General features: G+C 72.0%; 57 protein-coding genes, 2 tRNA genes and 1 pseudogene (2 of these 60 cut by a window edge). 30 read left to right on the top strand and 30 right to left on the bottom strand.

What is annotated here, in order from left to right; translation table 11 throughout:
- Window positions 1-1,236 carry the 3' portion of a dihydrolipoyl dehydrogenase gene (gene lpdA / locus ACERMF_RS05710; RefSeq protein WP_373668068.1) on the top strand. The gene continues 195 nt to the left of window position 1, outside the view, so the window shows 1,236 of its 1,431 coding nt (coding positions 196-1,431); the start codon falls outside the window, past its left edge; its stop codon occupies window positions 1,234-1,236.
- Between the two features lie 29 nt (window positions 1,237-1,265).
- Here lpdA and ACERMF_RS05705 read toward each other — a convergent pair whose 3' ends face one another.
- From ACERMF_RS05705 to ACERMF_RS05695, 3 genes are all read right to left on the bottom strand, one after another.
- Window positions 1,266-1,892: a TetR/AcrR family transcriptional regulator gene (locus ACERMF_RS05705; protein ID WP_373668067.1), complete on the bottom strand. Its 627-nt coding sequence runs from the start codon at window positions 1,890-1,892 to the stop codon at window positions 1,266-1,268.
- 35 nt (window positions 1,893-1,927) lie between these two features.
- Window positions 1,928-2,845 carry a prolipoprotein diacylglyceryl transferase gene (gene lgt / locus ACERMF_RS05700; RefSeq protein WP_373668066.1) on the bottom strand — a complete coding sequence of 306 codons (918 nt, stop codon included), beginning with the start codon at window positions 2,843-2,845 and terminating at the stop codon, window positions 1,928-1,930.
- Between the two features lie 102 nt (window positions 2,846-2,947).
- Window positions 2,948-4,006: an ATP-dependent DNA ligase gene (locus ACERMF_RS05695; RefSeq protein ID WP_373668065.1), complete on the bottom strand. Its 1,059-nt coding sequence runs from the start codon at window positions 4,004-4,006 to the stop codon at window positions 2,948-2,950.
- A 101-nt stretch (window positions 4,007-4,107) separates the two neighbouring features.
- Here ACERMF_RS05695 and ACERMF_RS05690 point away from each other — a divergent pair, with 101 nt between their 5' ends.
- Window positions 4,108-5,451 carry a DUF2254 domain-containing protein gene (locus ACERMF_RS05690; RefSeq protein WP_373668064.1) on the top strand — a complete coding sequence of 448 codons (1,344 nt, stop codon included), beginning with the start codon at window positions 4,108-4,110 and terminating at the stop codon, window positions 5,449-5,451.
- Between the two features lie 30 nt (window positions 5,452-5,481).
- Here ACERMF_RS05690 and ACERMF_RS05685 read toward each other — a convergent pair whose 3' ends face one another.
- The 3 genes from ACERMF_RS05685 to ACERMF_RS05675 are packed head-to-tail and all read right to left on the bottom strand — an operon-like array spanning window position 5,482 to window position 8,380.
- Window positions 5,482-6,354: an alpha/beta fold hydrolase gene (locus ACERMF_RS05685; RefSeq protein WP_373668063.1), complete on the bottom strand. Its 873-nt coding sequence runs from the start codon at window positions 6,352-6,354 to the stop codon at window positions 5,482-5,484.
- Complete coding sequence (gene menC / locus ACERMF_RS05680) at window positions 6,351-7,487, bottom strand: o-succinylbenzoate synthase (protein WP_373668062.1); 1,137 nt, start codon at window positions 7,485-7,487, stop codon at window positions 6,351-6,353. The genes ACERMF_RS05685 and menC overlap by 4 nt, the downstream gene beginning before the upstream one ends.
- Window positions 7,484-8,380, bottom strand: a complete 897-nt coding sequence (locus tag ACERMF_RS05675; protein ID WP_373668061.1) for a GNAT family N-acetyltransferase — start codon at window positions 8,378-8,380, stop codon at window positions 7,484-7,486. Before ACERMF_RS05675 ends, menC begins: the two co-directional genes overlap by 4 nt.
- Before the next feature lie 404 nt (window positions 8,381-8,784).
- Here ACERMF_RS05675 and ACERMF_RS05670 point away from each other — a divergent pair, with 404 nt between their 5' ends.
- From ACERMF_RS05670 to leuD, 4 genes are all read left to right on the top strand, one after another.
- Entirely contained in the window at window positions 8,785-10,464 is a 1,680-nt protein-coding gene (locus tag ACERMF_RS05670; protein ID WP_373668060.1) for a 2-isopropylmalate synthase, read from the top strand.
- A 79-nt stretch (window positions 10,465-10,543) separates the two neighbouring features.
- The gene (locus ACERMF_RS05665) at window positions 10,544-10,732 is read left to right on the top strand and encodes a hypothetical protein (RefSeq protein WP_373668059.1); all 189 of its coding nucleotides are present in this window, start codon (window positions 10,544-10,546) and stop codon (window positions 10,730-10,732) included.
- A gap of 2 nt (window positions 10,733-10,734) precedes the next feature.
- Entirely contained in the window at window positions 10,735-12,168 is a 1,434-nt protein-coding gene (gene leuC / locus ACERMF_RS05660; protein ID WP_373668058.1) for a 3-isopropylmalate dehydratase large subunit, read from the top strand.
- The gene (gene leuD / locus ACERMF_RS05655) at window positions 12,168-12,797 is read left to right on the top strand and encodes a 3-isopropylmalate dehydratase small subunit (protein ID WP_373668056.1); all 630 of its coding nucleotides are present in this window, start codon (window positions 12,168-12,170) and stop codon (window positions 12,795-12,797) included. Before leuC ends, leuD begins: the two co-directional genes overlap by 1 nt.
- Window positions 12,798-12,819: 22 nt before the next feature.
- On the opposite strand, the gene ACERMF_RS05650 is transcribed toward leuD, so the two are convergent.
- Genes ACERMF_RS05650 through ACERMF_RS05635 form a run of 4 tightly spaced genes read right to left on the bottom strand, consistent with a single transcriptional unit; the run spans window position 12,820 to window position 15,650 of the window.
- Entirely contained in the window at window positions 12,820-13,776 is a 957-nt protein-coding gene (locus tag ACERMF_RS05650; RefSeq protein WP_373668055.1) for an aminoglycoside phosphotransferase family protein, read from the bottom strand.
- A complete protein-coding gene (locus ACERMF_RS05645; RefSeq protein ID WP_373668054.1) occupies window positions 13,773-14,243 on the bottom strand; it encodes an SRPBCC family protein in 471 nt (156 codons plus the stop codon). Before ACERMF_RS05645 ends, ACERMF_RS05650 begins: the two co-directional genes overlap by 4 nt.
- 8 nt (window positions 14,244-14,251) lie before the next feature.
- Window positions 14,252-14,734: a YbaK/EbsC family protein gene (locus tag ACERMF_RS05640; protein WP_373668053.1), complete on the bottom strand. Its 483-nt coding sequence runs from the start codon at window positions 14,732-14,734 to the stop codon at window positions 14,252-14,254.
- 1 nt (window position 14,735) lies between these two features.
- On the bottom strand, window positions 14,736-15,650 hold the full coding sequence (locus tag ACERMF_RS05635; protein WP_373668052.1) for a D-isomer specific 2-hydroxyacid dehydrogenase family protein: 915 nt from the start codon (window positions 15,648-15,650) through the stop codon (window positions 14,736-14,738).
- Window positions 15,651-15,794: 144 nt separating this feature from the next.
- Between ACERMF_RS05635 and murI the strand changes: the two genes are divergently transcribed.
- Window positions 15,795-16,646, top strand: coding sequence for a glutamate racemase (gene murI, locus ACERMF_RS05630; RefSeq protein WP_373668051.1), 852 nt, complete (start codon window positions 15,795-15,797; stop codon window positions 16,644-16,646).
- On the opposite strand, the gene ACERMF_RS05625 is transcribed toward murI, so the two are convergent.
- A complete protein-coding gene (locus tag ACERMF_RS05625) occupies window positions 16,622-17,797 on the bottom strand; it encodes a M20 family metallopeptidase (RefSeq protein ID WP_373668050.1) in 1,176 nt (391 codons plus the stop codon). The genes murI and ACERMF_RS05625 overlap by 25 nt on opposite strands.
- A gap of 105 nt (window positions 17,798-17,902) precedes the next feature.
- On the opposite strand from ACERMF_RS05625, the gene ACERMF_RS05620 reads away from it, so the two are divergent.
- The 3 genes and pseudogenes from ACERMF_RS05620 (at window position 17,903) to ACERMF_RS05610 (ending at window position 19,122) form a co-directional block, all read left to right on the top strand.
- Window positions 17,903-18,196, top strand: a complete 294-nt coding sequence (locus ACERMF_RS05620; RefSeq protein ID WP_373668049.1) for a hypothetical protein — start codon at window positions 17,903-17,905, stop codon at window positions 18,194-18,196.
- Window positions 18,197-18,211: 15 nt separating this feature from the next.
- Window positions 18,212-18,517 (top strand): annotated as a pseudogene (locus ACERMF_RS05615) (TlpA family protein disulfide reductase); the annotation flags it as partial.
- The gene (locus tag ACERMF_RS05610) at window positions 18,514-19,122 is read left to right on the top strand and encodes an HAD-IA family hydrolase (protein ID WP_373668048.1); all 609 of its coding nucleotides are present in this window, start codon (window positions 18,514-18,516) and stop codon (window positions 19,120-19,122) included. The pseudogene ACERMF_RS05615 and the gene ACERMF_RS05610, both read left to right, overlap by 4 nt.
- 49 nt (window positions 19,123-19,171) lie before the next feature.
- Here ACERMF_RS05610 and ACERMF_RS05605 read toward each other — a convergent pair whose 3' ends face one another.
- Window positions 19,172-19,567 (bottom strand): hypothetical protein, encoded by a 396-nt coding sequence (locus ACERMF_RS05605; RefSeq protein WP_373668047.1) that lies wholly within the window; start codon window positions 19,565-19,567, stop codon window positions 19,172-19,174.
- 65 nt (window positions 19,568-19,632) lie between these two features.
- A complete protein-coding gene (locus ACERMF_RS05600) occupies window positions 19,633-20,112 on the bottom strand; it encodes an RDD family protein (RefSeq protein WP_373668046.1) in 480 nt (159 codons plus the stop codon).
- Between the two features lie 110 nt (window positions 20,113-20,222).
- Here ACERMF_RS05600 and ACERMF_RS05595 point away from each other — a divergent pair, with 110 nt between their 5' ends.
- The 8 genes from ACERMF_RS05595 (at window position 20,223) to ACERMF_RS05560 (ending at window position 28,955) form a co-directional block, all read left to right on the top strand.
- Window positions 20,223-21,284, top strand: a complete 1,062-nt coding sequence (locus tag ACERMF_RS05595) for a 3-isopropylmalate dehydrogenase (RefSeq protein WP_373668045.1) — start codon at window positions 20,223-20,225, stop codon at window positions 21,282-21,284.
- A 62-nt stretch (window positions 21,285-21,346) separates the two neighbouring features.
- Window positions 21,347-22,273, top strand: a complete 927-nt coding sequence (locus ACERMF_RS05590) for a branched-chain amino acid transaminase (protein WP_373668044.1) — start codon at window positions 21,347-21,349, stop codon at window positions 22,271-22,273.
- 55 nt (window positions 22,274-22,328) lie between these two features.
- Entirely contained in the window at window positions 22,329-23,273 is a 945-nt protein-coding gene (locus ACERMF_RS05585; protein ID WP_373668377.1) for an alpha/beta hydrolase, read from the top strand.
- Between the two features lie 91 nt (window positions 23,274-23,364).
- Entirely contained in the window at window positions 23,365-24,582 is a 1,218-nt protein-coding gene (locus ACERMF_RS05580; protein ID WP_373668043.1) for a GNAT family N-acetyltransferase, read from the top strand.
- A gap of 59 nt (window positions 24,583-24,641) precedes the next feature.
- On the top strand, window positions 24,642-25,865 hold the full coding sequence (locus ACERMF_RS05575) for a GNAT family N-acetyltransferase (RefSeq protein WP_373668042.1): 1,224 nt from the start codon (window positions 24,642-24,644) through the stop codon (window positions 25,863-25,865).
- 118 nt (window positions 25,866-25,983) lie between these two features.
- Complete coding sequence (locus tag ACERMF_RS05570; RefSeq protein ID WP_373668041.1) at window positions 25,984-26,202, top strand: dodecin; 219 nt, start codon at window positions 25,984-25,986, stop codon at window positions 26,200-26,202.
- A gap of 265 nt (window positions 26,203-26,467) precedes the next feature.
- Entirely contained in the window at window positions 26,468-28,111 is a 1,644-nt protein-coding gene (gene cimA, locus ACERMF_RS05565) for a citramalate synthase (RefSeq protein ID WP_373668040.1), read from the top strand.
- 34 nt (window positions 28,112-28,145) lie between these two features.
- Window positions 28,146-28,955: a fumarylacetoacetate hydrolase family protein gene (locus ACERMF_RS05560; protein WP_373668039.1), complete on the top strand. Its 810-nt coding sequence runs from the start codon at window positions 28,146-28,148 to the stop codon at window positions 28,953-28,955.
- Here ACERMF_RS05560 and ACERMF_RS05555 read toward each other — a convergent pair.
- Window positions 28,952-29,464, bottom strand: coding sequence for a TspO/MBR family protein (locus tag ACERMF_RS05555; RefSeq protein ID WP_373668038.1), 513 nt, complete (start codon window positions 29,462-29,464; stop codon window positions 28,952-28,954). The two genes, ACERMF_RS05560 and ACERMF_RS05555, sit on opposite strands and share 4 nt — an antisense overlap.
- Before the next feature lie 169 nt (window positions 29,465-29,633).
- Here ACERMF_RS05555 and ACERMF_RS05550 point away from each other — a divergent pair, with 169 nt between their 5' ends.
- On the top strand, window positions 29,634-29,807 hold the full coding sequence (locus ACERMF_RS05550) for a DUF1059 domain-containing protein (RefSeq protein WP_373668037.1): 174 nt from the start codon (window positions 29,634-29,636) through the stop codon (window positions 29,805-29,807).
- Between the two features lie 10 nt (window positions 29,808-29,817).
- Here the strand turns inward: ACERMF_RS05550 and ACERMF_RS05545 are convergent, their stop codons facing one another.
- Window positions 29,818-30,936 (bottom strand): EAL domain-containing protein, encoded by a 1,119-nt coding sequence (locus ACERMF_RS05545; protein WP_373668036.1) that lies wholly within the window; start codon window positions 30,934-30,936, stop codon window positions 29,818-29,820.
- A gap of 149 nt (window positions 30,937-31,085) precedes the next feature.
- Between ACERMF_RS05545 and purB the strand changes: the two genes are divergently transcribed.
- The gene (gene purB, locus ACERMF_RS05540; protein WP_373668035.1) at window positions 31,086-32,504 is read left to right on the top strand and encodes an adenylosuccinate lyase; all 1,419 of its coding nucleotides are present in this window, start codon (window positions 31,086-31,088) and stop codon (window positions 32,502-32,504) included.
- A 7-nt stretch (window positions 32,505-32,511) separates the two neighbouring features.
- Here purB and ACERMF_RS05535 read toward each other — a convergent pair whose 3' ends face one another.
- Window positions 32,512-32,970, bottom strand: coding sequence for a hypothetical protein (locus ACERMF_RS05535; RefSeq protein ID WP_373668034.1), 459 nt, complete (start codon window positions 32,968-32,970; stop codon window positions 32,512-32,514).
- 146 nt (window positions 32,971-33,116) lie between these two features.
- On the opposite strand from ACERMF_RS05535, the gene ACERMF_RS05530 reads away from it, so the two are divergent.
- From ACERMF_RS05530 to ACERMF_RS05520, 3 genes are all read left to right on the top strand, one after another.
- Window positions 33,117-34,718, top strand: coding sequence for a glutamate--tRNA ligase (locus tag ACERMF_RS05530; RefSeq protein ID WP_373668033.1), 1,602 nt, complete (start codon window positions 33,117-33,119; stop codon window positions 34,716-34,718).
- A gap of 148 nt (window positions 34,719-34,866) precedes the next feature.
- Window positions 34,867-34,938 (top strand) — tRNA-Gln (locus ACERMF_RS05525).
- 97 nt (window positions 34,939-35,035) lie between these two features.
- A tRNA-Glu gene (locus tag ACERMF_RS05520) sits at window positions 35,036-35,108 on the top strand.
- Window positions 35,109-35,159: 51 nt separating this feature from the next.
- Here ACERMF_RS05520 and ACERMF_RS05515 read toward each other — a convergent pair.
- From ACERMF_RS05515 to ACERMF_RS05475, 9 genes are all read right to left on the bottom strand, one after another.
- Window positions 35,160-35,819, bottom strand: a complete 660-nt coding sequence (locus tag ACERMF_RS05515; RefSeq protein ID WP_373668032.1) for an HNH endonuclease signature motif containing protein — start codon at window positions 35,817-35,819, stop codon at window positions 35,160-35,162.
- 121 nt (window positions 35,820-35,940) lie between these two features.
- Window positions 35,941-36,897 carry a prolyl aminopeptidase gene (gene pip / locus ACERMF_RS05510; RefSeq protein WP_373668031.1) on the bottom strand — a complete coding sequence of 319 codons (957 nt, stop codon included), beginning with the start codon at window positions 36,895-36,897 and terminating at the stop codon, window positions 35,941-35,943.
- Window positions 36,894-37,640 carry an amino acid ABC transporter ATP-binding protein gene (locus ACERMF_RS05505; RefSeq protein WP_373668030.1) on the bottom strand — a complete coding sequence of 249 codons (747 nt, stop codon included), beginning with the start codon at window positions 37,638-37,640 and terminating at the stop codon, window positions 36,894-36,896. The genes pip and ACERMF_RS05505 overlap by 4 nt, the downstream gene beginning before the upstream one ends.
- Window positions 37,640-38,443, bottom strand: a complete 804-nt coding sequence (locus tag ACERMF_RS05500) for an ABC transporter permease subunit (protein WP_373668029.1) — start codon at window positions 38,441-38,443, stop codon at window positions 37,640-37,642. Before ACERMF_RS05500 ends, ACERMF_RS05505 begins: the two co-directional genes overlap by 1 nt.
- 47 nt (window positions 38,444-38,490) lie before the next feature.
- Window positions 38,491-39,426, bottom strand: coding sequence for an ABC transporter substrate-binding protein (locus ACERMF_RS05495; RefSeq protein ID WP_373668028.1), 936 nt, complete (start codon window positions 39,424-39,426; stop codon window positions 38,491-38,493).
- 148 nt (window positions 39,427-39,574) lie between these two features.
- Window positions 39,575-41,125 carry an ATP-dependent DNA ligase gene (locus ACERMF_RS05490; protein WP_373668026.1) on the bottom strand — a complete coding sequence of 517 codons (1,551 nt, stop codon included), beginning with the start codon at window positions 41,123-41,125 and terminating at the stop codon, window positions 39,575-39,577.
- Between the two features lie 30 nt (window positions 41,126-41,155).
- Window positions 41,156-41,845, bottom strand: coding sequence for a 2-phosphosulfolactate phosphatase (locus ACERMF_RS05485; RefSeq protein WP_373668025.1), 690 nt, complete (start codon window positions 41,843-41,845; stop codon window positions 41,156-41,158).
- The gene (dapE, locus tag ACERMF_RS05480) at window positions 41,842-42,963 is read right to left on the bottom strand and encodes a succinyl-diaminopimelate desuccinylase (RefSeq protein WP_373668024.1); all 1,122 of its coding nucleotides are present in this window, start codon (window positions 42,961-42,963) and stop codon (window positions 41,842-41,844) included. The genes ACERMF_RS05485 and dapE overlap by 4 nt, the downstream gene beginning before the upstream one ends.
- Window positions 42,956-44,014, bottom strand: coding sequence for a DapH/DapD/GlmU-related protein (locus tag ACERMF_RS05475; protein ID WP_373668023.1), 1,059 nt, complete (start codon window positions 44,012-44,014; stop codon window positions 42,956-42,958). The genes dapE and ACERMF_RS05475 overlap by 8 nt, the downstream gene beginning before the upstream one ends.
- A gap of 137 nt (window positions 44,015-44,151) precedes the next feature.
- Between ACERMF_RS05475 and ACERMF_RS05470 the strand changes: the two genes are divergently transcribed.
- Both ACERMF_RS05470 and ACERMF_RS05465 read left to right on the top strand, forming a co-directional pair.
- On the top strand, window positions 44,152-44,937 hold the full coding sequence (locus ACERMF_RS05470) for a glycerophosphodiester phosphodiesterase family protein (protein WP_373668022.1): 786 nt from the start codon (window positions 44,152-44,154) through the stop codon (window positions 44,935-44,937).
- A 39-nt stretch (window positions 44,938-44,976) separates the two neighbouring features.
- Complete coding sequence (locus ACERMF_RS05465; RefSeq protein WP_373668021.1) at window positions 44,977-45,957, top strand: DUF368 domain-containing protein; 981 nt, start codon at window positions 44,977-44,979, stop codon at window positions 45,955-45,957.
- Between the two features lie 116 nt (window positions 45,958-46,073).
- Here the strand turns inward: ACERMF_RS05465 and dapC are convergent, their stop codons facing one another.
- Window positions 46,074-47,249: a succinyldiaminopimelate transaminase gene (gene dapC / locus ACERMF_RS05460; RefSeq protein ID WP_373668020.1), complete on the bottom strand. Its 1,176-nt coding sequence runs from the start codon at window positions 47,247-47,249 to the stop codon at window positions 46,074-46,076.
- Window positions 47,250-47,312: 63 nt separating this feature from the next.
- On the opposite strand from dapC, the gene serB reads away from it, so the two are divergent.
- A complete protein-coding gene (gene serB, locus ACERMF_RS05455) occupies window positions 47,313-48,545 on the top strand; it encodes a phosphoserine phosphatase SerB (protein ID WP_373668019.1) in 1,233 nt (410 codons plus the stop codon).
- A 152-nt stretch (window positions 48,546-48,697) separates the two neighbouring features.
- Here the strand turns inward: serB and ACERMF_RS05450 are convergent, their stop codons facing one another.
- Window positions 48,698-49,783, bottom strand: a complete 1,086-nt coding sequence (locus tag ACERMF_RS05450) for a GNAT family N-acetyltransferase (RefSeq protein ID WP_373668018.1) — start codon at window positions 49,781-49,783, stop codon at window positions 48,698-48,700.
- Between the two features lie 65 nt (window positions 49,784-49,848).
- Between ACERMF_RS05450 and ACERMF_RS05445 the strand changes: the two genes are divergently transcribed.
- The gene (locus ACERMF_RS05445) at window positions 49,849-50,652 is read left to right on the top strand and encodes a hypothetical protein (protein WP_373668017.1); all 804 of its coding nucleotides are present in this window, start codon (window positions 49,849-49,851) and stop codon (window positions 50,650-50,652) included.
- A 22-nt stretch (window positions 50,653-50,674) separates the two neighbouring features.
- Here the strand turns inward: ACERMF_RS05445 and ACERMF_RS05440 are convergent, their stop codons facing one another.
- A complete protein-coding gene (locus ACERMF_RS05440) occupies window positions 50,675-50,881 on the bottom strand; it encodes a hypothetical protein (protein WP_373668016.1) in 207 nt (68 codons plus the stop codon).
- A gap of 56 nt (window positions 50,882-50,937) precedes the next feature.
- On the bottom strand, window positions 50,938-51,582 hold the full coding sequence (gene cofC / locus ACERMF_RS05435; protein ID WP_373668015.1) for a 2-phospho-L-lactate guanylyltransferase: 645 nt from the start codon (window positions 51,580-51,582) through the stop codon (window positions 50,938-50,940).
- Window positions 51,583-51,670: 88 nt separating this feature from the next.
- Here cofC and ACERMF_RS05430 point away from each other — a divergent pair, with 88 nt between their 5' ends.
- The gene (locus ACERMF_RS05430) at window positions 51,671-52,660 is read left to right on the top strand and encodes an NAD(P)H-dependent glycerol-3-phosphate dehydrogenase (RefSeq protein WP_373668014.1); all 990 of its coding nucleotides are present in this window, start codon (window positions 51,671-51,673) and stop codon (window positions 52,658-52,660) included.
- Window positions 52,661-52,679: 19 nt separating this feature from the next.
- On the opposite strand, the gene ACERMF_RS05425 is transcribed toward ACERMF_RS05430, so the two are convergent.
- A complete protein-coding gene (locus tag ACERMF_RS05425; protein WP_373668376.1) occupies window positions 52,680-53,588 on the bottom strand; it encodes an SDR family oxidoreductase in 909 nt (302 codons plus the stop codon).
- Between the two features lie 160 nt (window positions 53,589-53,748).
- Between ACERMF_RS05425 and ACERMF_RS05420 the strand changes: the two genes are divergently transcribed.
- On the top strand, window positions 53,749-54,957 hold the full coding sequence (locus tag ACERMF_RS05420; RefSeq protein WP_373668013.1) for a PLP-dependent aspartate aminotransferase family protein: 1,209 nt from the start codon (window positions 53,749-53,751) through the stop codon (window positions 54,955-54,957).
- A gap of 54 nt (window positions 54,958-55,011) precedes the next feature.
- Window positions 55,012-55,557, top strand: the 5' portion of a protein-coding gene (locus ACERMF_RS05415) for a D-alanine--D-alanine ligase family protein (RefSeq protein ID WP_373668012.1). Its footprint extends 528 nt past the window's final position; the window shows 546 of its 1,074 coding nt (coding positions 1-546); it begins with the start codon at window positions 55,012-55,014; its stop codon lies off the right edge, out of view.

The following is a 55,557-nucleotide window of genomic DNA, read 5'->3' as shown; positions in this document are numbered from 1 at the left end:
CTCGGCCTGAGGGTCCGCTACGACGGCCTCGACGGGAACGCGCTCACGGCGTTCCGCGAGGGCGTCATCACGCGGATGTTCAAGGGTCTCGACTTCCTGGTCGCCAAGCGCACCACCCGCCACGAAGGTCGTGGTCGCCTCGTGCGTGGCCAGGACGGCCGCGTCGAGGTCGAGGTCACCGATGGCGAGGGCGCGACGACGCGCGTCCAGGGTCGACACGTCGTGCTGGCCACGGGCTCGTACGCACGCAGCCTGCCGGGCGTCGACATCGACGGTGAGGTCGTGCAGACCTCCGACCACGCGTTGTGGTTCACCGCGCCGCCGCAGCGGGCGGTGATCATCGGCGCCGGCGCCATCGGCATGGAGTTCGCGTCGATGTGGCGGCCGATGGGCAGCGAGGTCACGGTGGTCGAGGCGCTCGACCGCGTCCTCCCGCTCGAGGACGCCGACTGCTCCACGGCGGTGGCGAAGGCCTATGCGCAGCGCGGCATCGAGGTCCTGACCTCGGCCCGGGTGCAGTCGGTCGAACGCGATGGTGACCTCGGCCGGGTCGTGGTCGAGGTCGACGGTCAAGAGCGTGTGCTCGAGGCGGACCGGGTGCTGGTCGCGACCGGTCGGGGACCCAACACCGCCGACACGGGGGCCGCCGAGCTCGGCATCCTCGACGAGCGCGGGTTCGTGGTCACCGATGCGTGGGGCGCGACCGAGATCGAGGGCGTCTGGGCCGTCGGGGACGTCCGCCCGACCCTGGCGCTCGCGCATGCCGCCTTCGCCGAGGGTTTCGCGGTCGCCGACCGGATCGCCGGTCAGGACGGCGCGCGGCCCGTGGACCACACGCAGACGCCGCGCGTGACCTACTGCCACCCCGAGGTCGCGTCCGTCGGGCTGACCGAGGCCCAGGCACGCGACGCCTACGGCGACAACGCCGTGGCCGTCGAGACCTCGTCCCTCCGCCACAATGCCAAGGGCATCCTGGCGGGTACCGAGGGGTTCGTGAAGGTCGTGCACCGCACCGACCAGACGCCCGTCGGGGCCCCGGGCGGCGGTGGCCCGGTCGTCGGCGTCCACATCGTCGGACCGCACGCGACCGACCTGATCGCCGAGGCGACCCTCGCCACGACCTGGGAGGCCCTCCCCGAGGAGTTGGCGGCAATCACCCACGCGCACCCCTCGTTGTACGAGGCGATGGGCGAGGCGTTCCAGTCCGCGGCGGGTCTGCCGTTCCACGGGGCCTGACCGCCGGCGTGGGGGCGCCGGCCCCCGCGTCAGGACGGCGGCGACGTGGCCTGGTGGATCAACCCGTTCGCCACGTCGTTGAGCAGTTCTCCGGCGTGGTCGCTGGCGCGGGGGTCGGCCAGCGACGCGCGCGCGAGGCCGGAGACGACGGCGATCAGGATCCGGGCGAACCGCTCCGGCGCCAGCCGCTCGGGCGCGACGCCGAGGTCGTCGAGGTGCCGGCCGACCAGTTCGGTGACCCGGTCCTGGATGAGGCGCTGTCGCGCCGCGATGCGCTCGCGGACGTCGCCATTGCGTGCGGCGTAGAGCATGAACTCGGTCTCGAGCAGGAACCAGTCCTGGTCCACGACCTCGACCTCGGGTTCGGCGCCGGCGAACATCTGCGCACGGTCCTCGGGGGCGCGGGCGAAGAGCAGTTCCTCCATCGCGGCGATCGAGGCCTCGATGCGTCGATCGAGCAGCGCGAGGAACAGGTCCTCCTTCGAGTCGAAGTTCGAGTACACCGCCCCCTTGGTGTAGCCGGCGGCGTCGGCGACCAGGTCCACCGAGGCCGCGTGGTAGCCACGCTCGGCGAACACCCGCGCCGCGGCGTCGAGCAGTTCTTCGCGCGTCCTGGCCCGCTGCTCCTCGCGGCGGTTCTGGCGGATCGTGGTCACAACGGACCTCCTCGGGTCGCCGTGGTCGGTGCTGGTCAGTGGGGGCGCTCGCCCTCGCTCGGGGTGGCGTCGGTGCCGGCGTCCGCTGCCTCGTCGGCGGGAGCGTGGTCGGCTGCATCCCGGTCGACGTCGCCGTCGTCGGCGGGGTCGGTGGTGGCGGGCGGTGTCCGCCGCTGCCACCACACCAGTCCGGCGACCGCGAGCACGACGACGGCCAGCGCGACCCAGTTGTTGCGCGAGAGTCCGAGATAGCGCTCGGCGGTGTCCACCCGCAGTGCCTCGATCCAGGCGCGGCCGATCCCGTACCCGATGAAGTACAGAAACGCCAGCGATCCGCGCCGCAGGCGACCGGTCCGATCGATGCGCAACAGCACGGCGAACAGCACCAGGTTCCACAGCGACTCGTACAGGAACGTGGGATGGAAGGTCGAGAAGCTCTCGTACCCGGGCCGCCGATGGGCGGCCTCGACCTCCAGTGCCCACGGCACGTCCGTCGGACGCCCGTAGAGTTCCTGGTTGAAGTAGTTGCCCCAGCGCCCGATCGCCTGGGCGAGCGGCACCGCCGGTGCGGCGGCGTCGGCCAGCGCCGGCACGTCCATCCGCTTGTTCCTGGCGTACAGGAACGCCACGATCGAGCCGATGGTGAGCCCGCCGAAGAGCGCGAGTCCGCCCTGCCAGATGGCCAGGATGTCCTGCGGCTGGCGCAGGAAGTGGTCGAGGCGGGGCAGGACGTAGGCCAGCCGTGCCCCGAGGAACCCGGCGCCGAGCATGACCAGGGCGGCGGTCTCGGCACGCGAGGGGTCGCCCCCGAACTGCTCGTACCGCCGGACCATCAGCCGAAGCGCCAGGTAGGCGCCGAAGGCGATGAGGATGCCGTAGAGACGGACGTCCAGCGGCCCGAGTTCGAAGCCGTTGAAGGGCGGCGGGGGGATGGTGCCCAGGACGGCGTGCACGACAGCTGCCTCGAAGGTCTCGACGTGCCGGGGAACGTACCGCTCCGGGTGGCGGGGAACCCCGTTGGCGTCGCGTCCGCCGGAGCGGCACGAGTTCGCGGATCAGACGGCGAACAGGTGGACCAGTTCAGCCGGCGGCGGGCTCTCCAGCTGGTCGTAGCGGCACGATTCCGGGTCACGGTCGGGACGCCAACGCACCAGGCGGGCGCCGTGGCGGAGCCGGTCACCCTGCAGCTGCTCGTAGGCGACCTCGGCCACCAGTTCGGGACGCAACGGCTGCCAGCTGGTGTCCTTGGCCTGGTTCCAGCGCGAGGGACCGCGCGGCGTCCCGGTCATGCCGTCGCCGTCGGCCCAGGGATGTCCGGGCAGCGCCTCGCCGTCGGCGGGCCGGTAGGGCGCGAGCTCGTCGACGAGTTCCCGGCGCCGCTTCGCCGAGAACGCGGCCGCCACCCCGATGTGGCGGAGCTGTCCACCGTCGTCGTAGAGCCCCAGCAGCAGAGACCCGACGCCCTCGCCGTCCTTGTGCCAGCGGAACCCGCCGACGACGACATCCGCCGTCCGCTGGTGCTTGACCTTGACCAGCGTGCGCTTCCCCGGGGCGTAGGGGCCGTCGGCCGGCTTGGCGATCACCCCGTCCAGTCCAGCGCCCTCGAACCGTGCGAACCAGTCGCTGGCCGTCGCGGGATCGTCGGTCACCGGCGTGAGGTGCACCGGCGGCTCGATGCCGCGCAGTGCCGCCGCCAGCCGCTCCCGGCGTCGTGCGAATGCGGCACCCATCAAATCGTCCTCGCCGAGTGCGAGCACGTCGAACGCGACGAAGCGGGCCGGCGTCCGCTCGGCGAGCATCTGCACCCGCGAGTCCGCGGGATGGATCCGTTCGGAGAGCGCGTCGAAGTCGAGGACGCCGTCTCTCGGGACGACCAGTTCGCCGTCGACGACGCAGCGCTTCGGAAGGAGACGGAGCAGCGGCTCGCGCAGCTCCGGGAAGTAACGATCGAGTGGCTTGAGGTTGCGGCTCTGCAGCAACAGCTCGCCGCCGTCCCGGAACACGATGCACCGGAACCCGTCCCACTTGGGTTCGTAGTGCAACGGCCCGATCGGCAACTCGCGGGCGAGCTTTGCCAGCATCGGTTCCACGGGCGGGGTGACGGGCAGGTTCACGTGCATGCTCCGGGGGGAGAAGGCCTCGCGGACCGACGCAGCCTGCCATGCTCCACGGCGGTCCGTCCGCAGGGCGCGGCGTCGATCAGGGAGTCGGTGGGGTGAACGAGGTTCTGGTGCGGTTGCGCGGCTCGTGGCAGGACCTGCAGGACTCGCTGTGGTTGTTCCCGGCGCTGGGCGTGTTCCTGTCCGTCGCCGTCGCCTGGATCCTGGTCACGTTCGAGCCGACACTGGAGCGGTTGCCGTCCGCGCTGACCTACACCGGCAGTGCCGACGGGGCGCGGGCGATTCTCGCCGAGCTCGCCGGCGCGACCTTCACGGTGGTCGGCGTCGTGTTCTCCCTCACGGTCGTCGCGCTGCAGATGGCCTCGTCCCAGTTCACGCCCAGGCTCTTGCGGACGTTCCTCAAGGATCGCAGTGTCCAGGTCGTCCTCAGCGGCATGGTGAGTTCCGGCGTCTTCCACGTCGTCGTACTGCGCTACGTCCGCACGCCCGACGGCGGCGAGGAACCCTTCGTGCCCGAGCTCGCCGTGTCGGTGGCGCTGCTGTTCGCACTGGTGGCCGTCGGGATGCTGGTGTTCTTCCTGCACCACCTCACCAGCCGGTTGCGGGTCGACGACGTGATGGCCAGCATCCGGAAGCAGACCCTGGCGGTGCTCGATTCGTTGGCCGTCGACCGGGAGATGCTGCCCGATCAGGTCGCTCCGACCCCTCCCGCGGAGGCCCGGCCCGTGGTCGCGCGCACCAGCGGCTACCTCCAGACCGCCAGTCCGTCCGCGTTGTCCGCGACGGCGGAGGAGCACGACCTGGTGGTCTGCCTGCGGCCGAAGCCCGGACAGTGGGTGGCGGCGGGCACCACCGTGGCGTGGGTGTGGCCCGTCGACGACGGCGAGGCCGTGGAGGTCGACGACGATCTCGCCGCGGCTCTGCACCGGTGCTTCCACCTCGGCCGGGACCGCACCGAGTCCGACGACGTGGCCTTCGGGTTGCGCCAGCTCAGCGACATCGCCGCCCGTGCCCTGTCCACCGGCGTGAACGACCCGACCACGTGCGTGCAGGCACTCGGCCAGCTGAGCACGATCATGGTCGCGCTCGCCGACCAGCCCCTCGGTGCGGCGTTGGCGTACGACGCCGACGGGCGACTGCGCGCGGTGCAGCCCCGACCGACCTTCGCCGAACACCTCGAACTCGCCATCACCCAGCCGCGGCGCTACGGCGCGAGCGAACCCACGGTGCTCATCGCCGTCCTGGAGTTGCTGATCGACGTCGCGGAACGTGTGGCGGACAGCGGCGACCGCGCCGCCTCGGTGCGCCATCAGCTGCGGCGGACACTGGCGGCGGCCGAACTGCCCGACGACGCCGACGTCAGGACGGTCCGCGCCTTCGCCGATGCCGTCGCGGTCACCCTCGACGACGGCGTCCGGCCGGCGAACATCGGCCGTTGATTCCCTCCACCTCCCCTCGGGGCGGGAATGTCAGGCCCGCGGTGCCACGCTGGGCCCGTTCAGGCCGAGCAGGAGGCCTCGCAGGAGTTGCGCGAGCTGCGCGGGTTGCTCGTGCCACAGCTCGTGGCCAGCGTCGAGCAGGTGGTACCGCACCCGGGGAAGGGCGGCGACGAGACCTTCCACGGCGGCCGCGGGCCGCGGATCCTCTCGGCCGTGCACCACCAGGACCGGCACCTCCGTCAGCGCCGCGCAACGCCGCTCGAGCTCGTGCTCGTCCAACGCTTCCAGCTGGCGGTTGAGTCGATGGTTCACGTCCGGGCGGAAGCCGGCGGCCAGGGTCGTGGCCAACGCGGCGATGGCCTCGTGCGCGGCGTCGGGATCGAGCGAGTCGGCCCGCAGCTCGAGGGTGAACCGTTCGACCTCCTCGTCAGGACCTCGCTGGCGCGCTCGAAGCAGGTCGAGCCGTCGGCGTTCGGTGGTCGTCAGACGCCGCCGTTGTTCGTCGCGGAAGGCGTCGACCCAGCGGTGCCAGGCAAGGCCGGTGCCAGACAGGTACGACAGGCTCGTCGTCCTCGCCGGGTGCTCGAGGGCGTACAGCAGCCCGAGCGTCGCCCCCCAGGAATGGCCCACGACGTGCCACCGTTCGAAGCCCCATGCGTTGCGCAACCCGTCGAGGTCGGCGACGAGGCGCGCCAACGTCCACGGCGGCGTCCGGTCCGAGCGTCCCGCGCCCCGCTGGTCGTACCGATGCACGCGGCACACGTCGTCCAGCAACCGGGCGAGCGGCGCCGTGTAGTCGGGCAGCCCCGGCCCGCCGTGCAGGACCACGACGGGCGGCCCGGCAGGACCGTCGACGACGGTACGGAGGCGAACGCCGTCGACCTCGACGAAGCGTTCGATCACGGCAACCGGACCTGGCGCCGCCAGGCGGTGCGCAGCATCTCCGCACGGGGCTCACGGCCGATACCGGGACCGTCGGGAACCGCGAGGTGGCCGTCGCGCAGCACGAACGGCTCGGTCAGGTCCTCGGCGAAGTAGCGGCCCGACGCCGAGGTGTCCCCAGGGAGCGTGAAGCCCGGCATCGCGGCGACGGCGACGTTGAGCGCGCGTCCGATGCCGGTTTCCAGCATGCCACCGCACCACACGGGTACGCCCCGGTCGCGGCATGCGTCGTGGATGCGCACGGACTCGAGCGGGCCGCCGACGCGACCCGGCTTGACGTTGACGATCCGGCATGCCTGGAGTTCGAGCGCTTCGACCGCACGCGCCACGTCGAGGATCGACTCGTCGAGGCAGACGGGGGTCCGCCACCGTGCGGCGTGTCGCGCATGGTCGAGCAGACGGTCGGGCGCGAACGGCTGCTCGATCTGGACCAGCTCGAGCTCGTCGAGCGCATCGAGTGTCGCCACGTCCTCGGGGGCGTCGGGGTCGTAGCCCGCATTGGCATCCACCTGCAGTCGGAGCGCGGCGCCGAACCGTGCCCGCAGTGCCTGCATCGGCTGGGCGTCGTGGCCGCGGGCGACCTTGGCCTTGATGCGCACGTAGCCGTCGTCCAGATGGCCGGCGACCAACTCGAGCAACTCCGGGATGCCGCCGTCGGGGATCCCGACGGAGACGCCGGCCGGAACCCGGTCGCGGGTCGCCCCGAGGTGCGTCGCCAGCGAGCGACCGGCGGCGCGTAGTTGGACGTCGAGGATGGCGCCCTCCAGCGCCGCCTTCGCCATGCGGTGCCCCTTGAGGCCGCGCAGACGCGGGGCGACGTCCTCGGCGTGCAGCCTGCGGCCGGCGCGGAGCAGGACGGGGACGAGGACGTGCTCGAGGACGTGCGCGGCGCCGTCGGTGTACTCCTCGGTGTAGACGGGGGTCGCCGGGGTGACGCACTCACCCCATCCCGGGCCGTCCTCGGCGAGCACCCGGACGAGCAGCGCGTCGCGTTCGGTCTGCACCCCGAAGGAGGTCCGGAACGGGGTCACCAGGGGCAGCCGGACGCGAACGAGTTCGATCGCGGCGACGTCGACGGCCGGCAGGCGGTTCACGAGCGTTCCGCGAGTTCGGTCACGGACCGGTCCGCGGCCAGCACGTACCAGCCGTCGCGACTGCAGCCGCTGACGCGCATGCCCTGCTGCAGCGCATGACCGAGGGTGGCCCGGATGGCGGCGGCCCAGGCGTTGCCGAGGTCGGGATCCCGCTGGCGTATGGCTTCGATGTCGGCCGGGACCTGCACCAGGACGCGTGGCGCGTCCGTCGGTGTGAGGTGCGGCGTCTCGTCGTCGTCGACCCGCAGCAGCGTGGCCGCGCCGGCGCGGTGCATGGCTGCGACGTCGGGCGCCGCCGCCCGGTCGGCGGCCGCGGCCAGCACGCGTGGCGCCGTCAGGTCCCAGTCGGTGACGAGCCGGTCCGTCGGTGCGCCGGCGTTGCGGGCGTCCTGCATCCGGCCGTAGACGTCCTCGCGGTAGGCGACGACGCGGGCGCCGAGCAGCACCAGGTTGAACACCGCGTTGCGCCGGACGAGCGGATCGAAGGTCCAGCGCACCCGACCGATGCCCCGTTGCAGGCACCAGGCCCGCTGGTGCCACTTGAGCGCGCGGCCGACCCCGCGACCGGCCGCGCCGGCGACCACGCCGGTCACGTGGGAGTGCAGAAACACCTCACCGTCGTCGGCGAGCCCCAGGAAGGCGGCGGTCGCGCCGACCAGTGCACCGTCGCGGTAGGCGCCGGACACCTGCGCGCCGGCATGGGCGAGCGCGGTCAGCGCCTCGGGCGCCATGATCGCTCCCGCGTCGCCCGCCCGGCCCCAGACCGCGTCGAACAGGCCGGAGACGGCGGGCATGTCGGCATGGTCGTGCAGTTCCACCACCTGCACACCGGCGAGGTCCGCGGCGCGTGCCGCCGTCGCCAGGGCCTGCTCGCGGGTACTGGCGTCGGTCACGTCGGCTCCTGAAGCGACCCGCTCGCGGCAGCCGGGCGGGCGTCCGCAACCTACCCACCGTCAGGCGCCTCCGGCCGCCGGGCCGGGTGCGGGCGCCATCCGGCGAGGGCGTTGGCCGTGCTGATGCGCACGCGTGGCGCGCGGGACCATTTGCGTTCGACCCCGCCGTGCCGATTCACTCGGAACCATGCGTGATGTCAGCAGCCCCGTTCTGGACCGGCTCGATGCCGGCCGTGGCCTGCTGCACGCGCTCGAGATCCTGATTGCGGGTCTCGTCCTTCTGCTCGTCCTTTGATGCCGCGGCGCCGTTCCCACCCCTGAAAGACGGCGACGCGGAGGCACATCGAAGGGGATCCCACAACGGATCAGCCGCCGCGAGGTGGCGAGCAGACAAGGACAACTCGATGGGTCGGCCCACCGACATCGACGCAGCAGCCGTCGTCCCCGACGACGTCACCATCTTCGACACCACCCTGCGCGACGGCGAGCAGTCGCCTGGCATCTCCCTCGACGCCCGCGAGAAGGTCGAGATCGCCGAGCAGCTCGCCCGCCTGCAGGTCGACGTGATCGAGGCCGGCTTCTCGGCCGCCTCGCCCGGCGACTTCGACGCGGTCAAGGCCGTCGCCGAGATCGTCGGCAACGCCCCCCGCGCAGCCCAGGGTCCCGGCGGCTCCGAGGGCGTGACCGACCGTCGGGAGCCCCCGGTCATCGCGGCACTGGCGCGCGCCATGCCCGGCGACATCGAGGCCGCGGCCAAGTCGCTGGCGCCGGCCAAGCGTCACCGCATCCACACCTTCCTGTCGACCTCCGACATCCACCGCAAGTACATGCTGCAGGCGTCCGAGGACGAGATCCTGGCGCAGACGGTGCGGGCGGTGGAGCTCGCGCGTTCGTTCACCGACGACGTCGAGTTCAGTCCCCAGGACGCGACCCGCACCGACTTCTCGTTCCTCGTCGACATCGTCGCCGCCGCCGTCGAGGCCGGCGCGACCACCGTCAACATCCCCGACACCGTCGGCTACGCCCTGCCGCACGACTTCGGTGGCTGGATCGCCGAGCTGCACCGGCGCATCCCCGACATCGCCGACAAGGGCGTCGTCGTCAGCGTGCACTGCCACAACGACCTCGGGCTCGCCGTCGCGAACTCGCTCGAGGCGGTGCGCAACGGCGCCCGCCAGATCGAGGTCGCCGTCAACGGCCTCGGCGAGCGTGCGGGCAACTGCTCGCTCGAGGAGGTCGTCATGGCGATCCGCACCCGCGCGGACCTGCTCGGCGTCGACCACGGCCTCCACACCCCCGAACTGCTGCGCACCTCGAAGCTGGTGTCGAGTCTGACGGGGTACTCGGTGCAGAAGAACAAGGCGGTCGTCGGTGCCAACGCCTTCGCGCACGAGTCGGGCATCCACCAGCACGGCGTGCTGGCGGACCGTCTCACCTACGAGATCATGAAGAGCGAGGACGTCGGGGCCGACGGCTCGCAGATCGTGCTCGGCAAGCACTCCGGCCGGCACGCCTTCTTCAAGGCCGTCGACGACCTCGGCTTCGAGCTCGACGACGCCGAGGCCCAGAACGCCTTCCGGCGGTTCAAGGACCTGGCCGATCGCAAGGGGATCGTCAGCTCCGAGGACGTCGCCGCCATCGTCATCGCCGAGACCCACGTCAAGGCGGACGACGACTACGAACTCGTCTCCCTCGCCGTCACCGGCGGGACCGACACCCAGCCGACCGCCTCCGTGGCGGTCCGGCTCGTGGGCTCCGACGTCGCTGCCGAGACCGGCAACGACCCGGGCGCGACGGTCACCGCCGAAGCGAGCGGGGACGGCATGGTCGACGCAGCCTGCGGCGCGATCCGCCGCGCGGTCGGCCGGGACGGGGTCGCACTGGTCTCGTTCCAGGTGGCGGCCGTCACCGGGGGCATCGACGCCCTCGGTGAGGTCACCGTCACGGTGGAAGTGGAGGACGGGCAGCGCTTCACCGGGCGCGGCGTCTCCACCGACATCGTCGAGGCGAGCGCCCGCGCGTACGTGGATGCGCTGAACCGCTCGCGTCGACTCGTCCACCGCAGCTCCGAGTTCCGGCCGTGACCCGGCCGTTGGCGCTGCCCGCGAACGACCCGTCAGCAACCCGGGCCACGTGGCCCACGGCACCCGAGAGGACTACCGCATGAAGAACGTCATCCGCCTCAACGTCCCGCCGGACCAGACCCCCGAGGACGAGGCCGCCCTCGTCGCGGCGGTCGCGGCGTCCTACACCGAGTCGACCGGCTCCGAGGACGTCACCGTCGAGGTCAACCGCTCCGAGGAGGTCGACTACCGCTCGATCGCCGCGTCCCAGTCGTCGCGCTGGGGCTGAGGATGCCGAAGACGATCGTCGAGAAGATCTGGGACCAGCATGTCGTGCGGTCCCGTGAGGGGCAGCCAGACCTGCTCTACGTCGACCTGCACCTCGTGCACGAGGTGACCTCGCCGCAGGCGTTCGACGGCCTGCGCGTCGCGGGACGGACCGTGCGGCGCCCCGACCTGACGCTCGCGACGGCCGACCACAACGTGCCGACCGACCCGCGACAGGTGCGCGGCGAGCTGCCCATGACCGACGAGTTGTCGATCGCCCAGCTCGAGGCGCTGCGCCGCAACTGCGACGAGTTCGGGATCCGCCTGTTCCCGATGGGCAGTCGTAACCAGGGCATCGTCCACATCATCGGTCCCGAACTCGGGCTCACCCAACCGGGGGCCGTGATCGTGTGCGGCGACTCGCACACGGCGACCCACGGCGCGTTCGGCGCGTTGGCCTTCGGCATCGGCACCAGCGAGGTCGAGCATGTACTCGCCACGCAGACGTTGCCACAGCGCATGCCGAGGACGCTGGCCATCGAGGTCGAGGGCTCGTTGCCGGCAGGCACGACACCGAAGGACCTGATCCTGCACATCCTCGGGGTCATCGGCGTCGACGGCGGCACCGGCCACGTCATCGAGTACCGCGGACAGGCCTTCGACGAGATGTCGATGGAAGGTCGGATGACCGTCTGCAACATGTCGATCGAGGGGGGTGCGCGCGCCGGTCTCGTCGCGCCGGACGAGACCACGTTCGCCTATCTCGCGGACAAGCCGTACGCGCCGAAGGGCGCCGACTGGGACGCCGCCGTCGAGGCGTGGCGCGGGCTGCGCACCGACGAGGGCGCGACCTTCGACCGGGTGGTGCACATCGACGCGGCCGACGTCGTCCCCACCGTCACCTGGGGCACCACGCCGGCGCAGTCGGTCCCGGTGACCGGCGCCGTGCCGACCCCCGACCAGGCGCCCGACGAGGCCACCGCGAAGCAGTGGCAACGTGCCCTCGACTACATGGGCTTGCGTGGCGGCGAGACCATGACCGACATCGAGGTCGACACCGTCTTCATCGGATCGTGCACCAACGGTCGGCTCGAGGACCTGCGGGCCGTCGCCGAGATCGTCGAGGGCCGAAGGGTCAAGGACGGCATTCGCGCGATGGTGGTGCCGGGCTCGGGCCTGGTGGCCGCCGCTGCCGAGGCGGAGGGTCTCGACCAGCTGCTGATCGAGGCCGGGTTCGACTGGCGTGCGCCCGGCTGCTCGATGTGCCTGGGCATGAACCCCGACCAGCTCGCGCCGGGGGAGCGGTGCGCGTCGACGTCCAACCGCAACTTCGAGGGGCGGCAGGGCTTCAAGGGGCGCACGCACCTCGTCTCGCCCGCCATGGCGGCGGCCGCCGCCCTCACCGGCCGGCTCACCGACGTGCGAGCGTTCGCGGCCGCACAGGAGACGAACGCCTGATGGAACCCGTCACCGTGATCCGGGGCACCGCCTGCCCGATCGAGGCCAACGACGTCGACACCGACGCGATCATTCCCAAGCAGTACCTCAAGCGGGTCGAGCGGACCGGTTTCGGGCCGTTCGCGTTCTCGGAGTGGCGCTATCTCGACGACGGCAGCCCCAACCCCGACTTCCCCATGAACCAACCGCAGCACCAGGGTGCCAACATCCTGCTCGCCGGCCGCAACTTCGGCTGCGGCTCCTCGCGCGAGCACGCCCCCTGGGCGCTCGAGGACGCCGGATTCCGCGCCATCATCGCCACGAGCTTCGCCGACATCTTCCGCAACAACTGTGGGCAGATCGGCGTCGTGGCCGTGCAACTCGGCGAGCCGATCGTTCGGCAGCTGTTCGACCTGGTGGCTGCGGATCCGAGCGTCGAGATCACCGTCGATCTCGAGCAGCAACGGGTCCGCGCGCCGGGCGTTGGCGAACTCGCCGGCGTGGACGCACACTTCGACATCGACCAGCACACCAGGCACTGCCTGCTCAACGGGCTCGACGACATCGGCCTCACCCTGCAGGAGGACGCCGCGATCGCCGGTTACGAGTCGGCACGCCCGGCCTGGAGGCCGCGCGTGCCCGCCTCCTGACACGTGCGCCCCGGGGGGCGGGTCACGCGAGCCGTTCGAGCGCGTCGAGGACGAAGGCGTCGCGCCGCCCGGTGACGGTCGGCAGGTCGAGGTCGGCCCGCCCCTGCGCATGGAAGTTGGGCAGCCAGCCGTTGAGATCGTCAGGCGTGGCCACACCGGCGACCAGGTCCCACCACGCCAGGCTCGGGGGCGCCTCGCCGGCCGCCTCGCACCAGCCGGCCAGTACCTCGGCCGCGGCGTCGGCTCCGTGCAGCAGGGCGACGTCGGCCCGCAGGGAACCGAGGTCGATGCCGGCGGGCCCGAACCCGGCGAAGTCCCAGTCGATGGCGCCCACGTAGTCATCGTCGTCCCACAGCGTGTTCCCCTGCCACAGGTCGCCGTGGACGAAGCCCGGCGGGTCGTCCGGCGGCGCGTGCTCGGCGAGGACCGCTCGTGCGCGCTCGAGGAGCGGAGTCGAGGTGGTGCCGGTGGCACCGGCATCCAGGTCGTAGCCGTCCAGGGTCCGTGCCCGCTCCGGGAGTTCGTCGGTCGGGGAGCCGGTCACCCGGTGGATTCCCGCCGCGGCGGCGCCCAGTGCCCGGAGGCGCGCCACGCCGATGCGGCGGCCGATCCGACTCGAACCGGGCAGTCGCGTCACCAGGGTGGTGAGCCAGCCGGTCGCGGCCTCGAGGTCGTGCGCCAGCGGCCGGGGCGCCGGCACCGCGTGCGCTTCTGCGAGCTCGAGCGCGGCGGCGGCCGTGACGAAGCGGGCAAGCTCGTCGGGCTCGGGCCGGGCGGCCTTGAGCACCAGGTCGCGCTGTTCGTCGCCCACCGCCACCACCACACGCCAGGGGCCCCCTTCTCTGCCCTGTGCGAGCAACCCGGTGTGCAGGATCGCCGCGCGGTCACCCAGCGAGGCTTCCACCCAGGCACGCAGTTCCGGTGGGGGTGAAGCCGTCGTGTGCACGGGTGCCGCCAGTGGTCGGTCGGCATGGATCATGCCGGGTCGCCCGGCGTGGCCGGGCCGGATCCCGCCTCGGACGCGCGCTGCTCGACCAGCTCGACGAGTGCGTCGGCGGACCTGGCGAACTGGCGACGCACCGTCATCGCCGCGATGCGTCGACCGACCGGGAAGGTGCCGAGGTCCGCCTCGATCGCGGCGGTGATCTGGGTCGTGGCCGCGTCGACGGGCTCGAGCTCCACACGCAGGCGGGTCGTGAACGGCCGGTCCGCGACCCAGCCGAAGCGGTGTGGCGGCTCCCACACGTCGACCACCTGCTCGACGTCCATCGAGATGCCGAGCAGGGACCCGGTGACGGTCTGCACCCGGCCGACGCCGTTCCTGCCGTCGTCGGTGGCGGTCGAGACGAACGGCACCCACTCGGGTGCGCGTTCGGCCGCGACGAGGACCGCCCAGCAGTCCTCGATCGGGGCGTCGGCCCGCCGCCGCTCCTCGAAGCGCTCCATGCGCACCCCTACAGGTCGACGGCCAGGTCGGTCACGAACTCGCCGCCGACCGCCGCCAGGGCCTCGGGCGCCACGAGCAGTTTGAGCCGTCGGCTGCCCCCGCCGACGATCACCCGGTCGAGATCGCGGATCCGCGCGTCGAGGTACAGCGGCGTGTCGGGCGGCAGGGCGAACGGGGTCACGCCGCCGATCTCCATGCCCGTGACCTCACGGGTCAGTTCCGCCGGTGCGAAGGAGAGCTTGCGCACGCCAAGCAGCTTGCGTACCCGCTTGTTCACGTCGAGTCTGGTGGTCGCCAGCGCCACGCAGGCGGCCAGCACGGGCGGCTCGTCGCGGGACGCCACGAGGATGCAGTTGCCCGATGCCGCGAGGTCGTAGCCGTAGTGGGCGCAGAAGGCGGCGGTGTCCGCCAGCGCCGGGTCGATCTCGACCACCTCGTAGTCGGCGCCCGTGGCAGCGACCGCCCGCAGGACCTGGGCCTCGACGTCCATCTCAGTACCCCAGCGTGACGTCGACGGGTCCCAGCAGGTCGCGGCCCTCGGCGTAGCGACGCACGTTCTCGCGGATGCGCGCCGCGAGGAGGGTGCGCCCCATCTCGGGGGTGTTGCCAACGTGGGGGGTGACGATCGCGTTCGGCAGGGTCCACAGCGGGTGCCCGTCGGGCAGGGGCTCGGGATCGGTGACGTCCAGGGCGGCCCCGCCGATCCGGCCTTCGCGCAGTGCTGCGACCAGGTCGTCGGTCACCACGTGCCCGCCGCGGGCGACGTTGACCAGCCACGCGTGGTCCGCCATCGCGTCCAGGGCGGCGGCGTCGATGACCCCGCGGGTCTCGGGGGTGAGCGCCAGCGCGAGCACGACGAGGTCCCGGCCCCGCAGCGCGTCGTGCAGTCGATCGCTGCCGACGACCTCGGCGACCCCCTCCATCGGTTCGGGGTGGCGCCGCACCACGGTGATGTGCGCACCGAACGGCTGCAGCAGCCGCACGAGGGAGGTCGTGATGGCCCCGCCGCCGAGGATGGTCACCCGCCCGTCCAGCAGGTTGGTGCCGTAGGGCCCGGACCAGGACCGTGCCCGGGCGTAGCGACCGACGCCCCGCATCCCGCCCAGCGCGAGGGCCAGGACGTGCTCGGCCACCGGTTCGGCGTAGACGCCCTTGCCGCAGGTCCAGGTCCGGTCGGCGTCGAGGACGTCGAGGAACGGCTCGATCCCCGCGTAGGGGAGCTGGACCCAACCGATCCGCGGGTGGTCGTCGAGCACGGCCCGCAGGTCCTGCGGTGCGGCCGGATCGACCCAGACCAGCGCCTCGGCGTCGGCGACGGCGACCACGTTGCCGCCGCCCTCCTCGACGGCGTCACGAAGCGCCTGCGGGGTCGAGTCGGGCAGGACCGCGATGTCTGGACGGGCCACGTCGGACTCCTCGCCGGGTCGGAATCGGTCCGGCAAGCTACTCGGTGTCGCGTCACCGGGTGGCCGACGGGCGGGGCCGTCCGTGGGGCCGTCGACGCTACGGTGAGCGCCATCGCTTCCCCTCCCGAATGACGGTGTGTCCTCGTGAACGACGGACCGATCGGCGTCTTCGACAGCGGGCTGGGCGGGCTGACGGTGCTGCAGGCGCTGGCCGACCTGCTGCCCGCCGAGGACCTGGTCTACTTCGGCGACACGGCGCGTTATCCCTACGGCGACCGCCGCGCCGACGAACTCCGCCGATTCAGCGACCAGATCGCGGACCTGCTCGTCGACGAGGGGGCCAAGATGCTGGTGGTGGCGTGCAACTCGGCGACCGCGGCCGCGCTGACGCATCTGCGCGAGCGTCTGGCCATCCCGGTGATCGGCGTCGTCGAGCCGGGACTGCGGGCCGCCGCCAAGGCGTCCCGCAGCCGACGGACGGTGGTCATCGGCACCCGGATGACGGCGAGGAGCCGCATCTACGAGGACACGGCCGAGCGGCTCAAACTCGACCTGCAGCTCGAGGTACTTGCCTGCCCCGGGTTCGTCGAGCTCGTCGAGGAAGGGAGGACCGACACCCCCGAGGCGGTCGAGGTGGTCCACGACCGCCTGGCGCCGCTGCTGACGGCACGCACGGACACGCTCGTGCTCGGTTGCACGCACTACCCGCTGTTGTCGCGCGCGATCGGCGAGGTCGTCGGCCGCCACGTGACGCTCGTCTCGAGCGCCGACGAGACCGCCTTCGAGGTCCGCGACCTGCTCGAGCGCATGGGGTGGTTGCGGGCGGCCGACCGGCCGGGCCGCCGCGTGTTCATCACCTCGGGGCGCGCTGACCGGTTCGCGGAACTCGGGCGCCGCTTCCTCGGCCACCGCCTCCACGAGGTCCGTGCGCACGCCTGGGAGACGTCGGAGGAAGCGAAGCGGGGCGCCGGTCAGCGAGCGGTCGGCGCCTCGTAGGCCCGTGCGAGCAGGCGGTCGCGCGCCGGCTCCTCGGTGATGGCGACCACGGTCCGCGCCATGGCCAACGCGCCATCGCGCACGGCCCGGTCGGCCGACGGTGCCACGCAGGCCGCGGTGAACTCGGGCTGGTGGTTGACCGCACCTCGCGCGTCGATGCCCAGCATCGGGTGGATGGAGGGCATCGCCAGCGACACGTTGGCCATGTCGGTGGAGCCGGCCAGCGCGGTGTCGTCCGCGCCGGGTGCGGGGAAGGTGCGGCCGATGGCCTCGGCTTCGGTGGTGTAGAGCCGGCACAGTTCCTCGTCGGCGAGGAACTCGGAGTACGCCGGTCCGGGCTCGTCGAAACTGACCGTGGCGCCGGTCGCCACCGCTCCGGCCTCGAAACAGCGTTGCACCCGCGGATACAGGTCCGCGAGCTCGGTGAGCGAGCGCGACCGGACGTACCAGGTGCCGGCGGTGCGCTCGGGAACGATGTTCGGCGCGTCACCGCCGTCGGTGACGATGCCGTGGATACGGTCCGTGGGCCGGATGTGCTGGCGCAGCAGACCGATACCGACCTGCGCGACGGTGAGGGCGTCGGCGGCGTTGATGCCCAGCTGCGGGTAGGCCGAGGCGTGCGCGGACCGGCCGCGGTAGCGGACCTCGAAGTGCTGCACCGCGAGGCAGGTCATCTGGGCCGCCTCGAACGGGGCGGGGTGCACCATCATCGCGGCGTTGAGTCCGTCGAACGCGCCGCCCTCCATCATCAGGATCTTTCCGCCCCCACCTTCTTCGGCAGGTGTTCCCAGCACCACGACCTCGATCCCGAGGTCGTCGGCGACCTCGGCCAGGGCCAGCCCGGCCCCGACGGCGGCGCTGGCGATGACGTTGTGTCCGCAGGCGTGACCGATGCCGGGCAGCGCGTCGTACTCGGCACAGATGCCGATCCTGAGCGGACCGGACCCGGCCCGGGCGACGACGGCGGTGTCGAGGCCCGCGACCCCGTGCTGGACGTCGAAACCGCCGTTCGCGAGGGCTTCGGCCACCCGTCGCGAGGAACGGTGCTCCTCGAAGCCGATCTCGGCGTCGCCGTGCACGGCGTGGGAGAGGCCGACCAGCTGGTCACGGCGTGCGTCGGTCGCGGTGGCGAGGCGTTGGCGCAGGTCCACGTGCTGCTCCTCCGGCGGGATGACGGATCGACCCGCGCGACGGCCGAGCCGGCGGGGGTAGGGTCGTCGAACCTAGGCCACCCTCCCGGAGGTTCGCGCCCCCCGATGCGTCCTCGTGGTCGCACCGCCCTGGTCGCGCTGGCCTGCGCGACGGCGTTGCTCGGCTGTGCCGACGGTGGACCGTCGGAACGGCAGACGTCGGCGCCGGTTGGCCCCGAGACCGACTCCCCGCCGTCGACCGGCGACGAGCCGGGGGCTGCGCCGTCGGAGGGCGATCCGCCCGACGCCGCGACGACCGGGCTGTTGGACGTGTCGGGGCGTTCCCTGGACGGTGGCCGGATCGACCTCGCCGCCGCCCACGGCGACCAGGTGGCCCTGTGGATGTGGGCCCCCTGGTGAACGCCGTGCAACCGGGAAGCCCCCGCGGTCGCGGAGGCACTGCAGACCTACGGCGAGCAGATCCAGCTCGTCGGCGTCGCCGCGCACGACGACGACGAGGCGATGCAGGACTTCCTCGTCCGGCACGGGCTCGAGCAGATGCCGACCCTGGTCGACGACGACGGCTCGCTGTGGTCGCACTTCGGGGTCCGGGTCCAGCCGGCCTGGCTGTTCGTGGGCGCCGACGGCGAGGTGGAGCGCGTGCTGGGTGAGCTTTCGCGCGACCAGCTGTTCGACCGTCTCGACCGGCTCGTGAGCGACCGGGCCGGGGGCAGCGGGTGATCCGTGTGGTCGCCTTCGACCTGATGGACACCGTGGTGCGTGACCCGTACCGCGATGCCCTGCGCGCCGCGACGGGACTGTCGCTGGACGAACTCTTCGCCCGCCGACCCCCGCACGTCTATCCGGCGCTCGAGCGCGATGAACTGGCCGAGGACGACTACTGGGCCGCCTTCGCCGACCATGGCATCGACGTCGACCCGGATGCGTTCCACCGGGCGCGGCTCGCCGGGACCAGCTGGCTCGACGGGATGGCCGAGCTGCTCGACGGGCTGGCGGGCGTCGTGGTGCGCGCCACGGCGAGCAACTACCCGCGTTGGGTCGACGAGCTGGCGCGGACGCTGCTGGCCGGACGGTTCGACCGCGTCATCGCCTCATGTCATCTCGGTGCCCGGAAACCGGACGCGAGGTTCTATCGCGCCCTGTTGGACGAACTCGCGTGCGCGCCCCACGAGGTGCTCTTCGTCGACGACCGCGAGGAGAACGTCACGGGCGCGCGCGAGCTCGGCATCGCCGGCCACCGCTTCCGAGACGCCGCGGGCGTACGCGCCTTCCTGGCCGAGCACGGTGTGTCGGTCCGCGACTCCGGCCGGGGCGCGAAGGGATAGCGCTCGTTGTGCGGCACGGAGCCGGTGTCGGAACGGGCACGACTCGTGTTCAGCGTCCGATGGCGTGCACGATCGCGGCCGGCAGGGCCGCAGGGGCATCGGGGAGCAGCTCGATGCCGCGCAGCTCGCCGGTGGCCAGCCACCACAGCAGCACGGCTCGTTCCCAGTCGCTGGGCAGCGCCGCCGCCCAGTCGCGTGCTCGGGCACCGTCGTCTGCGTGCCCGGCGCACCAGCCGTCATCCTCCAGTTCCAGGCCGCAGCCACGACACACGGCCTGCCAGGGGACCGGCCCGCACAGGGGCAACAGCCTCGGCGCGTTCCCGCAGCGGTCGCAGTCGCCGGCCTCGACCGCCGCCGGACCGACCTCGGTCTCCGTCAGCCACGGTGCGAACGCCAGCAGGGCGCGGCGCAGCGCGGGTCGGTCGACGTCCTCGGAGAAGATCACGTGCAGCTCCCGGCGTTCGCGTCCCCGGGACGGTCGGCCGGCGTCGTCGGCGGCGTCGACGCGGGTCAGGTGCGCATGACCGCCGTGCCGGCGAAGGTGTCGTGGACACCACGGTTGTGCGCGTTCGAGGAGATCGTGACCATGATCACGACGAAGGCGACGAAGCTGAGCAGGCCGCCGAACCAGGGGATCAACCCGAACAGCATCCACACGTTGCGCTTCGCCGCGACGTCGGTCGCCGGTGCCGCGCCGTTGGCGTCGATCACCTTCAGGTTGAGCAGTTGCTTGCCGAGGGTGGCGCCCCGGTTGGACTCGAAGAAGACGAAGTAGCCGAACCACAACAGCGAGATGACGGCACTGCCGACCCACGTCTGGCGGTCCATGCCGAGCCCGCCGAAGCCGATGATCCAGAGCAGGATGTTGGCGGGCACGGCCACGATCAGGACGTCCAGGAGGCGTGCGCCGATTCGTGCGCCGAGCCCAGCCGTGCCGGTGAACACCGACCCGTGCGGGGTGCCTGGAGGCGGGACGGAGTGGTCGGTCATGCTGGCTCCAGTGAGAGCGGACGCGAGCACGATAGGCGTGGATACCGACCGATGTGGCCAGCTGCGTAGGATCTTCGCCGACGAGTCGACCGACGACAGGGCCGGACAGCATGGCAGACCACCGCATCGCGATCCTCGGGGGCGACGGCATCGGCCCCGAGGTCGTCGCCGAGGGCCTGAAGGTTCTCGACCGGCTCGAGGCGCTCGAGGACTTCCGTACCGAGCGGGTCGACTACGACCTCGGTGGGCGTCGCTACCTCGAGACCGGCGAGGTGCTCGACGACGAGACCCTGGACGAGCTGCGGCGCTTCGACGCCATCTACCTCGGCGCGGTCGGCACCCCCGACGTCCCGCCCGGCGTCATCGAACGCGGGCTGCTGCTCAAGCTGCGCTTCGCCTTCGACCAGTACGTCAACCACCGGCCGGTCAAGCTCTACCCCGGTGTCACCACCCCCATCGCCGGCCTGACGCCCGAACGTTGTGATTTCGTCGTCATCCGCGAGAACACCGAATCGGTCTACGCGGGCGCCGGCGGCAGGTTGTACGCAGGTACCGACCACGAGGTCGCCACGCAGGAGTCGGTCAACACCTACCACGGTGTCGAGCGGGTGCTGCGCTACAGCTTCGAGGAGGCCAGGCGCCGTCGCGGCCACCTCACGCTGGTGCACAAGACCAATGTGCTCGTGCATGCGGGGGCGCTGTGGATGGAGACGTTCGAACGGCTCGGCGACGACGAGTTCGCCGACGTGACCCGCGACTACGTCCACGTCGACGCGGCGTGCCTGTACTTCGTGACCCAGCCCGAACGGTTCGACGTGGTGGTGACCGAGAACCTCTTCGGCGACATCATCACCGACCTCGGCGCCGCCGTGCAGGGCGGGATGGGATTGGCCGCGTCGGGAAACCTCGACCCCACACGGCGGGCACCGTCGATGTTCGAGCCGGTGCACGGCTCGGCGCCCGACATCGCGGGCACGGGCCGGGCGGACCCCGTCGCGGCGGTCATGAGCCTCGGACAGATGCTCGCCTTCCTGGGCGAGGACGCCGCGGCGGCGCGGGTGGACGCCGCCGTCGGTGCGCTGCTGTCCGAACGCGGGGACGAGCGCCCGGACGGTTCGGCATACTCGACCGGCGACGTGGGGGACCGGCTGGTGGAGCTGGTCGCGTCGTGACGGTCGCGTGACACCCTCGAGGAGCACCAGGACGTCACCCACCCCGGGAGGAGAGCAGGCCGATGCCGTTTCCGAAGTCCGACAAGATCTGGATGGATGGCGCCTTCGTCGACTGGGACGAAGCCACGGTCCACGTCCTCACGCCGACGATCCACTACGGCTACGGCGTCTTCGAGGGCATCCGCGCCTATCCCACCGACGCCGGGCCGGCCGTCTTCCAACTGCGTCCCCACCTCGCCCGCCTGCTGAAGTCGGCGAAGATCTACCCGCCGCTCGACACCATCCCGTACTCGGTCGACGACCTGTGCGAGGTCGTGTGTGAACTGATCCGCGTCAACGGCCACGAGGGCGGCTGCTACATCCGTCCGACGATCATCCTCGGCTACGGCGAGATCGGCCTCAACCCGTTGCCGTCCAAGCCTCAGACCATCGTCGCGACCTGGGAGTGGGGCGCGTACCTGGGTGAGGACAGCGCCGTCAACGGCGTCCGGGTGGGCATCAGCTCCTACCGTCGCATCGGCAAGAACACCATCCCGCCCGCCGGCAAGGCCAACGGCCAGTACCTCAATTCCTCGCTGGCCAAGGTCGAGGCGCTACGTGCGGGCTACGACGAGGCCATCATGCTGTCCGAGGACGGCTACGTCGCGGAGGGCACGGGCGAGAACCTTTTCGTCGTGCGCGACGGGATGGTGCTGACCCCGCCCCTGTCCGACGGCCCACTGGGTGGTATCACCCGTTCCAGCGTGATGACGATCGCCCGCGACCTCGACATCGAGGTGCACGAGACCAGCCTCGTGCGGACCGACCTCTACCTGGCGGACGAGATCTTCCTCACGGGGACGGCGGCCGAGCTCACGCCCGTCCGCGAGGTCGACGGTCGCGTGATCGGTCCCCGGGGGCCGGTCACCGAACGCATCCAGTCCACCTTCGTCGACGCCATCCACGGGCGCATCGACGCCTACAAGGACTGGCTCACCGTCGTCGACTGAAGCGCTCGGTCGCGACCTGCCGCTGGTGCGAGGGAAGGACCCCACGTTGCCGTCGATGCGCGCGCAGCTCGTCAAACGCGGCCTGGTGACCTCGGTCCGGCTGCTGCGCTCGCGAAGCGGGGGCGTGCCCGACCCCGCCGGCCCGGTCGAGGAACTCGAGGCCTACGCGCTGCGTCTGCGGGAGCAGATGGAGCAGCTGGGAAACCGCATCCGCCTGCCGCGGACGGCCTCCTGGGAGGCCTGTGAGATGCCCGGCGTCCTCGGGGAGTGGGTACGTGACGAGCGGGCAGGCGACACCGACCGGGTCGTCTTCCACGTGCACGGCGGCGCCTACGCGATGGGGTCCCCACGCAGCCACCGGGGGCTCGGCGCGTCGCTGTCACGCACGGCCCGGGCTCCGGTCCTGCTGCCCGAATACCGGCTCGCGCCCGAGCACGTGTACCCGGCGGCGTTCGACGACGTGCTCACGGCCTGGCGCTGGCTCACCGAGGAACACGGCGCGCCCGCGCACCGCGTCGCCATCAGCGGGGACTCCGCCGGCGGTGGCCTCGCGCTCGGCCTGCTGGTGCACCTGCGCGACCGCGGGCAGCCCCTGCCGGGGTGCTACGTGGGCATGTCGCCTTGGACCGACCTCGCCGGGACCGGCGCGTCGATGCAGGAGCTCGACGGGGTCGACCCCTGGCTGACCACGCGGCTGGTCGAGCCGGCGGCGCGGGCGTACGTGGGTGAGCTCGAACTCGACGACCCGCGCGTCTCGCCGTTGTACGCCGACCTCTCCGGACTGCCGCCGATGCTGGTGCACGTCGGCAGTGACGAGATCCTCCGTGACGACGCACGGCGCCTGGTCGAGCGTGCGCGTGCCGCGGGCGTCGACGCGTCGCTCGGCGAGTTCGACGGGCTGTGGCACGTCTTCCACGCCTTCCCCGGCTTTCCCGAGTCCCGTCAGGCACTGCGCGAGGTCGGGGCCTTCATGCGACGCCACACCACCGGTGACGGCTGATCGCCACCCGCCTCCCGCAGCGAAATGAGGCTCGCCATGGACCGCGACGACGGCTAGCGTGGGTCGGCTCGCCTGCTCCCAGGAGGCCGACGTGGCCAGCGACGTGACCATCGGGCGCATCGACGCCGACGAGTTCGCCGACTTCCGACGCGTGTTCACGCAGACCTTCGGTTTCAGCATGTCCGAGGAGGACCTGGCACGGATCCGCCCGTGGCAGGAGCTCGATCGGGCCGTGGCGGCCCGGGTGGACGGCCGGATCGTCGGGACGTCGGGGGCCTACAGCTTCGACCTGTCGATGCCCGGTGCGGACCCGGCCCGGTGCGCCGGGGTGACGGTCGTCAGCGTCCGTGCCGACCAGCGGCGCCGCGGGGTCCTGACCAGGATGATGGCCCAGTTGTTCGACGACGCCGACGAGCGCGACGAGCCGTTCGCTGCCCTGTGGGCCTCCGAGGCACCGATCTACGGCCGCTTCGGGTTCGGGCCGGCAGCGCCGGGGATCAGCCTCGAGATCGAACGGGCGACCGCCGGACTTCGCACGCCCGTCGACGTCGGCGCGGTCCGCCTGGTCGACCGTGCCACCGCCGCAGCGGCGTTTCCCCCGATCTACGAGGCCGCTCGCCGGCAACGACCCGGCATGCTCGGCTTCGCCGACACGTGGTGGGAACGGTTGCTCGACGACGATCCGAGCCACCGTGACGGTGCCGGTGAGAAGCGCTACGCGCTGCTCGACGACCGTGGCTTCGCCATCTACCGGCTCAAGGAGGGTTCCTGGGACGGCGGCCTGCCGAACGGGACCGTGCACGTGCAGGAACTGATCGCCAACGACCCTGACGCGACCGCCACGATGTGGCAGTTCGTGCTCGACACCGATCTCAGCGCGACCACCCGTGCCGGCCGCCGCCCCGTCGACGACCCGCTGCCCCTGCTGCTGCAGGACGCCGGCCGCGCCAAGGTCCGCGCCGACTGGCCCCTGTACGTCGCGCTCGTCGACGTCCCCGCCGCACTGTCGGCACGCGGTTACGCGGTGGACGGCGCGGTCACGCTGCGCGTCCACGACCGCTTCCGCGGCTCCAACGACGGGACCTGGCGCCTCCAGGTCGCCGAGGGCAAGGCCACCTGCGAACCCTTCACCGGCGAGGCCGAGATCGAACTCGACAGCGAGGTGCTCGCGGCACTCGTCCTCGGCGGCCAACGCGCGACCCGCTATGCGGCCGCGGGCCGGCTCACCGCCGCACGACCCGACGGCGCCGCGCGCCTCGACCGTCTCTTCGCGACCGACGTGGCGCCGTGGACCGGCGTCATGTTCTAGTCCGATCCGCCCCCGATCGTCCCGGCCGTTTCACGGCCCCCGTCGTCCCGGAACCGCCCATGTCCTCCCTCGAACTGCAGCAGATCGCGCTCGATGACGCGCTTCCCTTCGCGAGATCGGTCTCGCGCAACTTCTACGAGGACGAGTCCGACGAGGAACTCGACCACTGGGTCAGGCTGATCCAGGAACCCGAGCTCGACTTCCGCGGCTGGGTCGTGCGCGACGGTGAGCAACTCGTCGCCAACTACGGCATCTACTCCATGGACGTCTCCACGCCCGGTGGCGGCCGCATGCCGATGGCCGGCGTGACCGCGGTCGGCGTCGCGCAGACCCACCGGCGCCGCGGCCTGTTGAACCGCATGATGGTCGCGGGCCTGGACGACGCCGCCGAACGGGGCGAGCCGGTCGCGATGCTCTACGCGTCCGAGTCGATCATCTACGGCCGGTACGGCTTCGGGGTCGTCGCGCCGACGGTCGGCTACCACATCGATCGCAGCGTGACGTTCCGCGACCCCGTCGACACCTCGATCGTCGTCCCGGCGGCGCCGGAACAGGCCCTCGCCGAATGGCCTTCCATCCTCGAGTCGGTCCGCGACCGGCGGCCGGGCTGTGCGACCCGCAGTCCCGAATGGTGGCGACGCACCCTCGTCAAGGATCCGGAGTCGTGGCGCGACGGCGCCAGTGCCCGTCGCCTCGTGCACGTCCCCGGACGTGGCTACGCCAGCTTCCGCGTCAAGGACGGCGCCTGGAAGGACAACCTTCCGGACGGGACGGTCCGCCTCGGCGAACTCGTCGCGGCCGATGCCGAGGCCGAGGCCGCCCTCTGGCAGTTCGTGTGCGACATCGACCTCACCAGTGCGGTCGCCGCGTCGCTGCGCCCGCCGGACTGTCCTCTCCCCGAGCTGGTCACCGACCGGCTGCGCCTGCGCACCAAGGCGTGGTACCCGCTGTATGCGCGCCTCCTCGACGTCCAGAAGGCCTTCGAGGGCCGCACCTACGCGGCCACGGCGGCGATCGTGCTCGACGTCGGCGACCCGACGCGCGACCAGTCGGGCACCTGGCTGCTCGACGCATCGCCCGATGGCGTGTCGATGACCCGCACCGACCGCGACGCCGACCTGTCGTTGCCGATCGACGCGCTCGCCTCGGTCTGGCTCGGCGGTGTCAGGGCCGTGCAGCTCGCCGGTGCCCGCCGCCTGGTCGAACGGCGGGCCGGCGCCGCCGCCGAACTCGACCGCCTCGTCGCGACCGACCTCGCCCCCTGGAACCCCTTCGAGTTCTAATTCTCCTGCCGACGGTTCCTCGGCGACGGGGCCGGGCGACGTTCGGCTGGCCGGAACCGAACCGTCACCGTCGGGGATGCGCGTTACGGTGCGACGACAGCTTCCGAGGAGCACGCACATGTCGAACGTGTACAAGAAGATCGAACTGGTCGGTTCCAGCCGCGAGGGTGTCGACGACGCCATCCGGCGCGCCATCTCCAAGGCGGCCGAGACGATCCACCACCTCGACTGGTTCGAGGTCAAGGAGATCCGGGGCTGGATCCAGGACGGCGACGTCCAGCACACCCAGGTGACGCTGCAGGTCGGCTTCCGCATCGAGGACGCCCCCGCCGGCTGAACCGCGACGGGAGTCGACAGCGGTGCGAAGCGGGCGGTACGGTCGCCACTCGCACGTCACCATGAGGGAGTCGACGATGCGTCCGACCGCTGCACCGCAGGGGCATGTCCCCTCCGTCGTGCCCGCCGGTCGTCGCTTCGTCATCGAGATTGCACCGCTCCCGTAGCCGGTGTGCACCGGGCTGCGGGAGCGGCCCGGCTCGCCTGGTCCTCCCGTCGTCCGGTCGCCACGTGCCGACCAGCGCCGCGTAGGAGGACGACCGATCGTGACCAGCGCCACCCACCACAGCCCCCTGCCCGAACCAGGGCCGGGCCTGGACCTGTACGACACCACGCTGCGCGACGGGACCCAGCGCGAGGGCGTGAGCCTGTCCGTGGACGACAAGCTGCGCGTCGCCCGCCGCATGGACGAGCTCGGCGTCGCCTACATCGAGGGTGGCTGGCCGGGCGCCAACCCCAAGGACACCGAGTTCTTCGCCCGCGCGGCGGACGGTGAGCTCGCGCTCGGGTCCGCGACGCTGGTCGCCTTCGGCATGACGCGTGGCCCTGGACGCGCGGCCGAAGCCGACCCCCTGCTGCAGGCGCTGGTGGACGCCCGCACCGAGGTGGTGTGCCTGGTCGGCAAGTCGTGGGGCTACCACGTCGACGAGGCGCTGGGCGTGCCGCGTCACGAGAACCTCGACATGGTGACCGACTCCATCCGCCACCTGACCGGGCTCGGCAAGCGGGTCTTCTTCGACGCCGAGCACTTCTTCGACGGATTCGGGCGCGACAACGCCTACGCCCGCGAGGTCGCCGCCGCGGCCGCCGAAGCCGGGGCCGAGTGCGTGGTGTTGTGCGACACCAACGGTGGCGCGATGCCCTGGGACGTGGCCGAGATCGTGGGCGGGCTGGTGCGCGACCTGCCGAGCCAGGTCGGCCTGCACTTCCACGACGACGGCGGATGTGCGGTCGCCAACACCCTGCTGGGTGTCGAGGCGGGCGCCACCCACGTGCAGGGGACGGCGAACGGGCTGGGGGAGCGGTGCGGGAACGCGAACCTGTTCACGATCCTCGCCGACCTGCAGCTCAAGCGCGGCCTCGAACTCGTCGCACCCGACCGGCTCGAGCGCCTGACCGAGATCAGCCACACGGTCGCGGAGCTGTGCAACCAGAACACCCCGTCGATCGCGCCCTACGTCGGTCACACCGCCTTCAGCCACAAGGCGGGGCTGCACGCCTCGGCACTCGCCAAGGCCCCCGACATGTACCAGCACATCGAGCCCGAGGACGTCGGCAACCGGCAGCGGCTCGTGGTCAGCGAGCTCGCCGGGCGCTCCAACATCCTGCTCAAGGCAAAGGAGCTCGGAGTCGACATCGACGACGACCAGGCGCGTGCGGTGCTCGCCGAGGTGAAGCGGCGTGAGGCGGAGGGCTGGACCTACGAGGCAGCCGATGCCTCGTTCGAGTTGTTGCTGCGCCGCACCACCGGTTCGCTGCCGCCCACGTCGGAGCCGTTCCGGTCGCAGCACTACCGGGTGAGTGTTGCGGGCGGTTCCGCCGACCTCGCCGGTGCGCAGGGGCCGGCCGAGGCGATCCTGGCCGTCGACGTCGGCGGGCAACGTCGCCTGGGAGCCGGCGAGGGCAACGGACCGGTCGACGCGCTCGACCACGCCTTCCGCAACGCCGTCAACGGCACCTGGCCGCAACTCGACCGGGTGCACCTGTCCGACTACAAGGTGCGGGTCCTCGAGGCCTCGGCCGGCACCGATGCCGTGACGCGGGTGCTCGTGACGTCGACCGACGGGGTCGACGTGTGGGACACCGTCGGGGTCCACCCCAACGTGGTCGAGGCGTCGTGGCTCGCGCTCGCCGATGCGTACACCCACGCGATCCTGCGGGTCGACTGGCACCCCCAACCGGCCCGCTAGCGTCGCCATCCACGCCCGACCAGGAGCCTCCTCCGTGCCCCGCATCGTCCGCTTCGTCCACGCCCAGACCGGCCCCAACCCGCGCTACGGCGTGCTCGAGGACGACGGGCACGTGTCGGTGATCGAGCCCCACCCGTTCACGAGGTTCAAGCCGACGGGCGAGCGGGCGCCGCTCGAGGGCCTGCAACTGCTGGCGCCGGTCATCCCGTCCAAGGTCATCTGCGCCGGGAAGAACTACCGCGACCACGCCGCCGAGATGGGCGGAGACGTGCCTGACGAGCCGTTGCTGTTCCTCAAGCCGTCGTCGTCGGTCATCGGGCCCGGCGAGCCGATCCGCGTCCCGACCGACATGACCGACGAGGTCCACCACGAGGGCGAGCTCGCCGTCGTCATCGGGGCGTTGATGCAGCGCGTCACGCCGGAACAGGCCCTGCAGGGCGTGCTCGGCTACACGATCGCCAACGACGTCACGGCCCGCGATCTCCAGCAGCGCGAGAGCCAGTGGTTCCGCGGCAAGGCGTTCGACAGCTTCTGCCCGCTGGGACCGGCCATCGCGACGGACCTCGACCCCACGGACGTGCGCATCCGCTGTTACGTCGATGACGAGCTGCGACAGGACGGCACGACCGCCGACCTCGTGTTCGGCATCGCCGAGCTGATCAGCGTCGCCTCGCAGGTGACGACGCTGCTGCCGAGCGACGTGATCCTGACCGGGACGCCGGCCGGTGTCGGCCCGATGCGGGCCGGCCAGCGGGTCCGCGTGGAGATCGACGGCATCGGCGTGCTGGACAACCCGCTGGTCGACCGGCAGGCCGCGCCGGCGAACGGGCACGAGCCGGCTTAGTTCGCGGCCGCGATCGCGACGTTGAGTGCGGTGGCGTACAGCAGCCAGCCGAGGTAGGGCAGCAGCAGCAGGGCCGCGAGGCGGCTTCGGCGCCAGAACGCGACCAGGGTCGCGACCACGAGGGCGTCGAGGACGACGATCACCGCAACGGCGGGCCAGAACCAGGCCAGGCCGAAGAAGACGCCCGGCCAGACGGCGTTCACCACCAGCTGGGCGCCCCACAGCGACAGTTCCCGGCCCGCGTCGCCGGCGCGCCCTGCCTGGCGCCACACCAGCCACGCCGCCACACCGATCAGCAGGTACAGGATCGGCCACACGATGCCGAACGCCTCGGACGGCGGTGCCCACGTCGGCCGGTCGAGGGCGAGGTAGCGCGAGCCGACGTCGCTGCCCTGCAGGAGGCTGCCGATGCCGCCGGCCAGGGCACTTCCGGCGACGAAGACCAGCAGCGCGAGCGTCTGCCGGCCAGCACCGTCGGTGCGTGTCGCGGTTCGGGCGTCACTGGTCACGGTCGTCGCCCTTCGAAGATTCTCGGCGGTATCCACCGCCAGGGTGGAGGGAGCCGCGCGACCATGCTGCCGGCTGCGGGCCGTTCGTCCCCGTCCCCGGCCGGTCGCGGCTTCAGTGGGCGGCGGACCGGCCGACCGGCATCCCACCTGAGCCCCGGAGGGGCCAAACGTGAAGCAGTTCGCCTGCGGGGACGCCGTCCCCGGATGTCAGTCCGCGTTCGTCGGTGCCGACGAGAACGCCGTTCTCGCCCAGGTCGCCGCGCACGCCCGCGCCGACCACGGGCTCGCCGAGATTCCCGAAACGCTGGTGCAGCAGGTCCTCGACCGGATCCTGGCGGTCTGACGGCGCTCCGTCAGCCGGTCTTCTCGACGGCCGGCTGACGTGTGTCGCCGGCAAGGTGTTCCAGCATCCGCGACACGCGCACGATCCCGATCGCGGTGCCTCGCCCGTCGGTCATGACCACCGGGTCGCTCCAGGCGCCGGCGACGCGGGTCACGGCCCGCTGCGCCACGCCCCGGACGCTCTCGGTGATCTTGGCCAGCAGCAGGCCCGGCTCCCGTCCGCGGCCGGTCAGCAGCAGTGCCGCGGGTCGACGGAACCCGTCGATCTCCAGCGCGATGTCACGATCGAACACCAGCACATCCCCGACCCGCTGCGTCGGGCGCTCCAGGAGCGTGGCCATGTCGGCGGTCTCGACCTGCAGCGCGATCCGGTCCAGGATCGCGCGCACGATCGACATCGGGATCTCGCCGGTGAACTCCTGCGCGGGCCGGCCCAGGAGGTAGCCCTGGCCGAGCGGCACACCGATCGACACCAGCTCGTCGAGTTCACCGAGGGTTTCGACGCCCTCGCCGAGCAGCCAGGCGTCGATCCCGTCGGTGATCTCGCCGAGCGCCCGGAGCAACACCCGGCGGGCCGGGTCGAGGTCGAGGTCCTGGACTAGGCTGCGGTCGAGTTTGACCAGGTCGGGGCGCAGGCGCAGGAGCGCCTGGAGGCCGGCGTAGCCCGAGCCCACGTCGTCGATGGCGGTCCGTGCCCCGGCCGAGCGCAACGGCTCGAGTCCGCGCAGGACCTCCGTGGGGTCGTCGATCGCCGCATGCTCGGTCAACTCCAGAACGACCCGGTCGAGTCGGCCGGCGTCGAGCAGTACCGCCCGGACGTCGGGATCGGTGACGTGCAGCGGCTCGAGGTTGAGCGCGAGGAAGGTGTCCGCTGGGAGTTCGGGCAGCAGGCGCAGCGCCTGCTCCAGCACGGCCCGGGTCAGGGCGGAACCCATACCGAGGCGCTCGGCTGCGGCGAACCAGACGTCGGGGGTCGCGGCGGGCGGGCCAAGGAAACGCGCCAGCACCTCGTGGCCCACCACCGTGCCTCGACGCAGGTCCACGATCGGCTGCAGGGCCATGCCCGGCGGCCGGCGGTCCGACACCGTGGCCGCAAGCGCGAGGCGCCAGTCGTGGTCGGTGACGCTCACGCAGGCTCCGGTTCGGGTGCTCGGTGCGGCAGGCGGGTGGCGCCGGTCCTGTCGGCGACGTCGGCCGCGGCTTGAGGGCTCGCCGTGGTTCGCGGCCGCACCGCCGCACGTGGAAGGATGGCGACACCCAGCGTCGACAAGGAGCGCCCGTGACCATCCCGAACGTCCTGGCGGCCCGCTACGCCGCGCCGGCCATGCGGGAGCTGTGGTCGCCGGCGGGCAAGGTCGTGCTGGAGCGCCAGTTGTGGATCGCCGTCCTGCGGGCGCAGCGCGAGCTCGGTGTCGACGTGCCGGACGGGGTGATCGAGGCCTACGAGGCCGTCGTGCACGACGTCGACCTGGAGGCGATCGCCGCCCGCGAGCGCGTCACGCGTCACGACGTCAAGGCACGCATCGAGGAATTCTGCGCCCTTGCTGGCCACGAGCACGTCCACAAGGGGATGACGTCGAGGGATCTGACCGAGAACGTCGAACAGCTGCAGGTCCGTCGCTCCCTGGAGCTCGTTCGGGACCGTTGTGTCGCCACGCTCGGCTTGCTGGCGGACCGGGCGGCCGAGCACACGGCACTGGTGATGGCCGGTCGCAGCCACAACGTCGCCGCGCAGGCGACGACGCTCGGCAAGCGTTTCGCCAACGCCGGCGAGGAGTTGCTGCAAGCGACCAGGCGCATCGAGGAACTGCTCGCGCGCTACCCCTTGCGCGGCATCAAGGGCCCGGTCGGGACCCAGCAGGACATGCTCGACCTGCTCGGTGACACCTACCGGCTCGACGACCTCGAGGCTCGTGTCCGGAGCCACCTCGGGTTCACGGCCGGCCTCGACAACGTCGGACAGGTGTATCCGCGCTCGCTCGATCTCGACGTGGTCGCCGCGCTGGTGCAGGTGGCGTCCGGGCCGTCGAGTCTGGCGACCACGATCCGGCTCATGGCCGGCCAGGAGTTGGCGACCGAGGGGTTCCAGCCCGGCCAGGTCGGCTCGTCGGCGATGCCGCACAAGATGAACGCACGCTCGTGCGAGCGGGTCAACGGCCTGAAGGTGATCCTCGACGGCCACCTCGTCATGGTCGCCGGCCTCGCCGGCGCCCAGTGGAACGAGGGCGACGTGTCCGACTCCGTGGTCCGTCGCGTGGCGCTGCCCGACGCCTTCTTCGCCGTCGACGGCCTGTTCGAGACCTTCCTGACCGTCCTGGTGGAGTTCGGTGCCTACCCGGCCGTCGTGGAACGTGAACTCACCCGGTACCTGCCGTTCCTGGCCACCACGAAGGTGCTGGTGGCGGCGATCCGGGCCGGGGTCGGACGCGAGGCGGCGCACGAGGCGATCAAGGAGCACGCGGTCGCCGCCGCATTGGCGATGCGCGAGGACGGGCGCGCCGACAACGACCTCGTCGAGCGCCTCGCCGACGACCCGCGGCTTCCGCTCGATCGGTCGGAGCTCGACGCGCTGCTCGCCGACCGGCTCGGGTTCGTCGGCGCTGCCGGGCAACAGGTCGCACGGTTCGTCGACGCCGTCGCCGAGGTGACGGCGCGCCACCCCGACGCCGCGACCTACCGGCCCGGTGCCATCATCTGAGGCGGCGTCAGCACATCGCCGTCCGCGCCGTGGTGTGCCGCACCCACCGCTCGAGCAGTTCGGTCACCTCGTGGTACAGCCCGATGTCCAGCGGGCGCGCCAGGCCGCGGATGACCGAGCCGGGCGTCGCGTCGGGGTCCAGTTGCGCCGTCACCAGCAGTTCGGTGCCGTGCTCGTGCGTGCGCAACCGCGCCTCCACGAGCCACGACTCGCGGCCCGCGGTCACGGCGAGCGCGAGCAACCGCTCGGGCACGGCGTCGAGCACGCGGATGTCGTAGGTCGACAACCGCCGGTCGTGACGCCGGCTGACCACCACGCGGGCGCCCGGGTGCAGGTCGCCGCGGCCCTCGACGTCGACGAGGTCGAGGTCGTGGTCCTCGACCACGAGACGGTCCACGTCCACGAGGCGGCGCCATACGGCGGAGGGCTCGACGGCAAGGTCGCTGCCGACGGTCACGGTCGTCATCGCGTCTCCTTCCCCGTGGGTCGGCGAGGTGTTGCCGACCGTAGGCAGCCGCGGCCGGCCGCAGCAGAGGACAAGGTCCCGGACTGACCGCCCTACCATCGCGCCCGCAACGTCCCGTGTCGTCTTCCGCCTCGAGGCCATCCGCCGTGTCGTCCACCTCCGCCCCCCGCGTGCGCTTCTGTCCGGCCCCGTCCGGGTGGCTGCACGTCGGCAGCGTCCGCGCCGCGCTCTACAACTACCTCCACGCCCGCCATCACGGTGGCACGTTCGTGTTCCGGATCGAGGACACGGATGCATCGCGGGCGACCGAGGAGTCGATGCGCTCCATGATGGAGGCGATGGCCTGGATCGGGCTCGACTGGGACGAGGGCCCCGAGCCCCAGGGCGACGGGTTCGCATCCCGTGGCGCCTACGGTCCGTACCGCCAGTCCGAGCGGACCGCGTTGTACGCCGCGGTGGCACGACGGCTCGAGGCGTACGGCGCGACCTACCGCGACCACCGTACGGCCGAGGACCTCGAAGCCTGGCGCGAGGCGCAACGCGCGGGTCAGGGCGACGGCCCGCCGGTGGTGAAGGCGTCGACGTTCGAGCACACCGAGCAGGAGCTGGAACGCTTCGCCGCCGAAGGCCGTCCCGCCTCGCTCCGGCTGCGCACCCCAGAGTCCGGTCGCGTGGCCGTGCACGACCTCGTGCGCGGTGAGGTGGGGTGGGACTGGACGCAGATCTCCGACCCGGTCATCGCCCGCTCCGACGGCAGCGCGACGTACCCCCTGGCCAACTCGGTCGACGACCTCGCGCAGGGCATCTCGTTGATCTGTCGCGGCGAGGACCTGCTGTCGGTCACGCCCCGTCAGGTCCTGCTGCACGAGCTGTTGACCACCGACGACGGGGCGGGCTCGACCATCCTCGACGCCGCGCTGGCGGAGGTCGGCCTGCCCGCCCGCGAGCCGTCCTGGGGCCCGCCGGAGGCGTTCGCGCACCTGCCCATGGTGGTCGGCATGGACCGCAAGAAGCTGTCCAAGCGCCACGGGTCGGTGTCGATCCAGGAGTTCGCGCGCCAGGGGTTCCTGCCCGAGACGTTGCGCAACTACCTCGCGCTGCTCGGCTGGTCGACCGGCGACGGCCGCGAGCGGCTGACCGACGCCGAGATGATCGCCGAGTTCGACCTCAGCGGGGTCGGACGTTCCGCTGCGGCCTTCGACGTGGACAAGCTCACCGCGTTCAACGGCGAGCGCATCCGCGAGCTGCCGGTCGGGGAACTCGCACGGCGGCTGGTGCCGTTCCTCGACGGGACCTACGGCGAGGACGTGCTGGTGGCCACCCCGCCCACCGACGAGCAGCTGGCCGTTCTGACCGGCCTGGTGCCCCTGGTGCAGGAGCGGATGCAGCGCCTCGACGAGGTGCAGCGGTATGCGCCCGCGTTCCTGCGCGACGCGGTCGACTTCGACGCCGACAGCGTCGCCAAGGTCTTCGGCAAGGCCGGTTCGGTCGAGGCGATCGAGGCGGCCCAGCGCGTCCTGGCCGACGCCGACTGGGATCTCGGCGCCATCGAGGCGGCCCTGCGGGGGCTGCCCGAGGAGCTCGGCATCGGGTTCGGGAAGGTGGCGCAGCCGATCCGCGTGGCGGTCACGGGGTCGTCGGTCAGCCCACCGCTGTTCGAGTCGATCGAACTGCTCGGTCGCGAGCGGACGCTCGACCGCCTGTCGGCCGCGCTTCCCGTCGCCCGGCAGGCCCGCGAGGAGCGCTGACCCCCGGCGCGCACGCTTTGCGACATCGTGACGCGCCGCGTACCCTTCGCGCCGCGCACCGACCACGGCGGCCGAGCGTCGACACCGGAACCAGGACCGGGCCACGACGACGCGAGGACGTGACCGCCAACGCCGGTGCCGAACCCTTTCGGGGGTGGTGTAATCGGTAACACGGCTGGTTCTGGTCCAGTTATTGAGGGTTCGAGTCCTTCCCCCCGAGCTGGTCGAGTGCGCGCGCGAGCGCGGGTTCGACCCCGGAGACCGACTTCGGTTAGTCTCCGCCCGCCTCGCACCGTCGAGGCAGCAGCAAGTCCTACGCCCCCGTCGTCTAGCGGCCTAGGACGCCGCCCTCTCAAGGCGGTAACGGCGGTTCAAATCCGCTCGGGGGTACGCGATTTGCAACGCATGAAATGAGGGTCGGCCATCCGGTCGGCCCTCATTTCATTTCCTCACCGGGTCGAAGCAGGTCTGGGGCGTAGCGGCGGAGGATCGCCACGGCGAACGTGACCTTGTCTCGATGCGTTGACCGCGGGGATGCCCGGTACTCCACAACTCGAGGTTCTCGATCCGGTTGTCGGTCCGGACACCGTTGATGTGGTGCACCACCTCGTCGTCCCGCAGCGGCCTTCCGAGATGACGAGCCATCACCAGGCGATGCTCGAGGACGGATGCGAGGCCGGGCGCCAACCACTGCTCCTCGGACCCGATCTGCACCTTCCAGTAGCCATGGCTGAGTGAGCCTTCGCCGGTCACGATGCGGATCGGGCGGTCGGGCCGGGCGTCGCCGGTGTCGAGCAGCCGCCGGTAGTGGGTGTTGCAGAGCCTGCGTGCGTATCGCTGGCGGTCGCAGCCGTCCACCTCGCACGGACCGGCTCGACGGACCGGCACCTGCGCCCGAACGTCTCCGCTGTTGCGCCACCGCTGATAGTGCGCATGGCACCAGCCACGCGACTTGGCCTGCCGGTCGCAGCCGTCGACGGCGCACGCCTCAGGTCGTTCGCCGCGGATCGGGCTACCGCTGCGCAACCACCGCTTGTAGTGCATCCCGCACCAGCCGCGGGCGTACACCTGCTTGCTGCAGTCGTCTTCCTTGCAGATCACCTTCTGGTCCTGACCCGCCCCCGCGAGCCCTCGTTCGAAGTCGCACCGAGGCTGCCAGAAGCCTGTGACACGTTGCGCCTGGGTCCCCGCCGCCAGACACGTTCAGACGTGGCGGGGGGAGTCAGCAAGAGCTGGCGAAGCGGTCGAGGGCGGTGAGGATCGCGTCGTCCATGCCCTCGCCGGTCCCGTGCCCCGCGCCGCCGAGCACCACCAGCTCGCTGCCGGGCCACGCCCGATGCAGCCGCCACGCGTTGTCCATCGGCGCGGTCAGGTCGAGCCGTCCCTGGATCAGCACCGCGGGTGTCCCCGCCAGGCTCGGCACCCGCGCGAGCACCTCGCCGTCGTCGAGGAACAGCCGGTGGCGGAAGTAGTGGACGACCAGGCGGGCGAAGGCCAACCGGAAGCGCGGGTCGAGGTAGCGGGGATCGGCCGGCTGATCGTGAGCCATCGCGACGATCGCGTCCTCCCAGTCGCACCACCGTCGCGCCGCCGGCGTGTGCACCGCCGGATCGGGGTCGGTCAACAACCGGTGATAGCCCGCGACGACGTCGTCGTCGCGCGAACCGGGAGGAAGTCCGGCCCGCAACCGCTCCCAGGCCTCCGGGAAGAACCTGGCGACGCCACCGGCGACCCAGGCGACCTCGTCGTGTCGCCCGGTCGTGATGGCCAGCAGCACCGCCGCACTGACCCGCTCGGGGTGTTCGACGGCGTAGGTGAGGCTCAGCGTCGATCCCCACGAGCCGCCGAACAGCAGCCACCGGTCGATGTCAAGGTGCTCCCGGACGCGCTCGAAGTCCGCCACGAGGTGAGCGGTCGTGTTCGTGTCGAGGTCGACCAGCGGCTCGCTGGCGTGGGGGCGGCTGCGACCACACCCGCGCTGGTCGACCAGCACCACGCGGTAGCGCGCGGGGTCGAAGAAGCGGCGCAGTCCCGGCGTGCAGCCCGATCCCGGTCCACCGTGGACCACCAGCGCCGGTCGCCCCCGGGGATTGCCGCAGACCTCGTAGTGGACGCGGTGACCGTCGCCCACGTCGAGCAGGCCCGCGTCGTACGGCTCGATGGCGGGATAACGGGTCACAACCGGCCGGACTCGATGATGCGCTGCAGGAACTGGCGCGTGCGGGGATGTTCGGGGTCGGCGAACAGCTGGTCGGGCGGCGAGATCTCGCAGATCCTGCCCTCGTCGAGGAAGGCGACCCGGTCGGCGACGTCGCGGGCGAATCCCATCTCGTGGGTGACGATCAACATCGTCATGCCGCGCTCCTTCAAGTCGCGGATGACGGCCAGCACCCCACCGATCAGTTCAGGATCGAGCGCCGCCGTCACCTCGTCGAGCAGCAGCACGTCCGGCTCGGTCGCCATGGCCCGCACGATCGCGACACGTTGCTGCTGACCTCCCGAGAGCCGGTCGGGGTAGCTGTCGGCGAACTCGGCCATGCCGAACAGCTGCAGCAGTCCGCGGGCGCGGTCCTCGGCCTGACGGCGTCGCTGATGGTGCACCTTGCGGGGAGCCAGGGTGACGTTGTCCAGCACGCTCAGGTGCGGGAACAGGTTGTAGGACTGGAACACGATCCCGACCCGTTTGCGCAGTTCCCGCTCGGCCAGGTCGCCGCTCTCCAGCGCCACCCCGTCCAGGCGGATCGTGCCGTGGTCGTACTCGACCAGCCGGGCCACGCACCGAAGCAGCGTCGACTTGCCGGATCCGGAGGCGCCGATCAGACACACCACCTCGTGATCGGCGACGGCGAGGTCGACCTGGTCGAGCACCAGCGTGTCGCCGTAGTACTTGGTGAGGCGTTCGACCTCGACGCGTGGTCGCATCAGAACGCCCTCTGCAGCCGGCGCAGCTGGTCCCGGCGGGTGTACCAGTCGGTGAACCGCGCGAGCGGGACGCTCGCCAGCAGGAACAGCAACGCCGCGACGACGTAGCTCGAGTAATTGAACGTTCCGGCGGTGTAGATCTGTGCCTCGCGGACGGCCTCGCGCGCACCGATGACGCTGAGCAGGACGACGTCCTTCTGCAGGGACACCGCCCCGTTGAGCAGCGCCGGCGTGACGTTGCGGACCGCCTGCGGAACGACGGCGTAGCGCAGGGACTGCCATTGCGACAGCCCGAGCGCCTTCGCGGCCGCGCGTTGGCTGTCGTGGACGGCGATCATCCCCGACCGGTACACCTCGGCGGTGTAGGCCGAGTAGCTCAGGATGAGCGCGACCGTGCCCCACAACAGGCTGCTGCGACCGAGCCCGGGGAGTTGCAGGGCGGGGATCCCGAAGCCGAACAGCAGGATCAGCAGCAGGGACGGCACGCCGCGCAGCAGGTCGATGAAGACCACGGCGCCGATCCGGAGCGGTGCCGCGACGGGTCCGGTCAGCGACCGGGCCACGGCGACGAGGAGCGCCAGGACCAGGATCGCGACCTGCCCGATCGCGAAGATGCGCATGTTGAGCCAGAACCCCCGCAGTACCTGGGGGAACGACGCACGCATCTGTTCGGGGCCGAAGAAGGTGGCCTGGATGCGCGGCCACTGCGGCGACGACGCCACGAACACCGCGAGCAACCCGAACACGAGCGCCGTGCTGACCGCGGCGATCAGCAGGGGGCGAACCTGCTGGCCGGTCGGCACACGGTGCCGCGCCGGCGGGGGTGCCGGCGCGGCAGGGCGTTGCGGGATCACTCCGAGATGGTGGGGATGTCGCCGCCCCCGGCCAGCCACTCCTCGGCCAGCGCGTCGAGCGTTCCGTCGGCGCGCAACGATTCGAGCGCCTCGTCCACGCAGGGGACCAGCGGGCTTCCCTCCTCGAACAGCAGTCCGAGTCCGTCGTCCATCGGTTCACCCGGCAGGATGCCGGCGATGACCGAGTCCTCGACCTGCACCGCCGTGACGAACAGCGCGCCCGGCAACCCGAAGACCGTGGCGTCGATCTGCCCGCCTTGCAGTGCCTGGAACAGGCCGGCCTGGTCGTCGTAGACCGCGACGTCGTCGACGCCGATGACGTCCTCGATGTAGGCGAGGTCCGTGGTGCCGACCACGGCGCCGAACCGGACGTCCTGCAGTTCGTCGAGCGAGGTGGCGGACGCGGCGGGGCTGTCGCTGAGCGCGACGAGCGACTTGTCCACCTCGTAGTAGGGCACCGAGAAGTCGACGACCTGTTCGCGTTCCTCGGTGATGGAGTACTGCTGGATGTTGAAGTCGTAGTCCTTCTCGCCCGGACCGATCGCCTCGTCGAACCCGGTGCGCACCCAGCTCACCTGGTCCTCGGCGAAGCCGAGTTCCTCGGCCAGCGCATAGACCACCGCGCTCTCGAAACCTTCGCCGCTGGCGGGGTCGTCGTCCATCATCCATGGCGGGAACACCGGCTCGCCGGTCGCCACGGTGAGCTGCCCCTGCTGGAACAGGTCAGGGCTGTCCGGCCCGCAGGCGGTCGCCTGCCCATCGGCGTCGTCCGTCGCGTCGTCCGTCGCGTCGTCGGTCGTGCCGCCCGTCGCGTCGTCGGTCGCACCGGTCGTCGGCTCGTCGACGGTGGTGCTGTCGGTGGTGTCGCCGCCGCACGCGCTGGCGACGAGTGCGAGCGCTGCCAGGCCGGCAGCCGTCCTGCGCACGTTCACTTGCGTCCTCCTCGTCGTCCGGTCGCACACGGCGGTCACGGGAGGATCCGCCCGGCGTCCGAGATGGCAGACGGTAGCTGGGGCGGGGCGAACCGCAGCGCCTGAAACGGAAGAACGTGCCGAACCGTGCATCGGCGCCCGGGCAGCCTCAGTCGATCGGCGGCGGCACCTCACCGGCGTGCAATGCCCGTGCGGTCGCGACGGTGTCGGCGTCGCGAGGGTCCTTGTCGGGGCGGTAGCCGCGGACACGGGCGAAGCGCATCGCGAGCCCCGCGGGGTAGCGCGGCGATCGGACGAGCCCGTCGAGGGCGATCTCGACCACCAGTTCCGGCCGCACGTGGACGACGTGCCCCTCGCGATGCGTCTCCCTGGCGAGCAGCTGCTCGGTCTGCCAGGCCAGGACCGAGTCCGTGAGCCCCTTGAACGTCTTGCCGAGCATCACGAACACGTCGCGGTCGGGGTCGTACGCGCCCAGGTGCAGGTTGGACAGCCAACCGCGTCGGCGTCCCGATCCCCACTCGGCCGCGAGCACGACGAGATCCAGCGTGTGGACCGGCTTCACCTTGCGCCACGCCGCCCCGCGACGTCCGGCCTCGTACGCCGCGTCGAGGTCCTTGACCATGACACCTTCGTGGCCGGCGGCCAGCGTGCCCCGGAGGAACTCGTGGGCCTCCGCCGGGTCCGCGGTACGCAGTTGGTCGATCCGCAGCGACGCGGGAACCACGTCCGCCAGCTCCGCCAGCCGCTCGCGCAGGGGGAGGTCGATCAGGTCGCGACCGTCGACGTGGAGCAGGTCGAAGAAGCGCACCTGCAGGCGCATCTCGTCGGCGGGACGCTCGGGGGCGACCTCGGTCCCGAAGCGCTGCATGGTGTCCTGGAACGCGTGCGGTCGACCCTCGTCGTCCAGGGCGAGCACCTCGCCGTCCAACACCACCCTTGTCGCCGCCAGTGCTCGCGCGGCCTCGACGACCTCGGGGACGCGGTGGGTGACCTCCAGGAGGTTGCGCGTGAACGCGTGCACCGCGTCGCCGTTGCGGTGGACCTGGACCCGTGCGCCGTCGAGCTTGGCGTCGACGACCACCTCGCCGAGGTCGGCCATCGCGTCCGCGACCGTGGCGGCGGTCTGGGCGAGCATGGGCTGCAACGGCGTGCCGAGCTCGAGCCGGAACGTCTCGAGGCCGGCGGCGCCTTCGGTCAGCGCGGCCACGGCCGTGCGCCGGAGATCTCCGGTGAGCATCGCGGCGCGTCGCACGGCGGCTTCCGGCAGCTCCGCCGCCGTGGCGACCGCCTGGGTCAGCAGCCCGGACAGGGCGCCCTGACGCAGTTCGCGCACGACGAGCCGACGCAAAAATTCCTGCTCCTGCGGGGTCGCTCGCGCCAACAGATCGGCCAACAGCTGCAGGCGGCGGCTGCGGGACCCGGTTCCTGCCTCGACGTCGGCGATGGCCTGCAGGGTCGCGTCGACCTCGCCAACGGTCAGGGTCGCGTCGTCGGCGGGTTCCGCGTCGATGCCGAACACGCCGGAGGGGCCGAGGTCGAGGCGTTCCTGGCGCGGTTCGCCGGACAGAAAGGCCACCCCCGCCTCCAGCTCGTCCCGATCCAGCGCCCGCAACGCGGTCACCAGTGCGGCGTTCTTCGCCTTCCGGCTCCGTGTGGCGGCGACCTCGGCGGACACCGCCACCAGCTCCGACAGCAGCACACGCACCCTCCGCTCGGCGACCTCCGAGGTCTAGCCGCCGACGAGCTCGACCGCCTCCAGTTCGATGACCGGTCGGGCGAACAGGGCCACGTCGAAGCGGTCGACCTCGCGGGCGAGATCGACGTCGATCTGCGGCAGCCAGGCCGGCCCGTCGCCGCCGAACGTGCGGCCGGCGTCGCTGCACGCGACCCGCTCGAGGAACGGCCGCGGATCGGGGTCGTTCCCCGCGACCCGCGCCGCGATCAACTCGGCACAGGCGAGGTCCTCGTCGCCGTCGCGACCGAGCGAGGCGCCCGTGACCACGTAGGTCACCCGCGAGACCCTTGCCGACCGCAGGGCCCGTGCCGTCGCCGCCGCCGTCACGAACGAGGCGGCGAGCAGCACCGGGCTGTCCTGACAGCGGACCAGCCCCTGGGTGCCGGCGGTGGTGCGGTGCACGAACGGGCGACCGGCGAAGTCCCAGGTCGCCACGTCGCTGGGGGAGTTGCCGAGGTCGAACCCGTCAAGGGGCTTGCCGCCCTGCTCGCCCGCGAGCACGGCGTCGGGAACGTGTTGCTCGCGCAGCGCGAACGCGCGCTCGGGCGTGTCGACGGCCAGCACGCGTCCCGCTCCCCGGTGCAGTGCCCAGGGAACGGTCGTGAAGGCGCGCAGGACATCGATCACGACCACGGCGTCGTCGGCCGCCGCGCCGTCGAGGTCGACGAAGACGGCGCCGCTCACACCGGCGTCGCCAGGAACGACCGCAGTCGCGTGGCCGCGATCTCGAGGTCGTCGACGCGGACGTACTCGCCGCGTTGGTGCGCCTGTGCCGTCAGCCCCGGGCCGTAGTTGAGCGCGGGTACGCCGACCTCGGCGAAGCGGGCGACGTCGGTCCAGGCCTGCTTCGCCGCGACGGGCGCGCCGATGCGGTCGACGAACGCCCGCACGACCGGGTCGGACAACCGCGGCGGCGCGCCGGGGGAGCGGTCCACGATCTCGACCCGCGCCCGGTCCCCGATCCGCTCGCGAAGCTCGGCCTCGGCCTCGGCCAGGTCGCGCGACGGCGCGAACCGGAAGTTGAGGTTGACCATGAACGCACCCGGGATGACGTTGCGGACCGGCGTGGTCTCCGCACGGGGCCCCGGCCCGAGGCCGTCGGTCCACGCCTGCGTCGCCGACCACACGTCCTTGTAGACGATCCCGTCCAGGTCGACCTCGCGGACGTGGTCGGCGTCGAGTTCGGCCAGGAACGCCCCGGCCATCGTCAGCGCGTTGCGGCCGTGCCATGGCCGTGCCGAATGCGCCTGTCGACCCGCGAACGTCACGACGGCGTGCAGTCCACCGAGGCAGCCCAGTTGCACCTCGCCGTCGGTCGGTTCCAGCACGATGGCCAGTGCCGCCTCCCGCAGCCACGGCACCTCGTCGAGCACGGTCCGAAGCTCGTTGCCGTCGGCCGGTCCCTCCTCACCCGCATAGAGGACGAGCGCGAGGTCGTAGGGCGATGCCTCGCGCAGGGCCCGGTCCTCGAAGGCCGCCATGGCGACCACGTTGCCCGCCTTCATGTCCGAGGTGCCGCGTCCCACGACCACGTCGACACCGTCGCGGTCCTCACGACGCGTTTGCACGTCGGCGTCCGTGGGCGGGACGACGTCGAGGTGGCCGACCAGCAGCACCAGGGGACGGGCCGGCATCCCACGGCGTCCGTCCACCACGATGCTGTGCCCGACGCGGGTGACCTCCTCGCCGAGGTCGGTGTAGCGCGCCTGCATCGCGTCGGCGATCGGGCCCTCGTCGCCGGTGGTGCAGAGGTGGCCGCAGTGCTCGACCAGGCGGGTGACCAGGTCGTCGCGGTCAGTCATTGGCGTGCAGGTCGGCGTTGAGGCCGCCCCAGTCGGCCGTCTCACCCTGACGCATGCGCACGCGCACCGTTCCGGTCACCGAGTCGCGCAGGAACAGCAGGCCGTCCTGGCCCGACAGTTCGCTGGCCTTGACGATCGCGCCGTCGGGCAGCGTGACCTTGGTGCCCGCGGTGACGTAGAGGCCGGCCTCGACCACGCAGCGGTCACCGAGCGAGATCCCGATGCCGGCATTGGCGCCGATCAGGCACTGTTCGCCGACGGCGATCACCTCCTTGCCACCACCCGAGAGCGTGCCCATCACCGAGGCGCTGCCACCGAGGTCGGAGCCGTCGCCCAGCACCACGCCGGCGGAGATCCGGCCCTCGACCATCGAGGCGCCGAGCGTGCCCGCGTTGAAGTTGACGAACCCCTCGTGCATCACGGTCGTCCCCGGGGCGAGGTGGGCGCCGAGGCGGACCCGGTCGGCGTCGCCGATGCGCACACCGCCGGGCACGACGTAGTCGGTCATGCGCGGGAACTTGTCGACGCTGCTGACGCGGAGTCGGTGCCCGTCCGCCTCGAGCCGCAGGCGCAGGGCGGTGAACCCGTCCGGGTCGCACGGCCCGAGGTCGGTCCACACCACGTTGTTCAGCAGCCCGAACGCGCCCTCCAGCGAAGCGCCGTGCGGCTGGACGAGTCGATGCGAGAGCAGGTGCAGCCGCAGGTAGACGTCGTGGGCGTCGACCGGAGCCGCGTCCAGTGCCTCGATGAAGGTCACCACGGCCCGCCGACGTGTGCCGGTGTCGACGGTGGGCGGCACCTGCCCGGCGGCGACCGCGTCGCGGACGGCGTCGGAAACGCTCTGCTGTCCGGTGACGGCGTCGACGTGCGCGTCGGTCAGCTCGAACGTGCCGGCTCCGCCACGGTGACCGACCGCGGCGGCGAGCGCGGCGGCCGCGGTCGGTGCGTCGTCGAGCTTGACGAGCGGGTACCAGGTGTCGAGCACCTTGGTGCCCTCGCCGGCGTCGGAGATGGTGGCCAGGCCGATGCCGAGCGCGGCGGTGGCGGTCATGGCGGTTCCTTCGTGGGCGCGGTCGGGCGGACAGCGACGTCCGACGGCCGAGCCTAACGGCTGTGCCAGACTGCCTCCGCGGCCCACCCGACTGTTCGCCCCACCGCCAACCGCGTCCCTACGAAGAGGAGCCGACCGTGCCCCATCCGTTCCTCGACGCCGACGGGCCGGTCGCCATTGCGCACCGGGGTGGCGACCACGTCGGTGCGGAGAACTCGATGGCGGCCTTCGCCGACGCGGTCGCGCTCGGCTACCGCTACCTCGAAACGGACGTGCACGTCTCCAGCGACGGGGTGCTGGTGCTCCACCACGACCCCACGCTCGACCGGGTCACCGACACCGTCGGTGCCATCGCCGGGTTGTCCTGGGACGTCGTCTCGGGCGCGCGGATCTCGAGCCGCGAGCCGGTCCCGCGTTTCGACGAGGCCGTCGCGAGCTTTCCGGACGTGCGGTGGATCGTGGACGTCAAGGACGACCTGGCGGTCGAGCCGATGATCGCCCGCCTGCGTGGTGACGACGAGCTGCTGGCCAGGATCTGCGTCGGCTCGTTCTCGGACTCGCGGCTGGACCGGATCCGCAACGCCCTCGGCGAGCGGGTGTGTACCTCGGCCGGCCCCGCCGAGGTGCGTCGCCTGCGCATCGGGTCGTTGACCCGGCGCGGCGGCAGCAGGGTGCGCCTGCGCGCCGACGTGCTGCAGGTTCCGTTGCGCTTCGGGGCGATCCCGATCGTCGACCGCCGCTTCCTCGCCGCCGCCCATTGGGCCGCCATGCCGGTCCAGGTCTGGACGGTGAACGAGCCGGGCGAGATGCACCGACTGCTCGACCTCGGCGTGGACGGGCTGGTCAGCGACCGCACCCGATTGTTGCGCGACGTCCTGGCCGAGCGGGGCTGCTGGGAGGCCACGCCCGGGGACGACGAGTAGCGTGCCGCGACCGCCAGACGATCCCCGACCGGACCCCACGTGGACAGCCATCCCCCCGCCCCGCAGGGCGGCGACGCCGAGCCGATCGCGCCACGGCCACCAGAGGCTGCGCCGGACACGGCCCCGCAGCGTCCGTTGGACCTGCTGGGGACCGCGGCCGTCGGCTTCGGCATGGGCACGGCCGACCTCGTACCCGGGTTCTCCGGTGGCACCGTGGCCCTGATCACCGGCATCTACCCCCGCCTGATCGCCAACGTGCGTCAGGGGGCGCGGACGTTGTCGCTGTTGCTGCGCGGGCAGTTGCGTGCCGCCGGGACGGCGTTCGCGGCGATCGAGTGGGGCTTCGTCGTCAGCCTGCTGCTCGGCATCCTCGCCGCCATCTTTTCCCTTGCCACGCTGCTCCGCGGACTGCTGCACCACCACCCCGTGCCGATGTCGGCGCTGTTCCTGGGCCTCATCGCCGGTGCGACCGTCCTGGCCTGGCAGGAACTGCGTCGACCTTCCGGGACCCACCTGCTGGTGGTGTTGGGCGTCGGCGCGCTGACCTTCGTCGTGCTCGGCCTACGGTCGGGGCCGGTCGCCGACCCCACGCTGGCCCACTTCCTCGTCGCCGGCATGATCGGCGTCTGCGCCATGATCCTGCCGGGCATCTCCGGCTCGTTCCTGCTGCTGATGCTCGGCATGTACACCAACGTCATCGACGCGGTCAGCGAGCGCGACCTCGGCGTGATCGCCGTGGTCGGGACTGGCTGCGTCGCCGGACTGGCGTCGTTCGCCACCCTGCTCAACTGGCTCCTGCAGCGCTGGCACGACCTCGTCCTGGCCGCCCTCGTCGGGTTGATGGTCGGGTCGGTGCGCGTGTTGTGGCCGTGGCCGAGCGGCGTCGACGGGGTCGGCGACACGCGGCTGGGCGCCCCGGTCGCCACCGAGGTGCCGACGGCACTCGCGCTCGGGCTGACGGCGCTCGTCATCGTGCTGGTCGTCGGCATGCTCGGCAAGCGCGTCGCCGAACGGACCTGAGGACGACGACGCGCGCCCACCCGGACGCCATGTCGCGTGGTGTCGTCGGTGTCGCGGCAATCACGCACCGGTGGCGAGTTGGCGCGACATCGATGCGGAGCCGTGACACGGCGGTGTCAGCTCGGCAGGCGTCCGGCGTCGATGGCTTCGGCCCAGCGTTCGACCGCCTCGCGGCAGCCTTGGACGGTCGGGACCAGCGCCAGGCGCATCCACCCCGCTCCGGCCGGTCCGAACGCGGTCCCGGGGGAGGCGATGATGCGCTCCTTCAGCAGCGCCTCGGCGTAGCCGGTGTCGTCGCCGCCCGGGGCGCGGAACCAGACGTAGAAGGTCGCGTCCGAGCCGCTCACCTCGATGCCCGCGTCACGCAGGAAGCCGAGCACCACGTCGCGCTTGGCGGCGAACACCGCCCGCCTGGCATCGACGTGGGTCTGGTCGCGCCACGCGGCCGTCGCCGCCACCTGGACGAAGTCGGGCGAGGCGGTGCCGACGTTGGGTCGCAGCAGGCGCAGGCGACGGATCAGCTCCGGGTCGCCGACGATCGCCCCGGCGCGATAGCCGGTCATGCCCGAGCGCTTGGACAGCGACACGAAGGCGAGCACGTCGGTGAAGTTGCCCTCGCACACCTCGAGCACGCTCGGCGCCGGCTCGTCGAACCACACCTCCTGGTAGCACTCGTCCGAGGCCAGCAGCAGGCCCTGTTCCCGTGCCGTTGCGACCTGGCGGCGGTAGTAGTCGACGTCGACGACCGCACCGGTGGGGTTGTGGGGGTAGTTCACCCAGGCGAGGCAGGCGGCCGCGAGGCGGTCGGCGCCGAGATCGCCCAGTTCGAGGCGCCACGCGCCCTCGTGGGTCAGGGGCACCGGATCGGAGACCCCGCCCGCGAACAGGGCGCCACGCCCGTACACCGGATAGCCGGGGTCGCCCCAGACGACCGCCCGCCGGTCCCCGTGGGGATCGAGCACGGCGAGCGGCAGGTGGAAGATCGCCTCCTTGCTGCCCGCGGACGGCAGCACGTGCACGTCGGGGTCGACCTCGACGCCGTGGCGGGTCCGGACCCAGCTCGCGACGGCCTCACGCAACGCCCGCTGTCCGGCCGCCGTGGGATAGCGGCTGACCGGCCCGACCGCGTCGATCAACGCGTCACGGATGAACGGCGGCGTGGGTTCGTCCGGGTCGCCGATCGAGAAATCGGCTACCGGGCCGCCATCGGCCCGCAGCTCGTTGGCGAGGTCCTGCAACCCCGCGAGCGGGTAGCCGCCCAGCTGCTCGAGCGCCGGGTTCGTCGTTGCCATGGTGCGTTTCCTCCACGTGCCTGCGACGGGGAGCGTAGGCGGAGGTCGATAGGCTCCCGCGTCATGGACGAGGCGCTACGGACGATCCTGGTGCGCTGCACCGGACGCGACCGCCCCGGCATCACGACGGGGCTGCTCGGCGTGCTCGCTTCGACCGGTGCGCACCTGTACGACATGGAACAGGTGGTGGTCCGCGAACGCCTCACCCTCGACCTGCTTGTCGGTGTCACCGCCGGCGACGACGTCCTGAAGGACCTGCTCTTTCACGGCTGGGAGCACGGGCTGCAACTCGAGTTCGAGGTCGTCGAGGAGACCTCACAGCGGGCCACCAAGCCCCGCTTCGTGGTGACCGTCATCGGACAGACCCTTGCGCCGGGTGCGCTGGCCGGGGTCACGGGCGCGATCGCCGAGGGCGACGGCAACATCGACCGCATCCTGCGTCTCTCGCGCTACCCGGTGGTCTCCTACGAGTTCGTGGTCGTCGACGGCGACGTCGAGGTGATGCGGCGGGCGCTGGTCGCCGCCAGCCGTCAGCACGGCGTCGACGTCGCCATCCAGCGGGAGAGCCTCGAACGGCGGGCCAAGCGCCTGGTGGTCATGGACGTGGACTCGACCCTGATCCAGGACGAGGTCATCGAACTGCTCGCCGACGTCGCCGGTTGCGCCGGCGAGGTCGCCGACATCACGGCACGGGCGATGAACGGCGAACTCGACTTCGAGGCCTCCCTGCGCGAGCGGGTCGCCAAGCTCGCCGGCACCCCCGCCAGTGCGCTGGACGAGGTCCGGGCCCGCCTGCGGCTCACCCCCGGCGCACGCACGTTCGTGCGGACGCTCAAGCGGCTGGGCTACACCGTCGCGATCGTCTCGGGCGGGTTCACCGCCGTCACCGACGTGCTCGCCCACGACCTCGACCTCGACCACGCGGTCGCCAACGAACTCGAGGTGGTCGACGGCCACCTCACCGGCCGCGTTCTCGGTGACGTCGTCGACCGTGCCGGCAAGGCGGCGGTCCTGCGCCGCATCGCCGCCGCCGAGCAGATCCCGCTCGAACAGACCGTCGCCATCGGCGACGGCGCCAACGACCTCGACATGCTCGCCACCGCGGGCCTCGGCATCGCCTTCAACGCCAAGCCCGTGGTCCGCGACGCCGCCGACACCGCGGTCTCGGTGCCCTACCTCGACGCGATCCTGTTCCTGCTCGGCATTCGCCGCGACGAGGTGGACGCCGCCGACGCCAACGACCCCGATCTCGTCCGCGACGCGCCGCTCCCGGTTCCGGGCACCCCGCCGGTCTGAATTCTTTGCCGCCGGTTCCTGCTGCCGGGGCACCGTGCCGTTCGGTTCCTGCGGCCGGAACGGTCACCGGCGGCAAGTTCGGTGCCCGCCGGTTCCTGCTGCCGGGGCACCGTGCCGTTCGGTTCCTGCTGCCGGGGCACCGTGCCATTCCGTCAGGCGGCGGGGGGCAGCGGTGGCGGCCCGGGGTCGTCGATGCTGGCGGCGGTGACCAGCAGCTGCTCGAGGACGTCGGTGCGCCTCGCGATGCGCATTCCGGCGCGCCGGTACAGGCCGACGGCGCCGTCCATCGTCACGTCGTCGACCTCGAGCCGCACGCCCGTCAGCCCCCGGGTCCGGAACGCGCCGAACGCCGCCCGCAGCAGCGCCATGCCGATCCCTCGGCCCTGCCACGCCGGGACCACGGCGAGGTCGCGGATCCAGCCCTCCTCGGCGGCGCCTTCCGCGCCGGCCCGGCACCAGGCGAACCCGACGACCGTCGGCGCATCGAGCCCGTCCGCGTCGGACACCCCGATGCCCGGGTCCGCCTCGGCGAGCAGCACCAGCGAAGGGTCGAAGCCCGGGTCGCGGGTGTGGAACTCGACCCAGTCGTGCAGTTCCAGCGGCAGGAACTCCGGGTTGTCGGCGAACGCCGCCAGGTGCGCCGACCACAGCGCCTCCTCGTCACGCCCGGGCACGAACGTCCGGCAGCCCACCCCCGCCGGCCACACCGCTTGCGGGGGCGAGGCGTGCAGGTCCAGCCGCAACTGCAGCAGGTGGCGGACGGGCACGAAGCCGCGGTGGGCGAAGAAGGACCGCGCCCGCTCGTCGCCGTCGACGACGGTCGTGCGCAGCACCGCCGTCGCGCGTCCCGCGAGCCATGCCTCGCGGCGTGCCCGCCGTTCGGCGTGGTCGAGGAGGTAGGTGGCCAGCCCGTGCCCCTCCCACGCGGGGTGGACCTTGCCCTCGACATGCAGGTCGAGCTCGTCGGTCCACGGGTCGACGTCGGCCTGGAACTCCAGCGCCGCCACCAGCGCGGGGGACGCGTCCGGGTGCTCGACCAGCAGCACGTCCTGTGGTCCTCCGAGCTCCAGCCAACGCACCCGCAGGTCGCCGGGGCGGGTCGTGACGGCACCCACCCGCGCCAACGAGCACGCCGCGTACAGCCCGGCGACGGTGAACAGGTCGTCCCAGGTGGCGCGCCGCAGCGAGAAGCCGTCTGGTGGCGTCGGCAGGGCGGAGGGTGGCAGGTCGTCGGGCACGGACGCATGCTACGGGCGACTACCCTCGGCGCCCGCCACCCGACCCAGCCAGGAGCGCCGTTTCCGTGCCCCGTGTCGACGTCTTCCACCTCACCCCGACCCGCCGGCTGCCCCTCATCGAGGAGGACGGCCTGCGTACCCGCGCCGACCTGTCGACGCTGTTCGGCCCACCCAGCGACTTCGATGCCGCGGCGCCCGGCACGTTCGCGCACGGCAAGCGCGTCAGCGCCTGGCTGTCCCGGGACTACGCCGAAGCGCACGCCGACGAGTACGGACGTGGCCTGGTCAGCTACAGCGTGGACCCGGCCAAGACGCTGGCGGCACCCGCCTCGCTGCGGGCGTCGGTCAGCCCGGCCGAGTACTGGGAGCAGGCGAAGCCGCTGAAGCAGTGGCTGGACGGAGGCGACGCGCCGGACGACCTCGAGGTGCACCAGAACCTGCCGGTGCGGGTCAAGTACCTGCAGTTGCACGCTCCGCTGGTGGGCGAAACCGAACTCGGCCCCTACGCGCCGTTGGTGGCCGCCGTCGCCGACGAGGACCGGCTCTCGGCCAAGGCGCTGATGCACCTCGCCGTCATCGCCTCGGACGGCGACTTCGACTCACCGGCGTTCACGGCCGCCTGTGCACTGGCCTGGCGCGACGAGAAAGACCCCGACCGCCTGGTGCGCGAACTGATCGAGACCGACCCCGACAAGGTGGCCTCAGCGGCCCTCGCCGAGCACGGCGCCACGGCGCCGGAGGCGGTCCAGGCCATGCGCGCGGCGCTCGACGAGACCCGCGAGTGGTCCGACCAGAACGGTGTCGACCACGGCCAGGGGCTGTTCGCCCGCACCGCGCTCGTGCTGGACGAACTCCCCGCGAAGGCGTGACGCGCACGCCTCCGCGGCAGGGTCACATCGAGACGATGCCGAGGCGGGTGACGCGCGGGTCGTCCTCGTCGCCTTCGAGTTCGAACCGGACGCGCTGACCGAGCCGCAGCTCCATCAGTCCCGACGCATCGAAGGTCGCCTGGTCGTAGGGCAGTTCCCGCAGCCGGTCGTCGAGCACCGTGCCCGTCCGGGTCACCGGGTCGTAGTTCCGCACCGTGCCCTGGGGCATGTCGGGACGCTCCTGATCTCGGGTTCGAAGCGGCGAGGATAGCCGCGACCGCCGGTTCAGCCGGTCTCGGCGTCCTGGTAGGTCCAGCGCTCCAGCACCGCCGTGGTCGCCCGCCCGAGCGGTCCGGTGCGCAGTGATGCGAGGTCGCCGAGCGTGTCGACGTCCGTGGCGAACCCGGGCCGGTGACAGGTGGCGACACGCAGCCCCCGGGCCGCTGCCTCGATGCGATGGCGACGTGCAGAGCGCGGACCGTAGGCGGTGGGCATGACGTCGCCGGGGCGACGGAGCAGTCCGCCCGTGCCGCCGTCGTCGGTCGGTGCGACCACCACCTCGGCATCGGTGTCGAGCACGGCCGTGACGTCGTCGGCCGCCAGTCGCGGCAGGTCGGCGGTCACCACGAGCAGCGCACCGACCGGCCCAACCCGCTGTTGCGCCGCCCACAGCGCCGCGTCGAGGCCGTCACAGCCGGGAGGGTCGAGCACGACCTCGAGCCCGAGCGCGCAGGCGGCCGCCGCGGCGGCCTCGCCACCGGCCACGACGACGAGGGCGTCGACGGCGGCCACCGCCAGTGCATCGCACACGTCGGCGAGCATCGCGCCGGCGAGCGCAGCGCGACGTTCGGGCGACAACGCGTCCGCGAGACGCGTCTTGCCCACTCCGGGGGCGCGGAGCGGGACGAGAGCGACCGTGTTCGACGACATCCGCGGCAGCCTAGCCCGGTAGGGTCTCGCGGCCGGAGGCCACCCGGCGCGACGACGGGAGAGACGTTTCGTGGGCAAGGTCGCGGTCATGGGAGCCGGATCGTGGGGAACCGCGTTCGGCATCATGTGTGTGGACGCCGGCGAGCCGACGACCATCTGGGCCCGCCGCGACGCGGTCGCCGGCGAGATCGCCCGGGAGCGCACCAACAACCTCTACCTGCCCGACGTGCGCCTGCCCGACGGGCTCGAGGCCACCTCCGACCCCGCGTCCGCACTCGCCGACGCCGACGTGGTGGTGCTCGCCGTCCCGTCGGTCGGCATCGAGCAGCAGCTGGCCGACTGGGGCGCGTACATCCCTTCGGACGCCACGCTGGTGAGCCTGATCAAGGGCGTGGACGTGGCGTCGCTGCGGTTCGCCAGCCAGGTCGTGCGTGACTCGCTGGACTGCGATCCGGACCGCGTCGTCGTCGTGTCGGGGCCCAACCTCGCGAAGGAGTGCGCCCAACGTCTGCCGGCGGCCACCGTGGCCGCGAGCCCGGACGAGCGGCGCGCCGAGCGGGTGCAGCAGGCGGTGATGGCGCCCTACTTCCGGGTCTACACCAACCCGGACAAGATCGGGGTCGAGGTCGGCGGCGCGGTCAAGAACGTGGTTGCGCTCGCGGCCGGGATGGCCCACGGCATGGGCTTCGGCGACAACACCATGGCCGCCGTCATCACCCGCGGCCTGGCCGAGATGGTCCGCCTCGGCGTGGCGCTCGGCGGCAACGCCCTGACGTTCGCCGGGCTGGCGGGGGTGGGCGATCTCGTCGCCACCTGCACGTCGCCGAAGTCGCGCAACCGCACCGTCGGCGAGCGGCTCGGCAAGGGGGAATCGCTCGAGGACGTGATCGCCTCGATGAACATGGTCGCCGAGGGCGTCAAGTCGTCACGAGCGATCCTCGGCCTGGCCGAACGCGCCGGCGTCGAGATGCCGATCACGGAGGGCGTGGTCGCGGTCTGCCACGCCGGACACGATCCCGGCAACCTGGTCGAGGCGCTGTTGCAGCGCTCGGCCAAGCCGGAGATCTACGGCATGTGAGCCGGGCTCGAACGGCGGCTCAGTCGAACGAGATGCCGAGCGCCTGGACGATCTTTCCGGTCTGCTCCATGACGCCCTGGGTGAACTCCGCCGAGCCGGGTCCGACCTGCTGGATCGCCTCCCACTTGTCCGCGACCTCGTCGGGGCTGGGCACACCGTCGAACGTGGCGCCCTCGCCCTCGAGGATGGCGACCCGCGCCATGTAGCCGCCGCCGACGGAGTAGATCCGGCCGGTGTCGGTGCAGGCCTCGGAGGCGAGGTAGGCGACCAGCGGGGAGACGTAGTCCGGCTCGAGCCGCGCAAGCAGCTCCGGCGGCATGATGTCCTCGGTCATCCGTGACGCGGCGATCGGGGCGATCACGTTCGAGGTGATGCCGTACTTGGCGCCCTCGTGGGCGAGCGTGCGGGTCAGGCCGACGAGGCCGAGCTTGGCCGCCGAGTAGTTGGCCTGGCCGAAGTTGCCGTACAGGCCGGAACCGGACGTGGTGTTGATGATGCGCCCGTACCCCTGCTCGCGCAGGTGTGGCCAGGCGGCACGGGCGACGTGGAAGCCGCCGTAGAGGTGGACCTTGAGCACGAGGTCGAGCTGTGCTTCCTCGAGCTTGGCGAACGAGACGTCGCGCAGGATGCCGGCGTTGTTGACCACGACGTCGACGCGCCCGAAGGCGTCGATGGCGCTCGCGACGATCGCCTCGCCGCCCTGCCAGGTGTGGACGCCGTCGTAGTTGGCGACCGCCTCGCCACCCGCGTCGCGGATCTCGGCGACGACCGCGTCGGCCATCTCCGAGCCCCCGCCCTCGCCGGCGCGGTTGCTGCCGAGGTCGTTGACGACCACCTTCGCGCCACGGCTGGCCAGCAGCAGGGCATGGCTGCGTCCGAGTCCGCCGCCGGCGCCGGTGACGATGGCGACGCGTCCATCGAAGTCGATCTGGGCCACGCGGCTTCCTCCTGCCTGGTCGAGGGCGGCCGGTCGCCGCTCCTCCCGGTGCGGCCGCACCCTAGCGACGTGGGACGGACCGGACGGAACCGTTCCGGATGCCCTCGCTAGGCTGCCGGCGAATTCGTCCTCCGACGTCTGGTCCGCGCGCGTGGAACCGTCTCTGCCCCGCCCGAGGGGACGCTTCGCGACGCGGGCGGTCCAGGCCGCCGCGATCGTGCCCGAGGTGGCGCAGAAGCCGGTCGGTCCGGCGATCTGGCCCTCGGCGACCTGGGCGATGCCGACCTCCTCCGAGGTCGGTGACCTGCTGACCGATACCGCCCCCGGCTACGTCTACGGCCGCTACGACAACCCCACCGCCACCACGTTGCACGGCCTGGTGGCGTCGCTGCACGAGGCGCCGGCCGCGTGGTCGCTGGCGTCGGGGACGGCCGCGATCCATGCGGTGCTCTCGGTGCTCCGCGGCGCGGGGCGGGTCCTGTCGACCTCGCGGCTGTACGGCGGTACCTGGGCGTTGTTCCGCCGTCTCACCGACGAGGCCGGGTGGCAGGTCGACCACGCCGACCTGCTGACCGTCGAAGCGCTCGAGGATGCGCTGGAGGCGTCGCACACGGTGGTCCACGTCGAGACCATCGCCAACCCTTCCACGGCGGTCGCCGACGTCGCCGGCATGGCGGCCCTCTGCCGCGAACGCGGGGTTGCCCTCGTGGTCGACAACACCTTCGCCTCGCCCTACCTGTGCCGGCCCTACGCGCTGGGCGCCACGGCGGTCGTCGAGTCGGCGACGAAGTACCTCGCCGGGCACGGTGACGTCGTCGCCGGGGTGGTCGCGGCTGACGAGGCCGTCGTGGCCGCCGTGCGGGAGCACACCTTCGAACTCGGTGGTTCGCTGGGGCCGTTCGAGTCGTGGCTGGTGGTGCGCGGCGCGCAGACCCTGCCGTTGCGGATGCGCGCTGCCAGTGCCAACGCGTCGGCCGTCGCCCACGCGCTCGTCGACTCCGGGGCCGTGGAGGTCGTGCGCTATCCCGGGCTCGAGGACCATCCGCAACACGCGCTCGCCGCAGAGCTGTTCGGCGGGCGGGGGTTCGGCGGCGTGCTGTCGTTCGACCTGCCCGACCGCAACGCCGCCGAGCGCTTCGCCGATGCCTGCGAGGTGTTCGCCCGCGCCGCTTCCCTCGGCGGCACCCACTCGCTGGTGTTGCACCCGGCCTCCACCAGTCACCGTCAGCTCGACGACGCGTCGCTCGCCGCCGCGGGTCTCGGCCCTGGAACGATCCGACTCGCGATCGGGATCGAGGACGAGGAGGACCTGCGGGCGGACGTCCGCCAGGCGTTGTCGGCCATCCACCCCCCGCGCTGAGGCGCGGGAGCAACCGGTCTCGCACGAGGCCACCGAGAAGTCAGGAGCCCCCCGATGAAGCGCGTCCTGCTGCTGTACGGCGGCCGTTCCTCGGAACACGAGGTGTCGTGCCTGTCGGCACGCTCCGTGCTGGCCGTCATCGACCGCTCGCGCTACGAGGTGGTGCCGGTCGGCATCACCCGGGAGGGACGGTGGACGCTCACCGACGGCGTCATCGAGTCCGCGGCGGGCCGGCCACTGCCCGAGGTCGCCGACGCGGGCCCGACGGTGGCGCTGGTCGGCGGCAAGGACGGCGCGCGCCTGATCCAGGTCGACGAGGACGGCGAATCCGCGCGCGTGGTCGGACGCATCGACGTCGCCTTCCCCGTCCTGCACGGACCCTGGGGTGAGGACGGCACGGTGCAGGGGCTGCTGGCGACGGTGGGCGTGCCCTACGTCGGAGCCGACGTCACGGCGTCCTCGATCGGGATCGACAAGGGGGCGATGAAGGCGGCGTTCGCGGCCCGCGGGTTGCCGCAGGGGCCGTACGCGACCGTGCACCGCCGCCGCTGGGATGCCGACCCCGAACTGGTCGCGGCGACCCTCGAGGACCGCCTGCCC

Origin of the sequence: Egicoccus sp. AB-alg6-2 (assembly GCF_041821025.1) — a bacterium.
Taxonomy (GTDB): domain Bacteria; phylum Actinomycetota; class Nitriliruptoria; order Nitriliruptorales; family Nitriliruptoraceae; genus Egicoccus.
The sequence above is the reverse complement of the archived record's forward strand: the minus strand, read 5'-3'. Positions and strand labels throughout refer to the sequence as shown.

What these genes read in the sequence shown, in the direction of transcription:
- ACERMF_RS05670 (WP_373668060.1), top strand. Translation starts at nt 8,785, where the DNA reads ATGGGTCGGCCCACCGACATCGACGCAGCAGCCGTCGTCCCCGACGAC.
- ACERMF_RS05665 (WP_373668059.1), top strand. Translation starts at nt 10,544, where the DNA reads ATGAAGAACGTCATCCGCCTCAACGTCCCGCCGGACCAGACCCCCGAG.
- leuC (WP_373668058.1), top strand. Translation starts at nt 10,735, where the DNA reads ATGCCGAAGACGATCGTCGAGAAGATCTGGGACCAGCATGTCGTGCGG.
- leuD (WP_373668056.1), top strand. Translation starts at nt 12,168, where the DNA reads ATGGAACCCGTCACCGTGATCCGGGGCACCGCCTGCCCGATCGAGGCC.
- ACERMF_RS05650 (WP_373668055.1), bottom strand. Translation starts at nt 13,776, where the DNA reads ATGATCCATGCCGACCGACCACTGGCGGCACCCGTGCACACGACGGCT.
- ACERMF_RS05645 (WP_373668054.1), bottom strand. Translation starts at nt 14,243, where the DNA reads ATGGAGCGCTTCGAGGAGCGGCGGCGGGCCGACGCCCCGATCGAGGAC.
- ACERMF_RS05640 (WP_373668053.1), bottom strand. Translation starts at nt 14,734, where the DNA reads ATGGACGTCGAGGCCCAGGTCCTGCGGGCGGTCGCTGCCACGGGCGCC.
- ACERMF_RS05620 (WP_373668049.1), top strand. Translation starts at nt 17,903, where the DNA reads ATGCGTCCTCGTGGTCGCACCGCCCTGGTCGCGCTGGCCTGCGCGACG.
- ACERMF_RS05600 (WP_373668046.1), bottom strand. Translation starts at nt 20,112, where the DNA reads ATGACCGACCACTCCGTCCCGCCTCCAGGCACCCCGCACGGGTCGGTG.
- ACERMF_RS05595 (WP_373668045.1), top strand. Translation starts at nt 20,223, where the DNA reads ATGGCAGACCACCGCATCGCGATCCTCGGGGGCGACGGCATCGGCCCC.
- ACERMF_RS05590 (WP_373668044.1), top strand. Translation starts at nt 21,347, where the DNA reads ATGCCGTTTCCGAAGTCCGACAAGATCTGGATGGATGGCGCCTTCGTC.
- ACERMF_RS05585 (WP_373668377.1), top strand. Translation starts at nt 22,329, where the DNA reads ATGCGCGCGCAGCTCGTCAAACGCGGCCTGGTGACCTCGGTCCGGCTG.
- ACERMF_RS05575 (WP_373668042.1), top strand. Translation starts at nt 24,642, where the DNA reads ATGTCCTCCCTCGAACTGCAGCAGATCGCGCTCGATGACGCGCTTCCC.
- ACERMF_RS05570 (WP_373668041.1), top strand. Translation starts at nt 25,984, where the DNA reads ATGTCGAACGTGTACAAGAAGATCGAACTGGTCGGTTCCAGCCGCGAG.
- ACERMF_RS05535 (WP_373668034.1), bottom strand. Translation starts at nt 32,970, where the DNA reads ATGACGACCGTGACCGTCGGCAGCGACCTTGCCGTCGAGCCCTCCGCC.
- ACERMF_RS05505 (WP_373668030.1), bottom strand. Translation starts at nt 37,640, where the DNA reads ATGCGACCACGCGTCGAGGTCGAACGCCTCACCAAGTACTACGGCGAC.
- dapE (WP_373668024.1), bottom strand. Translation starts at nt 42,963, where the DNA reads ATGACTGACCGCGACGACCTGGTCACCCGCCTGGTCGAGCACTGCGGC.
- ACERMF_RS05475 (WP_373668023.1), bottom strand. Translation starts at nt 44,014, where the DNA reads ATGACCGCCACCGCCGCGCTCGGCATCGGCCTGGCCACCATCTCCGAC.
- dapC (WP_373668020.1), bottom strand. Translation starts at nt 47,249, where the DNA reads ATGGCAACGACGAACCCGGCGCTCGAGCAGCTGGGCGGCTACCCGCTC.
- serB (WP_373668019.1), top strand. Translation starts at nt 47,313, where the DNA reads ATGGACGAGGCGCTACGGACGATCCTGGTGCGCTGCACCGGACGCGAC.
- ACERMF_RS05440 (WP_373668016.1), bottom strand. Translation starts at nt 50,881, where the DNA reads ATGCCCCAGGGCACGGTGCGGAACTACGACCCGGTGACCCGGACGGGC.
- cofC (WP_373668015.1), bottom strand. Translation starts at nt 51,582, where the DNA reads ATGTCGTCGAACACGGTCGCTCTCGTCCCGCTCCGCGCCCCCGGAGTG.
- ACERMF_RS05430 (WP_373668014.1), top strand. Translation starts at nt 51,671, where the DNA reads ATGGGAGCCGGATCGTGGGGAACCGCGTTCGGCATCATGTGTGTGGAC.